Origin of the sequence: Micromonospora vulcania (assembly GCF_042658605.1) — a bacterium.
GTDB lineage: Bacteria > Actinomycetota > Actinomycetes > Mycobacteriales > Micromonosporaceae > Micromonospora > Micromonospora vulcania.
This window is the reverse complement of the sequence record NZ_JBHSQS010000007.1, coordinates 1-55557: the sequence shown is the minus strand read 5'-3', so window position 1 is coordinate 55557 and position 55557 is coordinate 1. Positions and strand designations below refer to the sequence as shown.

General features: G+C 71.1%; 51 protein-coding genes and 3 pseudogenes (1 of these 54 only partly in view). 26 read left to right on the top strand and 28 right to left on the bottom strand.

From position 1 onward, the window contains the following. The 7 genes from ACFQGL_RS13370 to ACFQGL_RS13340 all read left to right on the top strand — a co-directional run. Positions 1-691, top strand: partial view of a glycosyltransferase family 2 protein gene (locus ACFQGL_RS13370; protein WP_377510807.1) — the 3' portion only. Its footprint begins 620 nt before the window's first position; only the last 691 of its 1311 coding nucleotides appear in the window; its start codon lies beyond the left edge, outside the window; its stop codon occupies positions 689-691. After that, positions 684-1856, top strand: a complete 1173-nt coding sequence (locus tag ACFQGL_RS13365) for a glycosyltransferase (RefSeq protein ID WP_377510804.1) — start codon at positions 684-686, stop codon at positions 1854-1856. The genes ACFQGL_RS13370 and ACFQGL_RS13365 overlap by 8 nt, the downstream gene beginning before the upstream one ends. Continuing rightward, the gene (locus ACFQGL_RS13360; RefSeq protein ID WP_377510801.1) at positions 1853-3169 is read left to right on the top strand and encodes an O-antigen ligase family protein; all 1317 of its coding nucleotides are present in this window, start codon (positions 1853-1855) and stop codon (positions 3167-3169) included. The genes ACFQGL_RS13365 and ACFQGL_RS13360 overlap by 4 nt, the downstream gene beginning before the upstream one ends. After that, a complete protein-coding gene (locus ACFQGL_RS13355; RefSeq protein ID WP_377510798.1) occupies positions 3166-4113 on the top strand; it encodes a glycosyltransferase family 2 protein in 948 nt (315 codons plus the stop codon). Before ACFQGL_RS13360 ends, ACFQGL_RS13355 begins: the two co-directional genes overlap by 4 nt. Then, positions 4113-5312: a glycosyltransferase family 4 protein gene (locus tag ACFQGL_RS13350; protein ID WP_377510795.1), complete on the top strand. Its 1200-nt coding sequence runs from the start codon at positions 4113-4115 to the stop codon at positions 5310-5312. Before ACFQGL_RS13355 ends, ACFQGL_RS13350 begins: the two co-directional genes overlap by 1 nt. Further along, positions 5312-7240: a hypothetical protein gene (locus ACFQGL_RS13345; protein WP_377510792.1), complete on the top strand. Its 1929-nt coding sequence runs from the start codon at positions 5312-5314 to the stop codon at positions 7238-7240. Before ACFQGL_RS13350 ends, ACFQGL_RS13345 begins: the two co-directional genes overlap by 1 nt. Before the next feature lie 105 nt (positions 7241-7345). Next, positions 7346-8209, top strand: a complete 864-nt coding sequence (locus tag ACFQGL_RS13340; RefSeq protein WP_377510789.1) for a TylF/MycF family methyltransferase — start codon at positions 7346-7348, stop codon at positions 8207-8209. 90 nt (positions 8210-8299) lie between these two features. Here the strand turns inward: ACFQGL_RS13340 and ACFQGL_RS13335 are convergent, their stop codons facing one another. Beyond that, the gene (locus ACFQGL_RS13335; protein ID WP_377510786.1) at positions 8300-9352 is read right to left on the bottom strand and encodes an LCP family protein; all 1053 of its coding nucleotides are present in this window, start codon (positions 9350-9352) and stop codon (positions 8300-8302) included. A gap of 182 nt (positions 9353-9534) precedes the next feature. Here ACFQGL_RS13335 and ACFQGL_RS13330 point away from each other — a divergent pair, with 182 nt between their 5' ends. The 6 genes from ACFQGL_RS13330 to ACFQGL_RS13305 all read left to right on the top strand — a co-directional run bounded on the left by ACFQGL_RS13330 (position 9535) and on the right by ACFQGL_RS13305 (position 15412). Continuing rightward, entirely contained in the window at positions 9535-9684 is a 150-nt protein-coding gene (locus ACFQGL_RS13330) for a peptidase (RefSeq protein WP_377510783.1), read from the top strand. Then, a complete protein-coding gene (locus ACFQGL_RS13325; protein WP_377510780.1) occupies positions 9681-10232 on the top strand; it encodes a hypothetical protein in 552 nt (183 codons plus the stop codon). Before ACFQGL_RS13330 ends, ACFQGL_RS13325 begins: the two co-directional genes overlap by 4 nt. Beyond that, complete coding sequence (locus ACFQGL_RS13320; protein ID WP_377510777.1) at positions 10222-11736, top strand: glycosyltransferase family 2 protein; 1515 nt, start codon at positions 10222-10224, stop codon at positions 11734-11736. The genes ACFQGL_RS13325 and ACFQGL_RS13320 overlap by 11 nt, the downstream gene beginning before the upstream one ends. Before the next feature lie 6 nt (positions 11737-11742). Beyond that, positions 11743-12606, top strand: coding sequence for a choice-of-anchor P family protein (locus tag ACFQGL_RS13315; RefSeq protein WP_377510774.1), 864 nt, complete (start codon positions 11743-11745; stop codon positions 12604-12606). A 6-nt stretch (positions 12607-12612) separates the two neighbouring features. Beyond that, a complete protein-coding gene (gene wecB, locus ACFQGL_RS13310; RefSeq protein WP_377510771.1) occupies positions 12613-13773 on the top strand; it encodes a non-hydrolyzing UDP-N-acetylglucosamine 2-epimerase in 1161 nt (386 codons plus the stop codon). A 145-nt stretch (positions 13774-13918) separates the two neighbouring features. Beyond that, positions 13919-15412 (top strand): acyltransferase family protein, encoded by a 1494-nt coding sequence (locus tag ACFQGL_RS13305; RefSeq protein ID WP_377510768.1) that lies wholly within the window; start codon positions 13919-13921, stop codon positions 15410-15412. An 80-nt stretch (positions 15413-15492) separates the two neighbouring features. Here ACFQGL_RS13305 and ACFQGL_RS13300 read toward each other — a convergent pair whose 3' ends face one another. The 7 genes from ACFQGL_RS13300 to ACFQGL_RS13270 all read right to left on the bottom strand — a co-directional run bounded on the left by ACFQGL_RS13300 (position 15493) and on the right by ACFQGL_RS13270 (position 26178). After that, complete coding sequence (locus tag ACFQGL_RS13300; RefSeq protein WP_377510765.1) at positions 15493-16683, bottom strand: YeiH family protein; 1191 nt, start codon at positions 16681-16683, stop codon at positions 15493-15495. After that, the gene (locus ACFQGL_RS13295) at positions 16683-16829 is read right to left on the bottom strand and encodes a hypothetical protein (RefSeq protein ID WP_377510762.1); all 147 of its coding nucleotides are present in this window, start codon (positions 16827-16829) and stop codon (positions 16683-16685) included. The genes ACFQGL_RS13300 and ACFQGL_RS13295 overlap by 1 nt, the downstream gene beginning before the upstream one ends. A gap of 352 nt (positions 16830-17181) precedes the next feature. Further along, positions 17182-19056, bottom strand: coding sequence for an adenylyl cyclase (locus tag ACFQGL_RS13290; RefSeq protein WP_377510759.1), 1875 nt, complete (start codon positions 19054-19056; stop codon positions 17182-17184). Positions 19057-19241: 185 nt separating this feature from the next. Next, positions 19242-19781: a hypothetical protein gene (locus ACFQGL_RS13285; RefSeq protein WP_377510756.1), complete on the bottom strand. Its 540-nt coding sequence runs from the start codon at positions 19779-19781 to the stop codon at positions 19242-19244. A 17-nt stretch (positions 19782-19798) separates the two neighbouring features. After that, entirely contained in the window at positions 19799-21634 is a 1836-nt protein-coding gene (locus ACFQGL_RS13280) for a S9 family peptidase (RefSeq protein WP_377510754.1), read from the bottom strand. Then, positions 21635-23413: an N-acetylglutaminylglutamine amidotransferase gene (locus ACFQGL_RS13275; protein ID WP_377510751.1), complete on the bottom strand. Its 1779-nt coding sequence runs from the start codon at positions 23411-23413 to the stop codon at positions 21635-21637. A gap of 104 nt (positions 23414-23517) precedes the next feature. Further along, the gene (locus tag ACFQGL_RS13270; protein WP_377510748.1) at positions 23518-26178 is read right to left on the bottom strand and encodes a glutamate--cysteine ligase; all 2661 of its coding nucleotides are present in this window, start codon (positions 26176-26178) and stop codon (positions 23518-23520) included. Positions 26179-26426: 248 nt separating this feature from the next. Between ACFQGL_RS13270 and ACFQGL_RS13265 the strand changes: the two genes are divergently transcribed. Beyond that, a complete protein-coding gene (locus ACFQGL_RS13265; RefSeq protein WP_377510745.1) occupies positions 26427-26960 on the top strand; it encodes a GNAT family N-acetyltransferase in 534 nt (177 codons plus the stop codon). A 123-nt stretch (positions 26961-27083) separates the two neighbouring features. On the opposite strand, the gene ACFQGL_RS13260 is transcribed toward ACFQGL_RS13265, so the two are convergent. The 5 genes from ACFQGL_RS13260 to ACFQGL_RS13240 form a co-directional block, all read right to left on the bottom strand. Continuing rightward, the gene (locus tag ACFQGL_RS13260; RefSeq protein ID WP_377510742.1) at positions 27084-27896 is read right to left on the bottom strand and encodes a GIY-YIG nuclease family protein; all 813 of its coding nucleotides are present in this window, start codon (positions 27894-27896) and stop codon (positions 27084-27086) included. Between the two features lie 72 nt (positions 27897-27968). After that, on the bottom strand, positions 27969-28880 hold the full coding sequence (locus ACFQGL_RS13255) for a hypothetical protein (RefSeq protein WP_377510739.1): 912 nt from the start codon (positions 28878-28880) through the stop codon (positions 27969-27971). Positions 28881-29238: 358 nt separating this feature from the next. Further along, positions 29239-30102: a hypothetical protein gene (locus ACFQGL_RS13250; RefSeq protein WP_377510736.1), complete on the bottom strand. Its 864-nt coding sequence runs from the start codon at positions 30100-30102 to the stop codon at positions 29239-29241. Positions 30103-30224: 122 nt separating this feature from the next. After that, on the bottom strand, positions 30225-30986 hold the full coding sequence (locus tag ACFQGL_RS13245) for a maleylpyruvate isomerase family mycothiol-dependent enzyme (protein WP_377510733.1): 762 nt from the start codon (positions 30984-30986) through the stop codon (positions 30225-30227). A gap of 58 nt (positions 30987-31044) precedes the next feature. Beyond that, positions 31045-31890, bottom strand: coding sequence for an SDR family NAD(P)-dependent oxidoreductase (locus ACFQGL_RS13240; RefSeq protein WP_377510730.1), 846 nt, complete (start codon positions 31888-31890; stop codon positions 31045-31047). Positions 31891-31960: 70 nt separating this feature from the next. On the opposite strand from ACFQGL_RS13240, the gene ACFQGL_RS13235 reads away from it, so the two are divergent. Then, on the top strand, positions 31961-32878 hold the full coding sequence (locus tag ACFQGL_RS13235; RefSeq protein ID WP_377510727.1) for a LysR family transcriptional regulator: 918 nt from the start codon (positions 31961-31963) through the stop codon (positions 32876-32878). A gap of 58 nt (positions 32879-32936) precedes the next feature. Here ACFQGL_RS13235 and ACFQGL_RS13230 read toward each other — a convergent pair whose 3' ends face one another. The 6 genes and pseudogenes from ACFQGL_RS13230 to ACFQGL_RS13205 form a co-directional block, all read right to left on the bottom strand. Next, on the bottom strand, positions 32937-33539 hold the full coding sequence (locus ACFQGL_RS13230) for a dihydrofolate reductase family protein (protein ID WP_377510724.1): 603 nt from the start codon (positions 33537-33539) through the stop codon (positions 32937-32939). 45 nt (positions 33540-33584) lie between these two features. Next, positions 33585-34763, bottom strand: coding sequence for a low temperature requirement protein A (locus ACFQGL_RS13225; protein WP_377510721.1), 1179 nt, complete (start codon positions 34761-34763; stop codon positions 33585-33587). A gap of 109 nt (positions 34764-34872) precedes the next feature. Then, positions 34873-35187: pseudogene (locus tag ACFQGL_RS13220) on the bottom strand (SRPBCC domain-containing protein); the annotation flags it as partial. Positions 35188-35252: 65 nt separating this feature from the next. Next, entirely contained in the window at positions 35253-35831 is a 579-nt protein-coding gene (locus ACFQGL_RS13215; RefSeq protein WP_377510718.1) for a TetR/AcrR family transcriptional regulator, read from the bottom strand. A 4-nt stretch (positions 35832-35835) separates the two neighbouring features. Next, a complete protein-coding gene (locus ACFQGL_RS13210; protein ID WP_377510715.1) occupies positions 35836-36396 on the bottom strand; it encodes a carboxymuconolactone decarboxylase family protein in 561 nt (186 codons plus the stop codon). Between the two features lie 31 nt (positions 36397-36427). After that, a complete protein-coding gene (locus ACFQGL_RS13205) occupies positions 36428-36799 on the bottom strand; it encodes a nuclear transport factor 2 family protein (RefSeq protein WP_377510712.1) in 372 nt (123 codons plus the stop codon). 185 nt (positions 36800-36984) lie between these two features. Between ACFQGL_RS13205 and ACFQGL_RS13200 the strand changes: the two genes are divergently transcribed. Beyond that, positions 36985-38412, top strand: a complete 1428-nt coding sequence (locus ACFQGL_RS13200; protein ID WP_377510709.1) for an MFS transporter — start codon at positions 36985-36987, stop codon at positions 38410-38412. Here ACFQGL_RS13200 and ACFQGL_RS13195 read toward each other — a convergent pair. Further along, positions 38409-39020, bottom strand: a complete 612-nt coding sequence (locus ACFQGL_RS13195; RefSeq protein ID WP_377510706.1) for a dihydrofolate reductase family protein — start codon at positions 39018-39020, stop codon at positions 38409-38411. The two genes, ACFQGL_RS13200 and ACFQGL_RS13195, sit on opposite strands and share 4 nt — an antisense overlap. Positions 39021-39147: 127 nt before the next feature. Here ACFQGL_RS13195 and ACFQGL_RS13190 point away from each other — a divergent pair, with 127 nt between their 5' ends. Further along, a complete protein-coding gene (locus tag ACFQGL_RS13190; protein ID WP_377510703.1) occupies positions 39148-40125 on the top strand; it encodes an aldo/keto reductase in 978 nt (325 codons plus the stop codon). 50 nt (positions 40126-40175) lie between these two features. Here ACFQGL_RS13190 and ACFQGL_RS13185 read toward each other — a convergent pair whose 3' ends face one another. From ACFQGL_RS13185 to ACFQGL_RS13170, 4 genes are all read right to left on the bottom strand, one after another. Continuing rightward, the gene (locus tag ACFQGL_RS13185) at positions 40176-40919 is read right to left on the bottom strand and encodes a YqjF family protein (RefSeq protein WP_377510700.1); all 744 of its coding nucleotides are present in this window, start codon (positions 40917-40919) and stop codon (positions 40176-40178) included. 93 nt (positions 40920-41012) lie between these two features. Beyond that, on the bottom strand, positions 41013-41405 hold the full coding sequence (locus tag ACFQGL_RS13180; protein WP_377510697.1) for a peptidase inhibitor family I36 protein: 393 nt from the start codon (positions 41403-41405) through the stop codon (positions 41013-41015). A gap of 152 nt (positions 41406-41557) precedes the next feature. Beyond that, positions 41558-42403 (bottom strand): MOSC domain-containing protein, encoded by an 846-nt coding sequence (locus ACFQGL_RS13175; protein ID WP_377510694.1) that lies wholly within the window; start codon positions 42401-42403, stop codon positions 41558-41560. 54 nt (positions 42404-42457) lie between these two features. Continuing rightward, the gene (locus ACFQGL_RS13170; RefSeq protein WP_377510691.1) at positions 42458-43096 is read right to left on the bottom strand and encodes a TetR/AcrR family transcriptional regulator; all 639 of its coding nucleotides are present in this window, start codon (positions 43094-43096) and stop codon (positions 42458-42460) included. A gap of 39 nt (positions 43097-43135) precedes the next feature. Here ACFQGL_RS13170 and ACFQGL_RS13165 point away from each other — a divergent pair, with 39 nt between their 5' ends. Continuing rightward, the gene (locus ACFQGL_RS13165) at positions 43136-43405 is read left to right on the top strand and encodes an SDR family oxidoreductase (protein WP_377510688.1); all 270 of its coding nucleotides are present in this window, start codon (positions 43136-43138) and stop codon (positions 43403-43405) included. Positions 43406-43556: 151 nt separating this feature from the next. On the opposite strand, the gene ACFQGL_RS13160 is transcribed toward ACFQGL_RS13165, so the two are convergent. Then, entirely contained in the window at positions 43557-44723 is a 1167-nt protein-coding gene (locus ACFQGL_RS13160) for a winged helix DNA-binding domain-containing protein (protein ID WP_377510685.1), read from the bottom strand. Positions 44724-44962: 239 nt separating this feature from the next. Between ACFQGL_RS13160 and ACFQGL_RS13155 the strand changes: the two genes are divergently transcribed. From ACFQGL_RS13155 to ACFQGL_RS13145, 3 genes are all read left to right on the top strand, one after another. Next, positions 44963-45907, top strand: a complete 945-nt coding sequence (locus ACFQGL_RS13155) for an RNA polymerase sigma factor (RefSeq protein WP_377510682.1) — start codon at positions 44963-44965, stop codon at positions 45905-45907. 114 nt (positions 45908-46021) lie between these two features. Continuing rightward, positions 46022-46906 (top strand): alpha/beta fold hydrolase, encoded by an 885-nt coding sequence (locus ACFQGL_RS13150; protein ID WP_377510679.1) that lies wholly within the window; start codon positions 46022-46024, stop codon positions 46904-46906. Positions 46907-47027: 121 nt separating this feature from the next. Next, a complete protein-coding gene (locus tag ACFQGL_RS13145) occupies positions 47028-47489 on the top strand; it encodes a DUF5709 domain-containing protein (protein WP_377510676.1) in 462 nt (153 codons plus the stop codon). A 77-nt stretch (positions 47490-47566) separates the two neighbouring features. Here the strand turns inward: ACFQGL_RS13145 and ACFQGL_RS13140 are convergent. The 3 genes and pseudogenes from ACFQGL_RS13140 to ACFQGL_RS13130 form a co-directional block, all read right to left on the bottom strand. Continuing rightward, positions 47567-49150: pseudogene (locus ACFQGL_RS13140) on the bottom strand (DHA2 family efflux MFS transporter permease subunit). Between the two features lie 217 nt (positions 49151-49367). Further along, positions 49368-50171 carry an IclR family transcriptional regulator domain-containing protein gene (locus ACFQGL_RS13135; protein ID WP_377510674.1) on the bottom strand — a complete coding sequence of 268 codons (804 nt, stop codon included), beginning with the start codon at positions 50169-50171 and terminating at the stop codon, positions 49368-49370. A 3-nt stretch (positions 50172-50174) separates the two neighbouring features. Further along, positions 50175-51611, bottom strand: a complete 1437-nt coding sequence (locus ACFQGL_RS13130) for an amidohydrolase family protein (RefSeq protein ID WP_377510671.1) — start codon at positions 51609-51611, stop codon at positions 50175-50177. 192 nt (positions 51612-51803) lie between these two features. Here ACFQGL_RS13130 and ACFQGL_RS13125 point away from each other — a divergent pair, with 192 nt between their 5' ends. The 5 genes and pseudogenes from ACFQGL_RS13125 to ACFQGL_RS13105 form a co-directional block, all read left to right on the top strand. Continuing rightward, positions 51804-52940 carry a CaiB/BaiF CoA transferase family protein gene (locus ACFQGL_RS13125; protein WP_377510668.1) on the top strand — a complete coding sequence of 379 codons (1137 nt, stop codon included), beginning with the start codon at positions 51804-51806 and terminating at the stop codon, positions 52938-52940. Next, positions 52925-53695 carry a citryl-CoA lyase gene (locus ACFQGL_RS13120; protein WP_377510665.1) on the top strand — a complete coding sequence of 257 codons (771 nt, stop codon included), beginning with the start codon at positions 52925-52927 and terminating at the stop codon, positions 53693-53695. The genes ACFQGL_RS13125 and ACFQGL_RS13120 overlap by 16 nt, the downstream gene beginning before the upstream one ends. A gap of 29 nt (positions 53696-53724) precedes the next feature. Beyond that, the gene (locus ACFQGL_RS13115) at positions 53725-54591 is read left to right on the top strand and encodes a DODA-type extradiol aromatic ring-opening family dioxygenase (RefSeq protein ID WP_377510662.1); all 867 of its coding nucleotides are present in this window, start codon (positions 53725-53727) and stop codon (positions 54589-54591) included. Beyond that, positions 54588-54950, top strand: coding sequence for a hypothetical protein (locus tag ACFQGL_RS13110; protein WP_377510659.1), 363 nt, complete (start codon positions 54588-54590; stop codon positions 54948-54950). The genes ACFQGL_RS13115 and ACFQGL_RS13110 overlap by 4 nt, the downstream gene beginning before the upstream one ends. Then, positions 54947-55557: pseudogene (locus ACFQGL_RS13105) on the top strand (quinone oxidoreductase family protein); the annotation flags it as partial. The gene ACFQGL_RS13110 and the pseudogene ACFQGL_RS13105, both read left to right, overlap by 4 nt.

The following is a 55557-nucleotide window of genomic DNA, read 5'->3' as shown; positions in this document are numbered from 1 at the left end:
ACGGCTCGGCCAGGCCGGGCACGAGCTGTGGATGATCCCGGACGCGGTGGTCACCCACAGCCGGGGCGCGTCCTGCCGCCTGCTCGGGCCGACCATCCGCTTCCGACACCTGCTGGGCAGCCTGGTCGAGTACCTGCGGTTGACCCAGCCGCGGCACCGGCTGGTGGTGTTCCGGGCCGCGCTGTTCGCGGACCACCTGGCCAAGCGGCTCTGCGGTCGACCGGTCCAGCTCGGCCTGACCGATCTGCGCGCGGCGCTGCGCGGTGATGTCGGCCCGCTGCCCGACGGCGACATCCGCGACTGGGTGGTGCTGTTCAGCCCGACGCGATGGTCCGCCGACGAACACCCTGCGGTACTGGCGCAGTTGGCACCCGGGCAACGCCTGCTCTTCGTCGACCCGCCGACGCGGCGTCCCCGCTGGCGGTCCAGGGTGACGCCAATCGGTTCCGCCGCCTGGCATGCCGTCGCGCCGACCGCGCTGCCGCTTGGCGACCGCTTGCCGCTGGTGAACTGGGTCAACCGCCGCATCGCGGCCAGTGCCCTGCGTGGCTGGTTGGACCGGCAGGCCGGGGCCCGGCTGCTGCGGCTCGACGACGAGCAGGCCCGCCCGGTGCTCGGCCGGCTCGGCGAGGACGAGCTGCTGCCCGCTGGAGTACGACCACAGCCTCTGGACCGGTCGAGCCGTGGCTGAACAGGGACCCCAGCAGAGCCTCGCCACGCTGCCGACGCCGGCGGCCGGCCCGCCCGTCGATGGTCGGGACTGGGTGGTGATCTTCAGCGGCACACCGTGGGCGAATGGCGCCCACCGGCAACACGCACTGGCCCGCGAGCTGACCGTGGACCACCGGGTGCTCTTCGTCGACCCGTCCGGGCACCTTCCCCGCTGGCGTCTTCAGGTCGAACTGGTGGCCGATGACCTCTGGCACACCGCCGGGCCGGCGCTGCTGCCGTTCGGCCGCCACCTGTCCCCGGCCAACCGGGTCAACCGCTGGCTGGCCGCGTTCCTGCTCCGCCGGTGGCTGCGGCGGCGGTCCGCCTCGGTACGGCTGCTCTGGTTGGACGAGGATCTGGCCGCGCCCGTCGCCACCCGGCTCGGCGAGGCCGCCGTCGTCTACGACGCCACCGACCTGGACTGGACGTTCACCCGCCGCTGGAATCGCCCGCACCTACGCCGAGCCCTGCGATCGGCCGTCGGTGCCGCCGACCTGGTGCTCGCCTCGTCCACCGCACTGCCGGAACGCATGCCCGTCTCCGACCCGCCACCGGTGGTGCTGCCCAACGGGTGCGATCCGGACCGCTTCTCCCCCGCCGGCCCGGTCGCGCCCTGGCTGACCGGGCTGCGCCGGCCCCGGATCGGCTACTGCGGCGCGGTGGACACCCGCGCCTTCGACGCGGAACTGGTCGCCGCGGTGGCCCGCGCGCACCCCGAGTGGACCTTCCTGCTGATCGGCCCGTCCACCCGGGCCGGCCGGGCTCCGTTGGTGAGGCTCGCCAACGTGGAGCTGGTCGACGCCGTGCGCTTCGTCGACGTCCCGAGCATCCTGCGGGCCTGCGACGTCACCATCATCCCCTACCGGGTGGGCGGGCTCGTGGACTACGTACACCCGAAGAAGTGCTACGAGTACCTGGCTCTCGGCAAGCCGGTCGTCGCGACGCCGCTGCCGGCCCTGCGGGCGCTGGCCGACACCATCCGGCTCGCCGGCGACGCGGAGAGCTTCGCCGCAGCGGTGAGCGACGCGCTCGACGAGGCCGGTGTGCCCCACGAGGCGGACCGCCGCCGGGAGCTGGCGACGAGGAACAGTTGGTCGGCTCGCGGTGTCGAGCTGCGCGCGCTGCTGGCGGGGTTGCCGCGATGAGAGTGCCGATCGTCACGCCCACGGTGCTGCTCGGCGGCGCCGGGCTGGGCACCCTGGTCACCCTGGTGACCGTGCTGCCCGGACCGCTCGGCCTGGCCGGTGCTGTCGGCCTGTTGAGCTGGGGCGTGTTCCTGCTCTGGCCCTGGGCTGTGCTGCCGGTCGGCATTCTCGGCGGTACGGTGCTGGGCGCGCTGCTCAGCGGCGGTGACGTACGGGGGTACATCGCCGTGCACGTCCTGCTGCTCGGCACGGGTGGTGCCGCGATGGCCGTCCGGCACTGGCTCGGGATCGAGAGACGCGCCGGGCGCACCGTCGCCGACCTCGGCATGCTGAGTCTGATCGGATTGACCGTCGTCGCGGCGGCCTACGGTCTGGCGGTCGGCAACCATCCGTCGGAGGTCCTGGTGGCGGCCTACCAGATCTCGACCATCCCGGTCTACTTCTTCGTCGCCACCCGCACCCTCACCACGGCCCGCCGGGTCCGTTCCGCCTCCATCCTGTACGTGGTGCTGGCGAGCGCCTTCACGGCCGTCGCGGTCACGGTGCCGGGCCGGCACGGCGGGCTCATCACGCTGCTCGCCATCCCGGCGTTGATCTGGATCGCCGGACGCGAACGAGGGTGGCGCCGCACCGCCAGTCTCCTGCTCGGCGCGTTCTTCGCCATCGACGTACTGCTCGCCTCGTACCGGGGGATCTGGCTGGCGGCCGCTCTCACCTTACTGATCATGCTGGTCCGCGGTGGCCGGGCGGTCCGGACCGGCCTGGCGGTCACCGCGGCCGCCGGGGTCGTGATGGCCGCGCTGCTCGCGCTACATCCGGGCGTACGGGAGCGGGCCTCGGAGGTCACCAAAGGGCTGGAGCAGTCCGCGGGCTACCGGGGCGCGGAGTCCACGGTGGGCCTCGACGTCTTCGCCGAACAGCCGTTGGTGGGCGCCGGACTCGGACAGACCACGCCGGACATCTACCTGTCGGGCTTCACCTTCACCGACGTGGGACCGGTCTACCACGCGTTCTACGTGACGGTGCTGGCCAACCTCGGCCTGGTCGGCCTGGCGCTGGTGCTCTGGCCGATCCTGCGTAGCGTCCGCGTCGGGCTGCGCGACCGGGACGGGATCGCGCTGCCGTTCGCGGCGCTGTCCTGCGGATTCCTGGCCGCCGCGCTGTTCGCCGCGCCGACCGACGGCCATTGGGAACTGGGGTTGCTGCCAGCGCTGACCCTGCTCACCGCCCAATGGGCCGGTGAGCCGCTCGGGCAGGCCGCACGGCCTCGGCCACGCCGAGTGCTCCTGCAACGGTTCGGGGTGGCGGCATGAGACGGGCCGACGCCACGGCTGTCGTGGTGACCCACAACTCCGAGCGGCAGATCGTCGCCGCCCTGACCGCGCTGCGACAGGCACAGCTGCCGGTGCGGTTGGTGGACAACGCCTCCACCGATGCGACGGTGGACCTCGTCCGGCGCCGCTTCCCGGAGGTCACGGTGCTGGTCAGCACGACCAACACCGGGTTCGCCACCGCCGTCAACCGGGCGGCAGCCGGCGTCGACACCGATGTCGTGCTCCTCGTCAACCCGGACTGCGTGGTGGCACCCAACACGGTCGCAGAGCTGGTCCGGGTCATCCGCAGCCGACCCTCGGTGGGCATCGTCGGGCCACGCCTCGTCGACGCGCAGGGCCGGATCGCGATCAGCGCACACCGGTTCGAGTCCCTCACCACGGTGCTGGCCAGTCGGTTCGGCGGGGCGCTGGTACCGGTCGGGCTGCGTCGGATGTTCAGTGGCCGGCAGCGCCGCGCGGCCTACGACGCTTGCGTAAGCGGTACAGAGCCGGCGGCGGTGGACTGGCTGTCCGGGGCCTGCCTGGCGGTACGTACGGACCTGTTCGTGGCAATCGGCGGGCTCGACGAGTGCTACTTCCTCTACTACGAGGACGAGGAGTTGTGCCTCCAGGCGGGCCGGCGTGGTGCCGAGGTGCTGTACGTCCCAGCGGTGACCGCGGTACACACCGGTGGCGCGAGCAGCTCGGACCCGGCCTGGATCTGGCCGCACCTGTACCGCAGCATGCTGCGGTTCTTCGCCCGCCACCGGCTCGGCAGCCTGCGCGCGGTACGCGGCGCGGTGCTGCTGCGGGCACTCATCGGGATCGGCCTGGCCGGGATACGCCTGCCCGTGCAGCCCCGGGCAGGGGCAGCCCGGCTGCGGGCCTGGACCCGCGTCGGCCGGATCGCGATCACTCCACGTGAGACGAGAGGAGGAGCGTGATGCACGTCCTGACAACGGTCGTCGGCAAGCGCACCGAACACTGGACCGACCTGTTCGACATCCTGTGCGAGCAGCCGGACGTCACCCTTACCGTGCTCGCCGCGGACGTGTCCCCGGTGACCCGACGGGAGCTGTCCCGGCTGGCCCGCGTACACCGTCGGCTGCGGTACCACGTCGTGCCGCACCTGCTCGGCGAATCCTTGACCGGGCACATGGCCTCGGTGCTGTTCCGCATCCCCGGTCAGCACGACGTGACCACGGCCCGCCCCGACATCCTGCACGTCATCGGCGAAGCCGCGTACCTAACCACCTGGCAGGCCCTGCGCCTGCGGCAGCGCTGCTGGGCCGGTGTGCCCACCAGCCTGTACGCCGCGCAGAACGTGGTGACGCGGTTTCCGGCGCCGTTCCCCCGGATCGAGCGACAGGCCTACCTGTCCGTCGACCACGCCTTCCCGATCACGCCAGCAGCGCTGAACGTGCTGCGGGTCAAGGGCTACCGGGGACCTGCCACCATCGTCCCGCTCGGCGTGGACACCCGCGCCTTCCAGCCGCTGCCGGCCACCGCGACCGGGAGCCCGTTCACCGTGGGATTCGTCGGCCGCTTCGAGCCACACAAGGGCGTGCACAATCTGCTACGCGCCGCCGAGCTGATCGACTGCGACGTGCTGTTGGTCGGTGACGGCAGCCTGAGCGACGACGTCGACCAGGCGGCGGCCCGGCGACCCGGCCGGGTGCTGCGGCACCGCTGGGTCGGACACGACGAACTGCCCGCCCTGCTCAACGAGATGCATGTGCTGGCGATGCCGTCTGTCGAGGTGGTACAGCGCAACACCGTGCCGTGGATCGGCATCCCGCTGCGCGAACAGTTCGGCCGGGTCCTGGTCGAGGCGATGGCCTGTGGCGTACCGGTCGTGGGCAGCGACGTCGGCGAGATCCCCCACGTGGTGGGTGACGCCGGCCTGATCTTCCCGGCCGGGGACGTACCCGCGCTGGCAGCCCGTCTCGCGCGACTACGTGACGAGCCCGCACTCACCGCCGAACTAGCGAGCCGGGGGTTGCGCCAGGCGAGTGCCGAATTCTCCTGGAACCGCATCGCCGACACCCTCTGCACAACCTGGCGCGGGCTCCGGTCCCCGACCCGGTACCTGCGCACACCGCCCGCCGAGGCCGGGCAACCCAACAGAGAGGCGATCGCCTGATGAGCGCGTCGATAGATGTCCAAGGCCTGCTCGGCGTCTCCTGGCGCCGAGTGGGCGTACCGCTGATCGGTCTGTGCACCGGTCTGGCCGCCGCCCAGGGTGTGACGCAGCTCCTTCCGGCCCGCTACGAGGCGCAGGCCTCAGTGCTGGTCACCGCCAACCCGACCGAGGAGGACCAACCGGCGGATCTGGGGCTGGCGCAGAACCTCACCCCCACCATCGCCCGGCTGGTCGGGTCCCGGGAGGTCGCGCTCCAGACGGCACGCACCCTGCGCCTGCCCGAACAGGCGGTGAGTGGCCACGTCAGCGGCGAGTTCGAACCCGGGCTCCAGATCATCGCCGTGCACGCCAACGCCCGTTCCGGGGCACAGGCCGCCGCCATCGCGAACGCGGCCACCGTCGCGGTCAGCGAGCAGCTGAGCCGACTGGACATGGGCGGCTCGACCAGCGTCACCGCCCGGGTGCTCGACACGGCCAGCGCGCCCGGCAAGCCAGCCTTCCCGAAGCCGCTCCTGAACGGCGTGCTCGGGGCTCTGGCCGGGCTACTGGCCGGTTGGGGCGCGTCGATCCTGCGCGAACGCTTCGACAGCCGGCTGCGCGACAGCGGCCAGATCGAGGCCCAGCTGGGTCTGCCGGTCATCGGGGTGCTCCCGAAGTTGCCCCGCCGGTTCGCGCGGCATCACGCCGTCGCGCTGTACCGCCGTACCGACGTCGCTGACGCGGTCCGTACCACGATCTCCACGCTCAGCGTGCTCACCGCGCCGCTGCCACATCGGCGGCTGCTGGTCACCAGCGCCCATGACGACGACGGCAAGGCCCTGGTGACCGCGCTGCTCGGGCTCGGCATGGCCGACGAGCACTGCCGGGCCACACTGGTGGACGGGGCGGTACGCGACCCGGTGCTGTCGGGCCACTTCCCGGACGCGCCGTACACCTGGCAGCAGGTGCTGACGGAGAAGTGCCCGCCGGTGCGGTTGCCCGAATTCCCCACCCTGACCGTGCTGCCGGCCGAGCCACGCGAGGGCGCTGACACAGAGGCCCTCAACGAACTGGGCGCGCTCCTCACCGCACTGGGCGAGGACGAGGACTGCGTGATCGTTCACGCGCCGCCGATCCTGGCGGGGCGGGAGATCGCGACGTTCGCCCAGCACGCGGACGGCGTGCTGCTGGTCGTTCGGGCGGGCTGGACGAACCTGCACGACAGCACCCGGGCCGCCCGGCTCGTTCAGCAGCTCGGGCTCCCGCTGGCGGGTGTCGTGGTGGTCGGCGCGGTGTCCGGACCCGATCACCGGCAGGGCAACGGGCAGCCCTCCGGGTCGGAACCGAACACGGTCCCGAACACCTCGTCCGTGCCGGGCACGAAGTCGGTCGCCCAGGGCGTGGTCATCCGGGAACTGGTCAGCGCCCTGATCGAGGATTCCTCGGGTACGCCTGGTCGGCACCGTCGAGCGAGCCGGGCCACCGACGATCCGGGCCACGGCACGACTGTCGACGCCGGGCCGCAGAGCGCCCAACCGACCGGCCGACCGGCGGCTCAGCCGGCGGCGGTCGAGGACAGCGTCACCCAGCCGATTCCGAGGGTGCCGACCGCCCAAGCCCGACCCGATCCGGTGCCGGACGACGTGGCCCAACCGAATCTGACCATCGAAGCGTCGCCGGTCCGGTCAGCCGCCGTCGAGGGCGTCCTCGTCCGGCCCCTGGCCCGGCCCGCACCGACCGGCAGACCGCCGGAGGTCGAGGTCGAGCAGCCGGAGCCTTTCGTCCACGCCACGACCTCCAGCCTGGAGGACCGTTGGCCGACCTTCGGGGAAGAGTTTCCGGCGGCTGGGCGGTCAGCCTCGGGGTGGCTTGGCACCGAGCCCGTCCTGCGCCGGGCGGTGCCCGCCGGCGGCGCTGGCGGCGCCGATGACTCCGAACACTGGAGCTGACCAACGACACAACGGGGCGGCCGGCTCGCGGTGGGCGGCCGGTGAGACGCCCGGACCGGGCGGACAGCCCATGGCTACACCCGACACTGATGAGGAGATTCGTCGATGAGTGAGACCCTGGTACCGGTAAAGGCGTCCGAGCCAGTGCTGGACGACCCGCGCGCGCTCTACTGTGACCTACTCAAGAAGGCACTGACCAGGTACATCTTCCGGGAGACCTGGATGCCGTACCAGCCGCGCCGTGGTTCTTTGCACGGCCGGCTCTACCAGCGCGGCCGGCACCTGCTGCAACGTAAGGGGCTGGAGTTGGTGCTCCAGTTCCCGTTCGACGCGGAGGCTCGGGCCGCCGGTCGCGACTGGCCGCCGGAGGCCGAGACGATGATCGGCCTGCGCCGGTTGGACAACCTGGAGCGGTGCATCGCGGACGTGCTGGACCGGGGTGTGCCCGGCGACCTGATCGAGACCGGTGTCTGGCGCGGTGGGGCGGTCATCTTCATGCGGGGGATGCTGCGCGCCCACGGTGAGCGGAATCGGACCGTGTGGGCCGCCGACTCGTTCCGCGGCCTGCCGAAGCCGGACCCTCGACGGATCGAGGACGTCGAGGACGCCCTCTGGAGCCAACCGTTCCTGGCCGTCTCGCTCGACCAGGTAAGAGCCAACTTCGAGCGGTACGGCCTGCTCGACGACCAGGTCCGGTTCCTCAAGGGATGGTTCTCGGACACCCTGCCAAACGCTCCGGTCGAACAGATCTCGGTGATGCGTCTCGACGGCGACCTCTACGACTCGACCATGGTGGCGCTGCGCTCGCTCTACCCGAAGCTGTCGGTCGGCGGGTACGTCATCGTCGACGACTACCACGCCGTACGCGGGTGCAAGCAGGCGGTCGACGACTTTCGGGCCGAGCACGGCATTGAGGACGAGCTCCACCGGGTGGACTGGACGTGTCGCTACTGGCGGCGATCGCGGTAGGTGACAGCGGCGGGCGGGGATGCCTCGATGGCTCCCCGCCCGCCGCTTCCTGCTGCCGGTCTCGCGGCCGGCGGTCGGGATGTCTCCCGGTCAGTTGGCCGGCGGGGTCTGGGGATTCGCGACAAGCCACTGCGCCATCCGGTCCTCGCGCAGAGCGGCGAAAAGCTCCGGGGCACGGGCCTCGTCGAGTCGTACCGCAGACCCGGCAGGGGTCTGCAGGTTGGCGTCGCTGAACGGAACGGTGACGAACTGGACCGCCTCGGGCCGCAGTCGGCGCAGCGCGAAGGCGAGATCACCCAGATCGAGATCGCGGTCGACGATCAGCGACTCCGCCGCCGTGGTCAACACCCGGTCGAGCCGGGCCGGCTTGGTGAGCAGGCCCGTGGTGCTGACGCGTTCGGCGAGGGCCCGGACCACCAACTGTTGGTCGTGGATGCGCCCGAAGTCGCCGCCGGGCACCCCGTGCCGCTGTCGCATCAGGTCGTCGGCCGCCTTGCCGTCCAGGTCGTGACAGCCGGCCGGCCAGGTGACGCCGGTGTCCGAGGACTTGACGGTGTAGGGCAGGCAGACGTTGACCCCATCCACCGCGTCGACCAGCTTGCGGACGGCGGCGAAGTTGGCCACCAGCACCCCGTCCAGCGGTACGCCAGCGAGCCTGGCGACGGTCTCGGCGGTCAGCGCGGCCCCCCCGAACGCGAACGCAGCATTGATCTTGTTGGGGCCGCCGGGCCAACTCTGCCCCGAGGCGGGGACGTCGACGTAGCTGTCGCGGGGGATGGAGACGACGGTCGCGGCCTCCCGCTTGGCATTGATGTGCACCAGCATGATGGTGTCCGACCGCTCACCCGGGTACAGGGCTTGGTCGGGCTCACCGTCGCGGGAGTCCGAGCCGAGCAACAGGAGATTGAGCGGACCCGAGTCCCACCGCCGTTCGTCCCGGGGTCCGGCGCCCTGGCCGAGGATGTCCTCACGCTGGACGCGGCTCTCGTACCGGTGCTTCAGCCCGAAGCCGAGGACGGCGAGGCCGGCGCAGAGCACAGCGAACAGCAGGACGAGGGCGAGGCTGGCCTTCTTCCAGCCCGCCATCGCCCGCCATCTGGACGTCGCAGGAAGGACCGCGCGGTCCGGGACTTCGGTCACCATGTTGACCACCTCTGGACGACCCGTTCGGGAAGCGGGATGCGTTGCCGGGCAAGGGATGCCGCCGTCTACGCCGGCACCCTGGAGGCATTTAATCACTCTTTAGGGTCTACATGCGCTTTTATCCTCTTTGACCGATTCGCCAGTGCCATTCTGGCCTCCGGGTTATCGAGGGGGTTGGGGAAATGTACGGACATCCCACCAAGGGACCACACATCGGCGGCGGTCTCGCCGCCACCGGCATCGCCATCCAGTCGTGGTTGCTGGTCGGTGTCGGGCTGATCGTGCTGGGCCTGGCGCTCTGGTTCGTCGCAATGCTGGGCCGTGAGCGGTGACGGATTCCCGATCAGGGGTGTGGGCGTGGCTGCGCGCCAGCGTGGGCATCGTGTTCGGCCTCGCGGTCGCGTCGGCGACCCTGTGGCGCTGGCATGACATCGCCAGCGCCGAAGCGTGGCTGAACGCCCGGCTGGTCAAGATCACCGGGCTGGCGAACGCCGACTCGATCGGCGCGGCCGTCATCTTCCCGCTCGACCACCGCTGGGTCGGCTTCATGGTCTCCAGCGGCTGCTCGGTGGCCATGTTGCTGATCCCACCGATCGTGCTGGCCTCGACGCTGGTCGGGTTCCGGCGCATCTCGATCTCCCGGGGCCTGAACGCTCTGGCGATCGCCGTCGTGCTGCTGGTCACGGTCAATCAGCTACGGCTCGCCGCGGTCGTGGTCTCGATGCGGACCTGGGGCTTCCGGCTCGGCTACGAACGCAGCCACGTGCTGATCGGCTCGGCGATCACCACCGTCGGCCTGATCGCCGTCGCGATCCTGTTCGTGGTGCTGGTCAGCCGCAGCAGGCGGCACGGCCGGGGGGCGGTCGCCGGTGTCTCCTGAGATGCAGTCCCTCGCGCTGCTCAACACGGCGGCGTTCCTGCTGTGCGTCAGCTTCCTCGCGTACGTGCTGAGCATCCTGGTGTTCCACCTGAAGAGCCGACGTAGCCGAGGTGGCAGTCCGGACGGCTTCGACTGGCACGTCATCGTGCCGTGCCGCAACGAGGCGACCGTCGTCGGCGACACCGTACGGCGCCTGCTGCACGACTTCCCCAACACCACTGTCTGGTGCGTCGACGACGCGTCCGACGACGGCACCCTGGCCGAGCTCGCCGCGCTCGCGGACCAGCCTCGGGTACACGTGATCCGGCGTCAACTGCCGGACGCGCGGCAGGGCAAGGGCGCCGCGCTCAACGCCGCCTGGCGGTGCATCGAGCGGTGGCTGCCGGCCGACGCGGACCGGAGCAAGGTGATCGTCGGGGTCCTGGACGCCGACAGCCGACTCGATCCCCAATGCCTGGTCGCCCTCTCCGGCCGGCAGTACTTCGGCAGGCCGGACGTTGGCGCCGTGCAGGTGGAGGTGCGGATGCTCCAGTGCGCACCCCGCCGGCACGCCCCGCCGACCGAGACGAGCCGCTGGGGGCGCCTGCTGATCCGCCTCCAGGACATGGAGTTTCGCGCGCCGATCGCCGCCATGCAGTCCCTGCGTCGGCACACCGGCAGCGTCGCGATGGGCGGGAACGGGCAGTTCACCCGGCTGTCCCTGCTCAACGAGATCGCCGACGAGCACGGCACGCCGTGGCACGGCGCCCTGCTGGAGGACTTCGAGCTGGGCCTGCACATTCTGCTGGCCGGCGGACGCACCGAGTACTGCCGGGAGAGCTGGGTCGCTCAGGAGGCGCTGACCAGGATTCGCCCACTGGTCCGGCAGCGCACCCGGTGGGCCCAGGGCTCCATGCAGTGCGGTCGGTACCTCGGCAAGGTGTTGCGGTCACCGCGGATCCGCAACTCCGCGACACTGGAGATCGCCCATTTCCTAGCGGCGCCGTGGACCCAACTGTTCGGCACACCGGTCTACCTCGCCTGTCTCGCGGTCATGACCTGGTACATCGACCACACCAGCGACGGGCTACGCGGCTGGTGGAGCGCCGGCGGCTGGGGGGTACCTCCGCTGATGGTGATCTTTGGTATCGGGCCATTCGCTCTGTGGGGCGTCGTCTACCGGATCCGCTGCGAGCCGCAGCTGCCGCTACACAAGGCGCTGCTGCTCGGTGTCTGCCACTGGCTGTACAGCTATGCCCAGTCGGTGGCGGTCTGGCTGGCGTTCGCCCGCATGGTGACCCGCCGCACCGACTGGCAGAAGACCGCCCGCGCGAGTGACCCGGCACCGCAGCCGGACGCGACCAGGGCCGTGGGCCGGGTGGCGGTACCGGCGCAGCCGCGCCGGGTGCAACCCGCCCGCCGTCCAGGCCGATCGGACGGGCCGCGCTCGATTCGGCCGCCCCGCCACCTGATCCACCTCGCCACCACCACAGACCGCCCCACAGTCGCCCACGTCAGAAAGTAGATCTCTATGCCAAGAGTCAGATCCGGTCTCGCGCGCACCGCAGCGGCGCTGGCCGGCGGCCTCGCCCTGGCCGTCCTGGCGGCCTCGCCAGCGATGGCCGACACGTCCCAGTCGACAGCGTCCGCACTACAGATCAGCCTGCTCGGTGGTGGCCTCGCCAGCTCCGGCAGCACCTCGGCCACCAACGACGGCACCACCGAGTCGATCTCCGGAAACCAATCTCCCCCACTGGCCGTACTCGGCGCGCAGACTGTCATCGCCGCGGGCGTGCTGGCGCAGAACGTCCGCGCGTACAACGACGGCACCTCGGCGGCCTGTGCCGGCGTACTCGGCCCCGGAGGCGCGGTGACCATCGGCGTCGGCGGGTCCTGCATCGTCACGCCCGGGGCCGCGGTGAACCTCACCCTCGGAACCAGCGGCCTCGCCTCGATCGCGCTGGTTGCGGACGCCATCTACTCGTCCTGCACGGCCACCAGCAGCCCGTCGGCGACGGGCAGCACAAGCCTGGTCAACGCCCGGATCACCTCGACGATTCTCGGTGTCGAGACGACGCTGCTCAGCCTGCCGGTCAACCCGGCGCCGAACACCGGGCTGAACGTTCCGGGGCTGATCAACCTGACGCTCAACGGGCAGTCCAGTTCGGGTCTCGGCCAGCTCAGCGTCACGGCGCTGAACCTGACCGCGCTCGGCGGGGCACTGGCCGGAGTGACCATCGGTTCGGTGAGCTGCGGTGCGAACGCCGTCGCGCCGCCCATCCCGGTGATCCCGCTGGCCGGGGCACCGATCGCACTCGGCATCGGCGCTCTCGCGGCCGGCACCGGCGGCGGGATCTCGCTCTGGCGGCGGCGTCGCGCCACCGCTCGGAACTGATCCGACATGTGTGCGAGCAAATCGACGACACGAGAGGTCCTGATCCTGGCCGGCACCCGGCCGGAAGGGGTCAAGACCGCGCCTCTGATCCGCCGCCTCCTCGATGACCCGAGGTTCGCGGTACGGGTGGCGGATACCGGCCAACAGCCGGGACGCGTCACCGAGGCGCTCGCCCCGTTCGGCCTCCAGCCCGAGGTGACCCTGCGCCCGCAACGGCGCACCGGTTCGCTCGCGGAGTTGGCGGCGGCACTGATCACGGGGATCGACGATCTGCTCACACACCACCGTCCAGCGGCGGTCGTGGCGCAGGGGGACACCACGACCGCCCTGGCCGGCGGAGCGGCAGCGTTCTGGCGCCACGTTCCGGTCGTACACCTGGAAGCCGGCCTGCGGACCAACGACCTGGACCGGCCGTTCCCCGAGGAGGCCAACCGGGCGATGCTCGCCCGGATCGCCGCCCTGCACCTGGCCCCCACCCGCACGGCCCGGGCGAACCTCATCGGCGAGGGCGTCCCCGCCGGCGCCATCGTGGTGACCGGCAACACCGTCGTAGACGCGCTCCGGGACCTCGTCGACCGGGGCTCGGCCCAACCGCCGGAGTGGATCGACCCGACCCGCCAACTCGTCGTGGCCACCGTGCACCGCCGCGAGAACTGGGGCGTCGGGGTGGCCGCGACGCTCGAGGGGTTGCGTCGGTTGGCACAGCGCCGCCCGGACGCCCAGATCGTGATGGTCGCGCACCCCAACCCACGGTTGAGCGCGGAGGTCACCAGCGGGCTGGCCGAGACGACCAACGCCCGGGTCACGCCGCCGCTGCCCTATCCGCAGATGATCGGCCTCCTGCGGGTGGCCGACCTGGTCGTCACCGACTCGGGCGGGCTGCAGGAGGAGGCGGCCACCCTCGGTGTGCCGTTGTTGATCACCAGGGACACCACCGAACGCCCGGAGGCCCTGGCGGCGGGCCGTGGCGAACTCGTCGGAACCGATCCCGAACGACTCGTGTCGGCCGGGCTGCGTCACCTGGTGACCGGAGTCAGCGCACCGAGCCGGTCGCCGTTCGGCGATGGTCGGGCCAGCGAGCGTTCGGTCGCCGCGATCGCGACGCTGCTCGGGGCGCCGGTCAACCGACTGGCGCAACGTCGTCGCACGACGCCGGCCGCCACCTGAAAGCACGCCATCCGTGCCGACTTGGACAAACGCCCATTACCCGGACAAAACCCCTTAAGGCCTAGATACTGGACGACGTCGGCGGGCGGTTCACCGCGACCGATGCCTCAAGTCCGAGAAGTTCAGTGAGCAGAGGAGTTGTCAGGTGCAGGCGTGGTTCAACGGACAGCGCTTCTCGACGCTGCAAGGCAGTTACTCGGCCCAGCAGAACGCTTTCGGCGCGCTTCGCCTGGCGATGGCGTGCGGCGTGGTGATCGCGCACGCGGGACCGCTGGGCTTCGGCGAGGGGAACGTCGGGGCGACCACCTTCGGCCGGCAGAGCGACCTGGGCACGTTGTGCCTGTACGGATTTTTCCTCGTCTCCGGATTCCTCATCACCGACAGTGCGTTGCGGTCCACGCTGCGCCAGTACGTCCGGGCCCGCCTGCTGCGGGTCCTCCCCGGACTGTGGGCCTGCCTGCTGGTCACCGCATTCGTCCTCGCCCCGCTGGCGGCCCTCTACGAGAACGGCAACCTCAACGGGTTCTGGGGGCACCCGGAAGGGCCCTTCGACTACTTCACGACGAACATGTTCGCCTCGATGGAGCAGTTCCCGATCTCGGGGCTGCTGGCCGACACCCCGTACGGGCAGGTCGTCGGTGGGCCGAGCGCGTTCGACGGCTCATTGTGGACCCTCCGCTACGACCTGGCGTTCTACGGAATCGTCGGGATCCTGGTGGTGACCTCGGTGCTGCGCCGGTCACCTCGTGCCGTGCTGGTCATGACCGCCATCTGCTACGCGCTGATCCTGCGGGACTTCTTCGACGCGCCGACCTGGTCCGCCCGGCCGCCGCAGCACGGGGCGATCGGCCCGTTCCCGCTCATCGGGGCCTTCGCCGCCGACTGGACGCTGATGCTCGGCTTCCTGTTCCTGCTCGGTGCGGCCGCGCGGCTCTACGCGCACCGGCTCCCGATACACAACAAGCTGGCCATGGCGGCCGGCGTCGTACTGGTCCTGTCGCTGTGGCGGGGCGGATTCTTCGCGGTCGGTCTGCCGGCGTTCGCCTACCTGGTGCTGTTCGCGGCCGTCGCGCTGCCGAAGCGGCTGTCCGCGATCGGCCGCAAGCACGACTACACGTACGGCATCTACATCTACGGTTTCCCGGCGCAGCAGATGATCGCCCTACTCGGCGGCACGCGATTCGGGATGCTCGGCTACATCGTGCTGAGCCTGCTCGGCACGCTGCTGCTCGCCGTGCCGTCCTGGCACCTCGTGGAACGGCCCGCCCTCGGATTCAAGACCGGCAGTGGCCGGACCCGACGCCGGTCCATCGGCGTCACCATCCCCGGACAGGCCCTGCCCATCCTCCACCCGCCGACCGTCCGCACTGCGAAGACGCGGTTCGGCCGCCTGGGTCGGATCGGACGGCGGGACGCCAGCGCCCGGCACAGCCGGATCACGGATGCCGTCCCGACCAGGGCGACGGCCGCGCGCCGGACCAACTGGTCCTACCAGGACACGGTGCCGTTCCTGTCCGGCGCGGGCAGTGCCAGTACGAAGACCGTGACCGTCCCGACGGAGAAGGCGTTGCCCCTGCCGCAGGCCCAATCGGGCGGCCCGCGACACGCGCGACCCGAACCGGCGTCACCACCGCACTGAGACCGCTATGGGCCGGAACCCGATTGGCTCCGGCCCACACCGCGCCGACCGGGTGCTCCGCCGGTCAACGTGGCCGCCGGTCAGGCCGAGAAGTTGCGGAACAGCAGGGACGCCAGGCCGAGCGCCAACACCAGGTTGAACACGGTGGCACTGGCGAAGACCGCGATGGGCCGCCAACCCGCCTCGCGCAGCGCGGCGACCCGAACCTCCAGGCCGATGCTGACGAAGGCCAGGATGAGGAACCAGACGCGCAGGTCGTTGACGATGGCGATGGTGGCCTTGCCGTCCGAGCCGGCCGAGTCGAGGTACCAGGTGGCGATGACCGAGGCCGCGATGAAGCCCAGGACGAACTTGGGGAAGCGCCGCCACAACTCCCCGAGGCCCGGCCGCTCGGCACCGGGCTGACGCTCGACCCGCAGCGTGAAGTACGCGGTGAGGGCGACCGCGACCACGCCCATGAGCGCGTTCTGGGTGACCTTGACGATGCTGGCGATCTGTAGCGCCTCCTCGCCGGCGAGCGCCCCCGCCGCGGTGACCGCGGCGGTGGTGTCGATGTTGCCGCCGATCCAGGCGCCGGCCACCGCGGGTTCGAGGCCGAGCAGGTCGGCCAACCAGGGCAGGATGAAGATCGACGGCAGCGCGAAGACGATGACCAGGCTCGCCGTGTAGGCCAGTTGCTCGCGCCGCGCCCGGACCGCGCCGGCGGCGGCGATCGCCGCGCTGACCCCGCAGATCGACACCGCCGAGGAGAGCAGGGCGCGCAGCTTGTCGTCGAGCCCGAAGCGGCCGGCCAGCCACCAGGTGAACAGGAAGACCCCGCTGATCAGCAGGATCGCCTGCGCGATCGCCGGGCCGGCGGCGCTGGCGATGACGGCCAGGTTGATCGACGCCCCGAGCAGCACCAGACCGGTCTTGATGAAGAACTCGGTCCGGAACGCCGCCGAGATCCGGTCGCGCAACCCGAACAGCGTGACGGCCACGTTGCCGAGCAGGCCGAGCACGATCGCGTAGACCGGGTATTCGATCGCCGCGCCGATGTCCTCGACGGCGGTGCCCTCGGCCCAGTCGGGGACGTTCTGCTCCAGGTAGCGGGTCAGCGCCGCGAGCGCCAGCACCACCACCAGGCCGAGCGCCGTCCAGGCCCAGAACGCGCCGCCGCGCGGCGTGCCGGGCGGATCGTCGGTCACGGCGGTCGCGGACGTCTCGCTGACCTCGTCGGACGACACGGCGTCCGGGGACGGGTCGCCGGTGCGGATCGCGTCGGTGGCCATCAGGGCACCAACCCGGCGGGGATGGCACCCAGCAGGACCAGGCCGAGCAGGGCCAGGCCGACGATGGTGGCCAGCCAGTCCTCGTTGAACGCGAGCCGGGACTCTCGGGCGGTGGGCGGGTTGGGCGGTGACGGATCGCTGGTCATGACGTACCTCCGGGACGACCGACCCACGCGGGGTGGGATCGGATGGCGGGACGCGGGCGCGCGGGGGCGCAGCCTGGCGCGAAGGGGGATGACGAGGGCCCGAGCTGAGCCCGGGGCCCGAGGATGCGCAGCGGTGACGGCGTTCAGTCGGTCGCTGACGAGCCGGGACAGAGCCCGGAGGCGACCCGCATCAGGTCCACGACCCGACGGGACGTGAGGAACGGACCGACCGGCATTCACCTATTTTCCTATCAGGACGATAGGAATTCAAGGCCCGGTTTTCCCACCCGGCGCGAGCGAAGAGGGCCGGAGCCATCCCGGCTCCAGCCCTCTTCGGTACGCCCGGTCGCCGCTACGGGAGCGGGTACTGCGCGAGGTAGACCGGTACGCCGATCTTGGTGGTGTCGGCCGCGTCCCCCACGCCGTTGACCACGTGGTCGATGATCCCGGCGCTGAGGTTGACGGTCATGATGTGGTGCAGTCGTACCCCCGGCCGGGCGGGCACCTCGAAGCCGTTCTCGGTGTGGATCGACGGGTTGTTCTGGTTGAAGACGTAGACACCGCCGCCGTACAGGGTGTGATTCCGTACCCGGTCGCCGACCTTGTAGCCGGCCCAGCCCTCGACCGCGCCGTTCATCCAGTCGGCCTGCGTCGGCGGGTCGTACGGCAACTCGTTCTGGTAGAGGATCGTGGTGCCGTACTCGCCGTTCCAGACCGTGTTGTACCGCTGGAAGTGCTCGACGAACAGCCCGGTGGCCGTCACGTGATCGCCGTTGATGACAGCGCCGTAGCGTCCGGTGTTGGTACGCCAGCGGTCCGTGTCACCGTTGACGCCCTCGGTGAAGCCCTCGACGCCGTGGTCACCGCGCCACACCCAGGTGTGGTCGATGAGCACGTTGTCGCTGTTGACCTCCAGCGCCGTGTTCGCCCGACCGATGTGCGGGCCGCCGACCCGGAAGTACACGTCGGACAGCGTCGTCGGGTTACGCGGGTTGCTGGCGTTGTGACCGTGCTGCCGGCCCACCCGCAGCAGGACCGGTGACTCCACGCTGCCGGCGTCGATGGTGACGCCAGCGACGATCACGCCGGGCACCCCGGCGACGTCCAGCGGGGTGGCGCCGTTGACCGCGGTGAGCGTGGCATGCCCGATGCCGAGCACCACCGTGTCCGGACGCCGGACCTCGATGCTGCGCCCGATGTCGTACACGCCAGGGGTGAGCAGCAGGTGCTTGCCCCGCGCGAGCTGGCTGTTGATGACGTGCACCGGGTCGGAGGGCTTCGCGATGAAGAAGTCGCGGATCGGGATGCTCCGCCCCGGGGTCAGGCCGTCGGCCCAGGAGATGCCACGGCTGTCACGCTGCGCCGAGGGGACGCGGACGTTGTACCGGCCCTGCCCGTCGACGTAGAGGTACGGCTTCTCCCGGCTCAACGGGATGGTCTCCAGGGTGGTGTACGGCGGGTCGGGGAAGGTGGCGTCGTCCGGTGCGCCCTGCACACCGGCGAAGACCTGGTTCCACACCGCGTTGGACCAACTGCCGACCTCGCTGTTGCGGGTCAGCCACTGCTGCTGGGAGCCGTTGGTGGTGGCCGGCAGTCGCGAGTCGGCGATGAAGCCGCCGCTGGCGTACTGCGGGCCGGCGGTGCAGTAGTCCATCAGCGACAGTCCGCCACCGCCGATGTTCAGCCGGCGCATCGACACCGCCTGGGACACCGCCCAGAAGTTCGCCGACGACCGGCAGCCGTCCTGGCCGGCCGCGTTGATGGTGAGCGAGAGGTTGGACAGGGTGCGCCAGAAGTTGACCAGGGCGAGGCAGTTGGCGGTGCCGTCGGCCTCCAGGCAGCGGTTGTACACCTCGAGCTTGCCGTTGACGGTGACGTCGGTGGGCGAGGCGCCCAGGCCGGACACCTCGGTGTAGTAGCCGACCTTGGCCTGCAACGGCTGCTCGGTCGTGCCGTACGTGCCCGGCTTGAACAGGTAGGCGTGTCGTGCGGTGCCCATCTCGTTGCCGACCTGCTGGGCGTGCGCGGCGTCGAGGGTCTGCTGGATCTCGCTGACCGGCGTGGCCGGGTCGAAGATCGTGACGTTGGGCCCGAAGTCCGGTGCGCCGTGCGTCGGCGGGTGGGCGGTGGCGGCGGTGCTGGTCATCGTGACGGCGGTGGTCACCAGCAGAGCGAAGACGAGGGTACGACCGGTTCTCCGGCGTACCCCTCGGGGCTGGTTTGTCATGCGGTTCGTCCTCTCCGCTGGCCGGCGCGTGCTGCCGGCGCAGCTGGGGCGGTGAGAGCGCTCTCCAGTCCCTCCGGACGGCGGTCGAGCCGAACAGGGGGATCGGCATGTTTCTACCCGGTAAATCGACTGCGCGCTATGACCACGGGCTGCGAAATTCGTCCGGCCGGGCAAAGAAGCACGATCTAGCTGGCCCCGGGCTCGGCCAGCGGGATCGGCAACGCCTGCTCGGCCACCGTCTCGCCACCGAACGAGTGCGCCGGCGCGGGCCGGTCGACGGTGCGGCTGTGCAGCCGTCCGCGCCCCGCCGGCCCGGTGCGACGGGTCACCTCGCAGGTCACCATCCGCACCGGCGGTGGTGGCGCGGTGAACCGTCCCACGCCCCAGCGCACCCAGAGCGGGATCCGGCCGGCGTCCGCCTCGGCGCGCAGCTTCTGCACCGTCCGGGCCCGGTCGGTGTGGTCGACCTCCACGACGACCGGCGGGCCGTCGGGTCGGGCGCACGCCACGTCGAGGACCGACTGTCGCTGCTCCAACGGCGGCGGCAACGGCAGGACGCTCGGCGCGCGGCGGTAGACCCGCCAGCCCTGCGCCTCGGCCCACCGCACCACCGACTCGATCACCCGCGCGGTGACCTCGTCGGTGTCCAGGTCGACGAACGTCAGGTCGGCCAACCAGCGGCCCAGGTCGGCGGCCAGCCGCTCGCCCTGCGCCGTGACCTCCACCGGCGCAGGATAACCCGTCAGCCGACGGCGGTCGGAGTCGCGGCGAGGTGCCGGGTGAGCCAGGCGGTGGTGGCCGTACGGGCCGCCTCCCGGTTGTGCCGGGCCAGGAAGTCGTGCCCCTCGCCGGCCAGCACCAGGTGGGCGTACGGCACGTCGCGCGCCGCCAACTCCCGGGCCACCTGCGCGGACTCGCCGGCCGGCACGTTGGTGTCGTTGGCGCCGTGGATGAGCAGCACCGGCACGTCGAGCCGGTCGATGTGGGTCAGCGGCGAGAGGTCCCGCAGCAGGTCGGCATCGCGCTCCGGGTGGCCGTACTTGCTGACGGCGGCGGCGGCGATCCACGGCTCGGTGTCGGCGAAGAAGGTGCGAAAGTCGGAGATGCCGCACTCGGCCACCCCGGCGGCGAACAGCCCGGGGAAGTTCACCAGCACCGCGAGGACCAGGTAACCGCCGTAGGAGCGGCCCAGGCACCCGAGCTGGCCGGGCCGGGCGACGCCGGTGTCGACCAGGAAGTCGGCGCACGCCGCCACGTCGGCGATCGCCCCGTACCGGCCGGCGAGGTTGTCGGCGACGACGAACGAACGGCCGAAGCCGGACGAGCCTCGGACGTTCGGCGCGAAGACCGCGACGCCCTGCCCGACGAGTTCCTGGAACAGCGGGTTGAACCCGGGCCGCTCCTGCGCCTCGGGGCCGCCGTGCAGGCTGATCGCGGTCGGCCAGGGGCCCGGGCCCGCTGGGCGGTAGAGCCAGCCGGACAGTGGCAGGCCGTCGCGGGCCCGCAGGTCGACCAGTTGCGGCGCGACACCCCGGCCGTCCGCGCGCGGGCCACCGGTGGTCGGTAGCAGTGGACGCGACGCGCCGGTCGGCGGGTCGACCAGCCAGACCTCGCGCGGCTGCACCGGCCCCTGCGCGGTGACGCAGAGCAGGTCACCACCGGCGGCGAAGACGGCGTCGTCGAGCACCTCGCCCGGTGCCGGGACGGTACGTTGCACGCCGCTGGCGAGATCGAGCAAGCTCAATTCACTGCGGCCGCCGTACGTGTTCCACAGCAGCGCGCCGGTGCCCCGGTCGGCGCCGAACGCGACCCGCTCCAGCTCGGCGTCCGGCCGCCAGGCGAGCCGGGTGGGCGTCACCTCCGGGTGCGCGAGATCCACCCGTACCAGCGCGGCCAACTCCGAGAACGCGTCGGTGCGGGCCAGCACGCTCGTCCCGCCGGGGCCGAACCAACCCTGGTCGGTGCTGCCCCGGCCGGTGTCCGGCAGCAATCGCCGCCGGGCGCCGGTGGCCACGTCGAGCAGTTCCAGCCAGCGGGCGTTGCGGGGGCCGCGGCGCAGCAGGGCGGCGTCGGCGGTCGGCGTGACGTCCAGGAGCGTGAGCAGGTCGCCCTCGGCCAGCACCTGCCGATGCCCGGTGGCCGCGTCGACCAGGACGGCGTACCCCCGCTCCGCGGTCTCGGTGACCGCCAACGTGCTGCCAGGCAGCCAGCCGGCCAGCGTCGCGCTGCGCCGGTCGAACCCGGCGACCTGGTGGAGCCGCGAACCGTCCGGGCGCAGCACCCACAGCTCGGTGCGGGGGGCTCCACCGGGTGCGACCACGCAGGCCAGCCACCGCCCGTCCGGGGACCAGCTCAGCTCCAGCACCGGCTCGTCGCCGCAGGGCAGGGCCACAGCCTCGGCGGCGTCGAGGTCACGGACCCAGACGCCCGGCGTCCCGGCCCGATCGGAGAGGTACGCGACCCGGCGACCGTCGGGGGACGGCGCGGGCGAGAACTCCTCCCCGGTCGGCAGCACCGGCGGCACCGGCCGGTGGCCGAACCGGCGCGCGGTGCGGGCGACATCGGTCCGTACGCTCATCTATACCCCGATCCGCTGCAACCAGAGCTCCAGCAGCCCGAGCTGCCAGAGCGCGTTCGAGCCCAGCGTGGTCCGCCGGGCGTTGGGCTCGTCCAGCAACTCCTCCAGGTAGTCCTTACGGAACAGGCCACGCTCGCGCGCCGGCCGCGCGGTCAGCGCGTCGCGGACGTCGTCCAGCAGCGGCCCGGACAGGTGCCGGATGGCGGGCACCGGGAAGTAGCCCTTCGGCCGGTCGATCACCTCGTCCGGGACGATCCCCCGGCTCGCCGCCTTCAGCACGCCCTTGCCGCCCTGCGACAGCTTCAACTCGGGCGGGCAGGCGGCGGCCAGCTCGACGACCTCGTGGTCGAGGAACGGCACCCGGGCCTCCAGGCCCCAGGCCATCGTCATGTTGTCCACCCGCTTGACCGGGTCGTCGACCAGCATCACCAGGCTGTCCTGGCGCAGCGCCGCGTCCAGCGCGGTGTCCGCGCCCGGCGCACCGAAGTGGCCGGTGACGAACTCCAGGCTGGCGTCGTGGTCGAGCATCCACTCGGGCGCCAGGTGCCCGGCGAGCGCGTCGTGCCGACGATCGAAGAACACCCGGGCGTACGCCTCGACGGCGTCCGCCCGGGCGACGTTGGCCATCGGCGGGTACCAGTCGTAGCCGGCGAAGATCTCGTCGGCGCCCTGCCCGGACTGCACCACCGTGATCCGCTGCGAAACCTCCTCGGAGAGCAGGTGGAAAGCGACGCAGTCGTGGCTCACCATCGGCTCGCTCATCGCCCCGATGGCAGCGTGCACGGCGGGCAGGAACCGGGCCGCACCGATCCGGATCTGCTGGTGGTCCGTGCCGAAGCGGCGGGCCACCAGGTCCGAGTAGTGGAACTCGTCGCCGCTCTCCCCCGCCGCCGCCTCGAACCCGATGCTGAAGGTGGCCAGCCCGGTCTGGCCCTGCTCGGCCAGCAGGGCGACGATCAGGCTGGAGTCGATACCGCCGGAGAGCAGCACACCGACCGGCACGTCGGCGACCATCCGACGGCGTACGGCGGTACGCAGCGCGGCCATGATCCGCTCCTGCCACTCCCCGGCGGACATCGGCGGGGCGGCGGCGCGGTTGAACTCGGGCCGCCAGTAGACGGTGTCGGTGCTCCGGCCGTCGGCGGTGACCACCCGTACGGTGGCCGGGGGGAGCTTCCGGACGCCGGCCAGGATGGTGCGCGGCGGCGGCACCACCGAGTGGAAGCTCATGTAGTGGTGCAGCGCCACCGGGTCGAGGTCGGTGTCCACGTCCCCGGCGGCGAGCAGCGCCGGCAGGGTCGAGGCGAAGCGGATCCGGCCGGGGCCCTCGGCGAGATAGAGCGGCTTGATGCCGAGCCGGTCGCGGGCCAGCACCAGGGTGTGCGTAGCCATCTCGACCAGGGCGAAGGCGAACATCCCGTAGAACCGCTCGACGCAGGCCGTCCCCCACCGGTGGTACGCCTTGAGGATCACCTCGGTGTCCGAGGTGGACCGGAAGGTGTAGCCGGCGGCGGTCAGCTCGTCGCGCAGCTCGCGGTAGTTGTAGATGCAGCCGTTGAAGACGAGGGCCAGACCCAGCTCGGGATCGACCATCGGCTGGGCGCCGGCGTCGGAGAGGTCGATGATGCGCAGCCGGCGGTGCACGAGCGCGGCCGGCCCGTGCTGCCACCGCCCCTCGCCGTCCGGCCCCCGCGAGGCCAGTGCGGGGAGCATCCGCTCGATCGCCGCCAGGTCGGGCGGCGCCCCGTCGAGGCGGAACTCGCCTCCGATACCGCACATGGCACGCACCTCTCATCGGCTCGGGTCCGCTCGGGCCGCTGACCGGTCCAGGCTTGGCGGACCGGATTGCGCCCCGATGACGTGTGGGTCAAGCGTCGGTTACGTCAGAGGCTGCTCGGCCCCCCGAGCAGCCAGGTGTCCTTCGACCCGCCGCCCCGAGAGGAGTTGACGATCATGCTGCCGGCCGGTGCAACCCGGGTAAGCGCCACCGGGGCCACCTCCGCCGTGTCGCCGAGGAAGACGAAGGCCCGCAGATCGACGTGGCGCGGGGCGAGCGCCGTACCGTCGAACACCGGATGGGTGGTGAGCGCGATGACCTCCTGGGCGATCCACCGGTGCGGGGCCGCGAGGATCTGCTCCCGGACGGCGTCCAGCTCCTCCGCCTCGGCACGCGGGCCGATCACCACCCGGTCTCCGCCGTACCCGTCGACCGGCTTGAGCACCAGTTGGTCGAGCCGGCCCAGCACCTCGGCCCGCTGCTCGGGCAGCCCGCACAGGTACGTCGGCACGTCCCCGAGCAGCGCCTTCTCCCCCAGGTAGTACTCGATCAGCCGGGGCACGTACGCGTACAGCGCCTTGTCGTCGCCGACGCCGTTGCCCAGCGCGTTGGCCAGGGTCAGCCGGCCGGCGTGCACCGCCGCGAGCAGCGGCCAGCCCAGCGGCACCCCGTCCGCGCCCGGCGCGTGCAGCAGCGCCTCCTCGTCCATCCGCAGATAGATCACGTCGACCTGGCTGCGGTGGCCGTCGCGGACCAGCCGGACCCGACCGTCCTCCACCAGCAGGTCGCTGCTCTCGGTCAGCGGTACGCCCATCTCGTCGGCGAGCAGCCGGTGCTCGAACCAGGCCGGATCGCCCGGCCCGCTGCTGAGCACCACCACGGCGGGCTCGTCGGCCGCGGCGGGCGCGGCGGCGAGCAGCGCCCGGTACAGCATCGCCGGTGTCTCGTCGGCGGGCAGCAGGTCCGCCGGGAACGGCAACTCCGGCAGCACCGCCCGGGTCAGCCGACGGTTCTGCACCGCGTAGCCGATCCCCGAGGGCACCCGCAGGTTGTCCTCCAGCACGTACCAGCCGCCGTCCGGGTCCCGGACCAGATCGGTTCCGGACACCTGCGCCCGCGTGGCGCGCCGGTTCATCAGCGCCCCGGTCGGGCGAAGCCCCGGCGAGGACTCCACCACCCAGGCCGGTACCACGCCGTCGGCCACCACCGACCGGTCGGCGTAGACGTCACGGAGGAAGGCGTCCAGGGCGCGGGCGCGCTGCACCAGGCCGGTACGCAGCGTCCGCCAGTCGGCGGCGGGCACCACCCGGGGCACCAGGTCGACCGGGAAGAGCCGGGTGCTCGCCTCGCCGGCCACGCTGAAGGTCACCCCGCGGGCCCGCTGCTCCTCGTCCCGGTCGTGCTCGCGCTGACGCAGGCCACTGGCGCCGAGGTTGGTCAGGGCGGCGAGCAGCGGACGGTACGCCGGCTCCGGGCCGGACGGCCCGAAGACCTCGTCACCGGCGTCGGCGTAGGTGGGCAGCGCGAGCGGTGGCGGCGCACCCGGCAGCGGCGCGCGAATCCGCCCCCGGGTCTCGTCGAGCAGCAGGTCGACCACGTCGGCCAGCCGGCCCCGCCGCTCGTACGCCCGCCGCTGCCGGGCAGCGGAGCTGCCGCGCTCCAGCGCGTACCGTGTCAGCTCCCGGACCTGCTCCCAGTCGCCGGTCGCCTCCAGCACCGGGCGCAGGTCGGTGACCAGGCGTTGGACCGCCTCGGCGGCCGGCACCGGCCGCGCCGAGCGGGGCAGGTCGAGCAGGTCGCCCTCCAGGCCCGAGCGGGCCGCCCGCCACACGGCGGCGCGCAGCACCGGCGGCCGGACGGCGGTGCGCTCCACACCGGCGCGCAGCGCGGCCACCTCCCGCCGGACGAGCGCCCGGAACAGGCCGGTGAGCAGGACGATGGTCTCCACGTCGGCGTTGGCGTCGGTGATCCGCAGCTCCACCGTCGGTACGTGTGCCGACGGCCGGACATCGAAATAGATCATGGCGGGATCGGTGATGGTGCCCGACGAGATCAGCTCGGCGACCAGCGCCTCGTGGTCCGCCGCGCTGGTCACCTCGCCCGGATCACCGGCGGTGGGCCAGCGTTGCCAGACCAACGAGCGGACGCTGGCGTAACCGCTGTCCTGACCCATCCAGTACGGCGAGCTGGTGGAGAGGGCGAGCAGGACCGGGAGCCACGGTTGGACCCGCCGGGTGACCGCCACCGCGAGGTCCCGGTCGGACACCCCCACGTGCACCTGCGCGCCGCAGATCAGCTGCTCACGGGCCAACATCTGGTACTCGTCGAGCATCCGCCGGTAGCGCGAGGTGGGCGTGACGCTCGGGTCGCCGTCGGCGCGCAGCGGCACCGTACCGGCCGCCACGATGCCCAGACCGGCCCGGTCGGCGACCTGGACGGCCAGCTGGCGCAGCCGGGTCAGCTCGGCGCGGATCTCGTCCAGGGTGTGGCAGACCGCCGTGTTGGTCTCGACCACGCTACGGTGCAGCTCGGCCGTGAACGACGTGGCGGGCAGCCGGTCGAGCAACTCCCCCGCCCGGGGCACCAGCTCCCGGGTGTGCAGGTCGACGACGTGGAACTCCTCCTCCACACCGATGGTGGCCAGGTCCGCCGGGTCGGTGGGGATCGGCGCGACCGGGCTGGTCCGGGGTGTGGGCAGCGACCGGCCGTTGTCCGGCCGGCCCGCCGCTTCGTCGAACGTCGCCGCGTTCGTGGTGTTGTCGGACATCGTCACCCCGTTCGCCTGTCGGCTGAGTCGACTGTCCGACGAGCGTTCCCACGGTTGGTACCGGGGGTGTTTCCAGCGCGTTAAGGTGGCGCGCCGGTCTTGTCCGGGCGGCGCGGCGAGCAGGGCCGCCGTGGCCAGCGCGGAGCACGCAACGCCGACCAACGGGCGGCGACAATCGCAAAGACCATGCGGCGGAAGCACTGCTGATCCTTTTCGGACACCGAGTCTTCCCAGCCTACGATTCTGCGATGGGTTCCTCGCTGACCGTCCGCTCGGCCAAGGTCGAGGACGTCGCGCAGATGGCGCGTGTGCATGTTCGGTGCTGGCAGGAGACGTACCGGGGGCTCATGTCGGATGCGGTCCTTGATGATCCGAGTCTTCCGGCTGCTCGGGAGCAGTTCTGGACTGCCGCTTTGACCGACAAACGATATCGAGAGAACCGGGCGGTCGTCGCCGAGCGGGAGGGCGAGCTGATCGGGATCGCGATGTCGGGTCCGCCGCTCGAGGGCGCGGCCGCGTGGACGTGGCAGCTGTATGTGCTCTACGTAGTGACAGCCGAACACGGCACAGGTGCTGGGCGAGCGTTGTTGCAAGCCGCCATCGACCCGGCAGAGTCGGCGGCGCTCTGGGTCGCCGACCCGAACCCTCGCGCACAAACGTTCTACCGCAAACACGGCTTCGTCACCGACGGAAGTGCCCAGCTCAAGGACGGCGTACGGGAAACTCGCATGGTCCGCGCCGCGCGGGAGCCATCGCTGCGCCACCCTCCCCCGTCGATCTAGGGCATATCACCGCTAGTAGATCTCGAATCACAGTGATTTGCCCTAGATCGGCGGGGAACGTCGCCCGGCGAACAGGCCGACAGCACGTCCGCCAACACCCTCGACGTTCGTGTTTCAACGGGTCTACGTGTGACCGGGTTGCCCCAGACGGCGAGCGTCACTCGCGCGAAGCAGTCTCAGAATCTGCTCGTTATCCGTTACGGCTGAACCCCACACATCGTACTCGATTGAGGATATTTGCCAGCCGGGGCTGAGTGGTGGCTCAACCGACAATTGCTCGACAAGATGAGCCACGTGGAGGCTCGCTTCGTCGCTCAAAAGTCCGAGACCTGTCACGATGATGGAGTACGCATCGAGCTCCAAGAATATTTGGACATTCTTCTGGATTGCTCGCAGCGGACTGAAGAGCTTACCGTCGCCGAATTCGCCACCGGAGTCGCCGAGCACCCGCAGATCGACGACTGTTTGAAGAGCATCGACTCTCGTGACGTCGGGTTGCTCGATGACGCGCAGGACGCACAGGTCGGAGAACTGGACAAACTCTACCGAGACGATCTCCCGCCTAAGCCAACGACGCATCCTCTTCTCCAGTTGCGGCAGAATCTCTACACCCTCGGCCTCGATCCCCTCGTCCACCGCGAACTCCCTGCCCACCTGTTGAACAATCTTGATCGCGGATCGAACATCCAACCTGAAGAATTCTCGGACCTTATTCACACGCGAGGCTGCGAGCTGGGTATGAATCATTGCCTCGGCAGCATCCACGTCCGACACGATTTCGTCGTAGATAATCTCGAAATCGGCCGGGACGCCCGTCGCGCGGGAAATCTCACGGACCCTTGTCTCGGGATCTCGCGTGGTCTGACCAATCTTCAACAGCCCCGGCATGTATTGGTTGGCCAGAATGTAGATTACCCCGCGACGGCCCTTGTGCATCCTGGTACGCCTCCTTTCGCGAACTGCGCTGGCGGCCAGCTTTGGCGGATGCTCGAAGATAGACTTCTGGGATTACCGGGCACGGTTCCGCCGGACACCGCCGAACAGCGCCCCGGCCTCCACGAAGACGACCTGTCGATGGTCGGCGGTCTCGTCGGCTCCGTCCGACTGAGGCTCGGCAAGGCCGAGGTTCGAGTCGGATCCAATCTGGTAAACCCGTTGCTCGGTAGGCTCAAGCGTGACGAGTTCCGAGTCGTCCGACCACTCGTTGAAAGCCCCCGTGTATGCTGCTTCCCGCATTAGTCCAATCAGGTCAGACTGGCGATAGGCGACCCGGGGTCGAATGAAGGTCGCCGGTATCCGGATCAACTGCGGCCAGCCGGCGCGCCCGCACTGCTCAAGCTCTTGCCAGAAAGTGCGCCAGCCCACCGTAGGAGGCGTGGCGGCACCAGAACCCCAGACAACTGTGGGATTGGACGTGGACTTGCGCAAGTCGAAGCGCACGAGTCGGCTCTTCTTGCCTCTCCTAGGGCTGCCGTGCCTCTCCAGATCCTGACGGAGCACTCGCGCCACGGCCGAGGTCGGCAAGACGGTCATCCAGTCCGCGAACCACCAGCCGGGGCCGCTGCGTCGGAACGCTAGCTCCGTGACGTGACGCCCTTCGACGAGCGCCGCGGCGGCCAGGTCGCCGCGCCAATCTGGCCGAGGAAAGGCGTAGAACGGCTGGTGTCCAAGAGGGCGGCGATAGTACTCCCACAACTGACCTAGGTCTACGAGAACATCGTGGAAGTTCGTACCACTGACCGTCGTCGTCTTTAGCTCAATTTGGATCGCTTTGCCCGGCATCGCCGGCAACAACCGCACGTCAATGTCCTCACCTCTGCTCGGCCACCACAACGCGGCGTGTGAGTGATAACGGTAGGCAAGATACTGGCTCGACCAATGCTCTAGCGTCTTCTCTGGGATCGACACCGATGGAGGCATGGGGAGACCATAGGCGTTGCTGGCGGGGCCCGCGGGAGCGCGTGTCACTCGCCGACCAACTGAAGCGATCGTGGCCGACCGTCGACATCATCTGACAACGCCCGTGCCTGACCTGAGCGGCGCTGTCTGGCGCAAGAGCAGCAGCACATCGGTGGATTTGGCCCCGATTCCCCAACCGGGCGTGCGGATCGCGCCCGCCAATGAGGTGCCGTGGGACGACCTCCCCCGTCGATCTAGGGCATATCACTGCTAGTGGATCTCCGATCACAGCGATTTGCCCTAGATCGACGGGGAGTGGCGGCGCGCCGGGCCCGGCGGGCCGGGCGGGGGGGAGGGGGGAGGGAGGGAGGGAGGGGGGTCAGCGGTGCCACCATCGGCGGCGCGGGGCTCCCGTACCCTCGGCCGTTGCCCGTGCGTGAGCCACCGCGTCCTGCGCCATGCCCAGGTGCAGGGCGGGTTGCGCGCCGGCCGGCCCCAGCCACTCCACCAGTCGATTGCCCATCGCGAGCACCGCGTCGGCCCGGTCGAGTTCGCCGATCAACACGAGGCACCGTGCGTACACCCCGTAGGTGTTGGCCATCTCCCACACACTCAGCGGGCTCATCGGGTCGAGCAACGCCTGACGCAGCTCGCAGGCCCGCGACGCGGCCTGCGCCGCCTCCCGGACGCTCTCGTCCGGCGCGGGCCGGGTGATGGACCGGTGCAGCAACGCCGTCGCCTGGTTGTGGTACGCCGTGCCCATCGCCGCCTTTGTCCGCGGCCCGGCGGACGGCGGTGCGCCGACGGTGCTCAGGCCCACCGCCACGGCCCGCTCCAGCAACTCCATCCGGGTGGCGACCTGGCCGGCGGCGAACGCGACCTCCGACAGGTCCACCAGTCCGGTGATCAGCTCCGCGAGCGCCTCGTCCCGGGGCGGGCCGGTCACGTCCGCGCTCTCGGCCGCCACGGCGTCGTTCACCCGCTCGAAGATGGTGACCGCCTCACCGCCGGGAGCCATCCCGTCGGCGGCCCTCCCGCGCGCGGACAGCAGCATCCCGCGTCGTGACAGGGCGCGGGCCAACTGCTGCTGGTCCCGCCGCTCGGCCTGCCCCGGGCCCTGCACGGCCTGCCGGTAGGCGTCGATCACCCGGACCCACAGCAGGTCCGCCTCCGCCCAGGTGTCCTGCCTCGTCGAATGCTCCCGCGCCCGCTCGAACAGCCGTTCCCGCTCGTCCGGTCCCATGTTCCGCACCACCCTCCGCGGTAGCAACCCATGACACACCGCCCGCGCTGGCAGTGAACATCATCGATTCTATGGCGGTGGTGGCGCATCGAGCCGCAGGCTGGCCAGAACAAACGGCCACCTCACTGGGTCGTGATCTCGATCAGGCGCCGCAACTGCGACACCGCCTCGGCCGGCCCGTGTACCGTGACGCCGCTCGATTCGCCGGCCGACTCCCGGCCCCACAGCCAGCGCAGCAGCGCCGTCGGCGGGCCGGTGACCGTCACGTCGGCGGCGTCGGCCGCGCCGTCGGTCACGCTGAACACCCCGGGCCCGGTCCGCACCGACCATGCCGCACCATTGGTACGCACGGCGAACGTCCAACCCGGCGAGGCGGCCAGGATCTCGCTGAAGGAGTCGGCCCACTCGGTCACGCAGTACTCCACGAAGACCCGGAGCAGTTCGTCAGCGCCGTCGACGGCGAGGTCGTCCGGGACCGGGGCCACCGGTACGCCGACGCCCAACTCGGCGTCGATGCGGTGGATGACCGTCTCCTGCGCCATCCGCCGGATCGTGAACCCGACGGTCCGGTCCGGCTTGTACCAGGAGCCGGCCGCGTCCTGCGGATCGTGGGCCGCGAACTCGGCCAGCAATGCCGCGTACGCCCGGTCGAGCAGCGCCAGCGGCTCCTCCTTCGCCAGCTCCGCTGGCGGCCACGGCTCGGCCTCGACACCCTCCTGGATGGCCAGGGCCTTGTGCAGGTAGACCTCGCCGACATGGCGGGTCAGATCCGCGACGGTCCAACCGGGGCAGCTCGGCACCGCCGCGGTGAGGTCGGTCGTCGCCACGGCGCGCAGCCGGGCGAAGTCGTCCGCCAGGCAGTCGAGGTATCGGGCGGTCTCCATGCCGGACAGTCCAACACACGGGCACGGTTCGTTGGGGGCACCACCCACCCCGTCGGCGCTACCGTCGGGGCGCCCAGGGCACGACCTTCCCGTTGCGGACGAGCTCGCCGTAGTGCTCGGGAACGACGGGCGCGAGGGCGAGGTCCAGCAGGGGTCCGGTCGCCTGAGCGGGGGTGGCGGCGCTGCGCACGTCCCACCACAGGGCCGAGGTGGGCGTGTTCAGCATTGCCGGACAGGCGGCGGCGAGCAGGATGCCCCGGGTTGCGTCCTGGTCGCGTCGCTGCCGCGCGAGCGCGCGCACGGCGGCGACCTGGCCGATCTTGGAGGGGATGTTGACGAAGCCGGGCCACGCGCCGGCCCGGGCGCTGCCGTCCCGCACGGCGGCACACCAGGCCGCGACCTGCGCGTCGACCTCGTCGAGCGACGCCAGGCCGTCGAACCGGTCATGCAGTACGGGCGCCAGGTGGTGCAGGGTGCCCAGCGAGCTGGCCACCACGATGAGTCGACCACCGTCGGGCAGCAGCGGAGCGAAGGCGCGCAGCACGCGCGTGGTGCCGAAGTTGTTGACCTCGGCGTACCCGTCGATGATCTTCCTGGGGTCGTCGTCGGGGCCAACCCGCATGACGGCGTTGTTGAACACGATGTCGACGCCGCCGTGCCGTTCGGCGAGCAGCGCGGCGAGCCGGTCGGCGGTCCGGGCACCGGACACGTCGAAGACCTCGCCGCGGACGTGGGCGCCGCCGGCGGGCCGGGCGTCGACGGCTGCGGCGACGCGGCCGGCGTCCCGGCCGGTCAGATAGACGGTGTCCTGCGGCGTCATCCGTCGGGCCAGGGCCTCGACCAGGGCCAGGCCGAGGCCCTGGGTGGCGCCGGTGACCAGTGCGACTCTCGGGGTGATGGTCATGCCGCCACGCTAGGCAGACGCCGGCCATGCGACCAACGAGAGTTCCGCACGCGTGGTATGCGTAATGGTCATGGCCTTCTCCGACGCATCCCTCACCGCGCTGCGGGTCTTTCGCGAGGTGGCCGAACGGGGCACCCTCACCGCTGCGGCCGCCGCGCTCGGCTACACCCAGTCCGCGGTGTCCCGACAGATCGCCTCGTTGGAACGAGCGGCGGGAACGCCCCTGCTGGAGCGACGCCACGACGGCGTACGCCTGACGCCCGCCGGGCGCATCGTGGTGCGTCGCGCCGCGTCGGTGGTCGACCAGGTCGACGCCACCGCGCGCGAGCTGGCCGGCCTGCCCGACGAACACGGCACGGTACGCCTCGGCTGGTTCGCCAGCGCCGGGGCGGCGCTGGTGCCCCGGGCACTGGCGACGTTGCGCCGTACCCACCCGGCGATCACCGTGATCTCCCGGGAGGGCAGCACTCCGGCGCTGGTCCGCGCCCTGCGCGCCGGCACCGTGGACCTCGCGGTGCTGGCCTCGGCGCCACCCTTTCGCCCACCCGACACCGAGACCCCCGCACTGGTGTTGCGGACGCTCACCGAACGCACGCTCTGTGTGGCCGTACCCACCGGCCATCCGCTGGCCCGGGGTGAGTTCATCGACGCCGCCGACCTGAACGGTCAGCAGTGGATCGCCGGCTCGGGCGAGGATCGGGTGCTCGGAGTGTGGCCCGGCCTGGACGAGCGGCCGCAGATCGCGCACACCGCCCGCGACTGGCTGGCGAAACTGCAACTGGTCGCCGCCGGCTTCGGCCTGACCACCGTGCCGCCGGTACTCACTCCCGCGCTGCCGCCCGGGGTGCGCATCCTGCCGGTGCGCGGCGGGCCGGTGGAATGGCGACGCGTGCTGCTCGCGCGCCTTCCGCAGGCCCCGACGGATCCCGCCGCCCGGCTGGCCGACGCGCTGCGGGCCGCCGCGACCGAGACGGGCGTACCGGTCTAGTCGGTCGGTCACGGTGGCGGACCGGGGCCGGACCGGCCCGGGCCGGCCCCCTGGTCGCTCAGGCCGCCGGACGTACCCGGTAGGCCAGGTGGGTGACCCCGGTTCCTTCGACGACGCTGATCGGCCCCTCCAACTGCACCGGCGCGATCTTCAGATCGGCGAAGAGCGGGATCCCGGCACCGAGCAGGACCGGTACGAGGTCGACGTGCACCTCGTCGAGCAGACCTGCCTCGATGACCTGTGCCGCGATCGTGCCGCCGTTGACGCCGACCTCCTTGTCGCCCGCGATCGTCTTCGCCCGTTCGATGGCGTGCTCGATGCCGTCGGTGACGAAGACGAACGAGTCGCCCTCGGCTTCCCAGCCCTCCGGCACGTGGTGGGTGACGACCACGACGGGCACGTCCATCGGGTGCCGGCCGCCCCAACCCTTGGTCATGTCGAAGAGTCGTCGACCAACGACCAGTGCTCCGGTCCGCTCGGTGAGGTCGCGCAGGTGCCGCGCGCTCACGGCGGAGGTCCGGAACGTCAGTTCGGGGTGCGTCGTCGGCGTCTCGACGTCGCCGTTCTCGTACCACTGGAACAGGTAGTCGAAGCCACCGTGGGAGGCGTCCGCGATGTAGCCGTCCAACGACATCGTCGCCCCGGTCGTCACCTTCGTCATCGATCCGCTCCTCACTCTGTGTCGGGCCGGCGTACCCGGCCCGCACTATTGGTCGAAGCTGGCGCCGCTGTTCTCGACAGGCCTGCGGTCGTTCTTGCCGGGCACGAAGGCGACCACCCCCAGCGCCAGCGTGGTGATGGCGAGAGCCACCACCGGCGGCAGCCACAGAAGGGCCGGGGTCAGCGCCAGAATGACGACCATCCCGAGCAGCGAGCCCCACGACCAGACGTTGTTGACCGCCCTGAACATGATCCGGCCGGCGAGGATGAGCACCGACCCAACGACGATCAGGGAGGCAGCCCAGCGCTGACCACCACCGCCGAAGGGTGCCCTGATGGCCACCTCGTCGCCGAAGGCGATGAAGACCACCCCCGCGACGAAGGTCAGGTGGGTGTAGGCCGCGATGACGGCGAGCCGGGGACCGCGCTTGTCCAGCGCTCGGCTGAGTGCGCCGCGCCTCGGCAGGAAGTAGAGCCGCCACAGGACCACCGCGTTGGCGAAGGCCACGGCGACGGCGACGGTACGCGGCACGTCGAACGGTCCGCCGGCGTAGGTGGTGCCACTGACCAGAATGAGTTCGCCCAGCGCCACGATGGTGATCTGGCCGTAGCGTTCGGCCAGGTGTTCGCCGACCACCCGGAGCTGGTCGAGGGCCACCCGACCGACCTTCGGCACCGGCCACCCCAGATAGGCGACGGTGAAGTCGATGCCCAGCGCCACGATCCACACGACCAGGCGCGGCTCGGCCGGCAGGAACGCACCGACCAGCCAGGGAATCGCGGAGACGGCGAACCAGACCGCGACGAGCAGGGTACGTCGCTGCAAGGGGTGCCCGCGCAGAGCCGGCAGCAGGACTGCCGCCCGGCCGAGGTGGATGAGGACATACGCGCCGGCGTACAGGAGGCCGTGCGCACCGAAGGCCTGCGGCACCGCGGCGGCCATCAGCAACCCGGCGAACATCACCCCCACCACGAGCCGCTGGATCAGCGGCTCGCTGGGATTAAACCAGTCGGTGGACCAGGCCGTCGCGATCCAGATCCACCAGATCCCGCCGAGCAGGACCATCGTCTGTACGACGTTGAGCCAGTTGGGGTCGTGCAGCAGCCGGCCCGACAGCCGCATCAGGGCGAAGATGAGCGTCAGGTCGAAGAAGAGTTCGAGGGCAGACGCCTGACGCGACGACTCGCGCTGGCGCAGGAGCCGCGAAGGGTTGCTCTTCGGCACCAGGTCGCCCGCCTCGTCTGCTCGCTCGGCAGTAGTTGTATCACGGACGGTAACCGAGTACGGCCAGACGCGTCACTCGGCCTGATCGCCGCAGGCGCTCAGCGGGACCTCACGAGGTCCACCAGTTGGTCCAGCGCCGCGCCCCAGCCCTCGTGGAAGCCGATCTCCTGGGCGACTTCTTCGCCGCCGCGTCGCCGTGGATCGCGTCGCCGTGGATCGCGTTGGCGGTGTACTTCGTACCGACACCGTCCGGCTCGATCTTGACAACGGCGGTGAACGGGGAGCCGCCCTCCTCGATCTGCGGACGGAAGCCCGGACCCCTGCCGGAGGTGAAGATCAGCATCGAGGGTTCCTCGGCCACCAGGATGCAGCCACTGCTCGGGCATTCCTCGCCCTCGGGTGAGCGCATGGTCGTACTCGGGCGTGGTCCAGGCCTTTCAAAGCCTCGCTATTCAGGTACGCGGCACTGAGATCGAGCCCTCCGGGACCTCAGGAGCGGAACGCGCTCAGCACCATCTCCGCGTACCGACGCCACACCGCCGGGTCCCGCTGATCCAGCAGGATGAGCTGCCGGACCGGCCCGCAGAGGATGACCCGGACGTCCAGCTCGCTCGCGTCCGAACGGATCCGGCCGGACGCCTTCGCCGCCGCCACGAGCCGCCCGATCAGGTCCAGGAGGCGGGAGGCGGCCACCAACGTGCCGTCGAAGAAGGCGTCGGCGAGCACCCGGTCGTGCGCGAGGCGCTCGAACAGGTCGGGGACGTACGCGCACAACTCCTGGTAGGCGTCGGTGCCGTCCAGCGCGGCACGGATGCGCCGCTCCAGCTCCTGAAACTGCTCACGCGTCACCGCGACGATCAGGTCTTCCTTGCTGGGATAGCTGCGGTACACCGTCGCCCGACCCACCCCAGCCCGCTCGGCCACCTGCGGCACGGTCACCTGGAGGCCCTGCTCGGTGAAGAGTTCCCGGGCGGCCGCGATCACCCGCTCCTGATTCCGACGAGCGTCCAACCGGCGATGGGAGGCGTCAGGTTCGGTGGGCGCCTGGACGCCGTCGGACGGAACCATGGGCTCAGTTTGCCCGGTCGGCGTCGGTCGCCGACACCGGCCCGTCGCTGTACACCTTGGTGAGTTCGACGTTGAGCACGGTGCAGACCCGGCCGAACGACCAGTAGTACCCGACCACCTGGAGCACCTCGACGATCTCGCGCTCGGTCAGGATCTGCCGTACCTGGTCGAAGAGGTCGTCGGCGACGCGTGGCGACCGCACCACCTCGGCGGCGAACCGGACGAGGGTCCGGTCGTACGCCGAAAGCTCCGGACTGTCGAGGTCCCGGCTGCTGATGATGTCCCGGACACGCTGGTCGACACCGGCCTTCTCGGCCATCGGGGCGTGCTGGGCCGCCTCGAAATCGCAGTCCGTCCACTCGGCCACGGTCAGGACGACGATCTCCCGCGAGCGGGCGGGCAACTCCAGCGAGGTGAACTGCGTCCTCGCGAGCTGAACGAACGGTTTCACCGTGCCGACCGAGTGGGTCAGCATCTTGACCAGCGGGTCCGGCGGCAGGGTGGAGAGGAAGTCGCGGACGTCGTCCGGGGCGGCGTTCGGATCAGGGTCGGCAAGGCGCGGCATTGTTCTCCTCGATTGGTGTCGTCGAGATCGGTCAGGAGGCGTCGTCTGACGGGAGGTCGAACCCCGTCTCACTGAGGTGCCGGAAACGGCCGTCCTCGGCGAACTCCCCGAAGATCGCGATCTCGCGCCGGACGGTGGAGCCGTCGGCCATGGTGATCTCATAGACGTGCCGCTCGGCGTAGCGAGGGCCGTCGTGCAGCTCGTCGAGCACGGTCACCGCGCCACTGGCGATCTGGCTGCGCATCCGCGTCACCATCTCGGCGAACGCGGCCCGATCGAGCGTCTTTCCGTCGCTGCGATGGGTGTAGTCGGGGGCGTAGAAGGAGTCCAGCGCCTCGTTCACGTCGAGCGCCGACTCGAAGGCCACCGCACGGAGAGCGTCGCTGATTCGCGCCTGGTTCATCATTCGGGCACTCCCCCTGGGCAGCAGATCCGGACTCACCTGTCCGGTTGACCTCCAGCGTACCGGACCCGCGAGTCCGGTCAGCAGGAAACCGCAGCCTGGTGGCGCTCTTCACAATAAGTGGACTCGCAGGTCCGGTTAGCGCAACCATCATCCGGACACGTGAGTCCACTTATGGGGAGACGATGAAAGAGAACTCGACGAGCCGGTCGCTCGCCGCGATGGGGCTGGGAACCCTCGCGTACGCCCTGGCTCAGACGACGGTCCTGCCCGCCCTGCCCGCTCTCGCTTCCGCGCTGCACACCGATCGGCAGAGCGTGACCTGGACATTGACCGCCTACCTGATCGCCTCGGCCGTCCTCACCCCGGTCCTCAGCCGGCTCGGCGACCTCTTCGGGCGACGCCGGCTCCTCATGGTGGTCCTGGTGGTGTTCGCGGCCGGATCCGTGCTCAGCGGGCTCTCCGACCACCTGGGCGTGGTGGTGGCCGGCCGCGTGCTGCAGGGCGCGGGCGGTGCCGTCATCCCGCTGGCGGTGGGCATCGCCCGGTCGGCGTTCCCCGCCGAGCGCCGAGCGTGGGCGATCGGCATCATCTCGGCGATCTTCGGCGTGGGCAGCGGCCTCGGTCTGGTGCTCGGCGGCGTGATCGTCGACCACACCTCGTACACCTGGATCTTCTGGGTCACGGCCGCGATGGCGGGCGTGTCAGCGCTGGCGGTCGGCCTCGGCATGCCGGACGCCGGGCAGCGGTCCGCCGGCGGGCGCGTGGACCTGGTCGGCACCGGCCTGCTCAGCATCGGGGTGACGCTCCCGCTGCTCGCGATCAGCCGCGCCGCCACCTGGGGCTGGACCTCCGGACGCACGCTCGGCCTGATCGTCGTGGGGCTGGCGGTGCTGGTGTTGTTCGGCCTGGTGGAACAGCGTAGAGCTCAGCCGCTCGTCGACCTTGCACTGCTGGTCCGGCCCCGGGTGCTCATCACCAACGTCACCACGTTCCTGGTCGGCTGTGGCATGTTCGGGGCGTTCGTGCTGGTCCCGCAGTTCGCCGAAGCCCCGACGAGCACCGGGTACGGCTTCGGCGCGGACGCCACCCGGGCGGGCCTGCTCCTGCTGCCCGGCAGCCTCGCCATGATGGCCGGCGGCACGGTCTCCGCCGCGCTCTACCGCCGTTACGGCGGCCGGTCCGCGCTCGCCGTTGCGGCCAGCGTGACGGCACTCGGTTCGATTCTGCTCGCCGGCGGACACGGCAGCCAAGTGGCGATCCTGTGCTGGTCCTTCGTCGCGCTCATCGGTGTCGGCGTGGCACTGGCCGTCATCCCCACGACTCTCGTCGAGGCGGTGCCGGCCGCTCGCGCGGCGGAGGCTGCCGGGGTCAACGCCCTGATCCGCTCGGTCGGTTCGTCGATCGGCACCCAGGTCATGGCCGGCATCCTCGCGGCCGGGGTGTCCACCGGGAGTCCGTTCCCCGGTGAACACGCGTTCGTCGCCGCTTTCGTCTTCTGCGGTGCCGGCGCTCTGGTCGCCGCCCTGGCCGCGGCCTTCATCCCGCGCAATGCGGCCCTCGTGGAACCCACAACCGCCGCAAGCGCGGCCCAGAACGCGAATGCCGCCTAGATGAGGATGCTCCCGTAGGAGGGTTGGCCCGCCACCTGGTAGGTCGCGTAGACGATGCCAGCCTCGGTGGTGGTCGACCCGGTCAGCTTCAGCCCGGCCGGCGTGGCCCCCTCGGCGAAGAGCCTCTTTCCCTGCCCGAGCACGACCGGGAAGATCAACAGTCGGTACTCGTCGACCAGCTCGGCCTTCTGCAGCGTACGCAGCAGGTCGCCGCTGCCCTGCACGAGGAGCTCACCGTAGGTGCGCTGCTTGAGCGCGGCGACCGTCTCGGCGGCCTCGCCCACCAGGACCTCGGTGTTGTGCCAGTCGGCGGTCATCGGGCTGCGCGTCGCGACGTACTTGGGCATGCTGTTGATCTTTGCCGCGCCTTCCTCGTCGGGCACCTTGGGCCAGTGCCCCGCGAGAAGGTCGTAGGACCGCCGGCCCAGCAGCATGCCCGTCGCCCGGTCGAACACCTCGGTCATGATCTGACCGAACCCCTCGTCCAGGTGCGGCGGCAACCAACCACCGTGCGGGAAGTCGTTCGAGTCGTCCTCGCCGGGCCCACCGGGGCCCTGCATGATCCCGTCCAGCGACACGGAGGTGCCCACCACCAGTTCGCTCGTCATACTCGACTCCCTCCCAGGTGCACGGCAGCGACAACCATCAACACGCGACCCTACTGGCCGGTGCCGTCACACGCCTCCCGACCGCGCCGGCCACGGCCGCCGACGACCCGGTCGTACCGTAGGGCGCATGAGAACCACCACGCTGGGCAGTGCGGGTCCCGAGGTCGGCGTCATCGGCCTGGGGTGCATGGGCATGAGCCACGGATACGACATCACCGGCCCCAAGGACGACGACACCTCGATCGCCGTCATCCGGCAGGCACTGGACCTGGGCGCGACCCTGACCGACACGTCCGACGTGTACGGCCCGTACACCAACGAGGAGCTGGTCGGCCGGGCACTGGCCGGCGGCCACCGGAAGCGCGCGGTCCTGGCCACCAAGGCCGGGCTGGTGGCCACCGCGCCGACCGGTGGCCCCGGCAACTCGCCGACGATCGGTAACAACGGTCGCCCGGAGCACATCCGCGCGGCGATCGACGCCAGCCTGCGGCGGCTCGGCACCGACCACGTCGACCTCTACCAGCTGCACCGCGTCGACCCCGAGGTGCCCATCGAGGAGTCCTGGGGCGCGATGGCGGAGGTCGTCGCGGCCGGCAAGGCACGGCAGATCGGTCTGTCCGAGGTGACGGTGGCCCAGATCCAGCGGGCCCAGGCGGTGCACCCGGTGGCGTCGGTGCAGTCCGAGTTGTCGCTGTGGACCCGTGACCCGTTGGCCGAGGTCCTGCCGTACTGCGCCGAGCAGGGCATCGCCTTCCTGCCGTTCTCCCCACTGGGCCGTGGCTTCCTCGCCGGCCGGTTCGCGTCGTTCGACGACCTGCCCGCCGACGACTTCCGCCGCGGCCTGCCGCGCTTCCAGCAGGACGCTCTGCGCGCCAACCTCGCCATCGTCAGCCGGGTCCGCGAGATCGCCGACCGGGCCGGGCTCAGCCCCGCGCAGGTGGCGCTGGCCTGGGTGGTCGCTCAGGGCAGCCTGGTCATCCCGATCCCCGGCACCAAGACCCCGAGGTACCTGGTGGACAACTCGGCGGCGGGCGATGTGCGGCTCAGCGCAAAGGACCTGGCGGACCTCGACGCCCTGCCCGCTCCGCAGGGTGGCCGCTACTGAGGCTCGACGCGGCATCGCGACGACCGGGAGCGGGCGGCGGCCCGCCCCGGTCAGCCGGGCCGGCGTACGGTGGCCGGAGGGCCGAACTGGACGCCGACGCCGGGTGAGTAGAGCACGCTGACCGGCGGCCCCGTCGGCGCCGGCAGCCCAGCGGCGGCGACCAGCTCGTCGTCCAGGTGCAGCAGCTCGGCCCGGTGCAGTGGCCAACTCGGGTGCCAGTTCGGCAGGTGCAGCGTGCGCCCGTACGCCCGGGTGTGCAGGCCCCAGCGGGCGGTGACGAAGTGCTCCAGCGGGGTCGGGTCGGCGATCCGCTCCCCCACCCGCACCTCCATCCGGCTCGTCGTACCGGCCGGTCCGGGCCAGCGGCGTCGGCACCGGTAGGTGCGACGGTGGCCGTCGCGATCCAGCCGCATGGCCGACCAGAGGTACGGCAGACCCAGCGTCACCCGCGCGACCAGCACCGGGACCAGCCGGGAAGCGTCGAGCGACCGGAACACCACCGCGCGCCGGCCGGTGCCGTCGACCGAGTACAACCGCACGTTGGTCTCCCAGAAGGTGCCGAAGTACGGCACCCCCGGCCCTCGGCCGAAGCCCAGCCCGACCATCCGGAAGCCGATCAGGCCGACGTGGCTGACCCCGTCCAGGACGTCCGGTCGGGTGCCGGCGGGCAGCAGCGGCGCGACGAGTTCCGGCGCGACGGCCCAGTGCAGGAAGGTGAGATCCTGCCAACGCTGCCGCAGGGTCGCCCAGGGAAACGCCCGTCGGGGCGCGGGGTCGACCGGCTCGATGTCCACACCCTCATCCTGCCCGCGACGGTCAGCCGCGAACACCCGTCGACTCACGGCCTCCGGACGGGGACAGTCCGAGGGCCGTGAGCCGTCCGGGGACTACGGCCGCGTGAAGTTGGCGGACGAGGCGCGGTCGTTCTGGAGAAGGCCCTCGTATTCCCCGAAGTTGGACCAGCTGCCCGGCGAGACGCCGTGCGTACGGCCGGACTTGTACTTGTTGTAGTTGCCGTGTTCGTAGAACCAGACGACCTGGCCGGTCAGGTTGATCACCGAGGACGCGGAATCGTTCAGATTGGTGCCGTTGAAGTAGTGGTAGTTGCGGAAATCGGCCGCCTGCCCGGTGAAGTGACCGCTCGCGGGGCTGAGCTCCGGCAGGACCGCGACGCTCCCCGTGAGGTTCCAGTGCTGGTAGATGCACACGTACCCCTGTTGACACTGGTGCGCCGCCTGGGCGGCCGACGGCGTCAGGGTCAGGGCCCCCGCAACGGCCATGGCTGCCGCCACCGCACTCCGGAGAACAGCTCGTCTCATCGAAAACTCTCCCGCTCCAACAGATTGTTCCGGCCATCTCGTGGCCGTTTTGCCGTCGAAAACGTATCGGGCACCAGTGGAGGAAGACTTCATGATCACTGGACGGCGTCCGGTCAGTCCAGCACCTCGACGGTGTCACCGACGCTGACCGTACGACCTTCGCCGGGAGGCCCGCCCGCTTCGGCCCGTACCGTCATCTGGAGGCCGAAGAGGAGCTTCTGGCCGATGTTCCGCCGTGCGGCGAGCATCCACAGCGGCTCACGCCCCCGCTCCCCGGTCTCCTGGTCGATCGTCGCGACCAGACAGCGACCACACTCGTTGGCGCCGTGGAACACGGCCCCGCCGATCCTGATCCGCCGGCCGACCCACTCGCCCTCGGCCCACGGCGCGGCACCGCTGACCACCAGGTTGGGGCGGAACTGGGTCATCGGCAGCGGCCCCTCGGTGCTGCCCGACTCCAACAGCCAGTCGTTGAGCGCGTCCAGCGACGCGGTGTTGGCCAGCAGCAGCGGCGTGCCGTCCGCGAAGCTCACCTCGGCCCCGGCGCCGGCCGCAACCGGCCAGGGAACGAGGTGGCCGGCGGGGTCGCCGAGCCAGACCAGCCGGGCGGGGCGCCCCAACAGCCGGTGCAGCCAGTCGTCCGCCTCGGGGCCGGCGGCGCGTACCGGTGCGGGCGGTCGCCCCCGGAACACCCGGACCTGGATCGCCTCGCCGCCGCCCGGTTCGGCCAGGTCGAGCGGGGCCAGGCCGGGCGCGTCCAGGGTCAGCCCGCCCGGTCGGGGCACCGCCCGTACCGTCACCAGTTCCCGATGTTGGCGCTGGGTCAGGCCGAGCCCGTGTTCGTCCACGATCAGCCAGCGCCGGTCGCCGTCCAGGCCCCACGGCTCGACCCGCGCCGTGTCGCGATCCACCCGGCGACACCCCTTCACCGGGTACGTGTAGATCGAGGCGACTCGCATCCGGTCAGGGTGACACGAGGCGGCGTGACGCCGGTACCCTCGCTCCGGTTGCCTTCAGTCGGAGCTGGTCGCCTCGGATGCGGCATCGTCGCCGCTGGTGGCCGGCGGGACGTCGACGAGGACCTGCATCAGATTGCGCAGTTGTCGCGTGAGGGCCGCCTGCCCCATGCCGGTGAGTGCCGAGGTCGCAATGACCTTGCGCATCAGCCATACCCCGGCGATCAGAGAGAGCAGCAGTTCCGCGCGTGCGGCGGCATCCTGCCCGGGCAGGATATCGGCCAGACGCCGTCCCACGTGCTTCTCGATGCCTGCACGAATGATCTCTGCGGCGCGCGGATTGGCTGCGGAACGCAACATCAGCAGGAACGGGTCCAGGTCGTCGGCGTTCGGCGCGGTCCGCGCGGCCAACCTGGTCGCCGTCCGTTCGCTCAGCCCGCTCGGGTCGTCGCTGATGAGGGTCTGCGGCGCGAATGACCGGTCGACCGCCTCGGCGAACAGCTGCTCCTTGGAGCCGAAATAGCGGTTCACCAGCATCGCGGTCACGCCGGCGCCCCTGGCGACCTCGCGTACGCCGGCACCGTCATAGCCCAGGCGGGTGAATGCCTCCATCGCCGAGGTCAGGATCGCTTCGCGGGTGGCGCCGGCGTCGCGCTGTCGAGGGGCGTCGCTGGATTCGCCTGTGCCTGCCGTCACGTCTACGAGCGTAGACTACCCAGTTCAGAGTTGTCTGGAGTGACCTCCAACATCGTCGCGCCCGGCGCGATCCTCGTGGAGGCCGTCAAGGACCTGCTGACCGAGATCGCCCCCGCCCGCGGCTGGGGCGAGACCTGGGAGCAGATCGAACAGGACGCGACGAACGAGTTGGTTCCCAACGACATCGAGCGTCTCGGCCGGCCGGATGAGATCGCCTCCGCTGTCGCCTTCCTCGCCAGCCCCCTGTCCGGCTACATCAGCGGCGCCAACCTCCGAGTCGACGGCGGCCACATCCGCAACGTCACCTGACGCTCGGACCCATCGCCGCACCCGTAGTGCGGTCAGCGCACGCACCCGAGCGGGCCAGGGCTTGTCTCGATGGCACCGACGACGCCAACATCAAGCCCGCACCTGCCACTATCGACGACACGGCCAACCCTGACCGACCGCCGTCGCAGTGCTAGGCGTGCGGGCCGACGGCGACCGTGCCGACGGTCAACGACGGCACGCCCTCCAGGACCTCGCCGACCCGCTCGACCTGCTCCTGCAAGGCCCTTCGCCGCGCGGCGCCGAGGGCCCGTAGCGGCTCGACCGTGACGTGGATCCGGCGGCCGGAGCGACGGTGGTGCCACACCCCGGCGACCGTGCCGTCGACCAGCAGCACCGGGTAGTTGCCGGCCTGGCCTCGGGCCAGAGCCCGGTCGGCGGCCCTACCCGGGAAGAGCTGGTCGCGCGGGTGGCAGCCGACCGCGTACGCGTCGAAGTAGGGCAGCAGCCGCAGGCCCGACGGCCGGCCGGCTGGGAAGTCGGTGTCGCCGGCCGCCACCCACGCTCGCGTGTCGCCCACCGTCACGGGTGTCAGGTCCAGCGACTCGAACAGTTTCGTCGCCCACGGTGCGGGGACCGACAGCCACCGGGCGAGCTGCGCCGGGGTCGCCGGCCCGTACGCGTACAGATAGCGCCGGACGACCTCGGCCAACGCCTTCGGCCCCGTCGTCGGGGTGAAGCCGGGCAGCCAGCGGGCCGGGCTGGTGTAGGTGGTGGCGCGGCCCCGATCGGGGCCGAAGCAGATGACACCGGCCCGGGTGGCGGCGCCCATCGCGGCGATCCAGCGCGGCCACTTGTCCTGGAACGCGTCCATGACCCGCTCCCCGGCCCACCCGCCGGTGCGGGCGACCACCTGCTCGGTCAACTCCGCGGTGCTCAGCTCGGCGTCGGCCAGCGCATCGGCGAGGGCCGCGAGCACCTGGTCGGTCTGCTGGGGGGTCAGCAGGTCACGGCCCTGCTCGTACGGTGGGACGGGCATCGCGGACAGCGCGCCGGTCCACATCGGCAGGTCTTGCGCGGCGAGCAGGTGCACCGTGCCACGCGCACCACGGGTCTTGACCAACGCCCGGTCCGTCCACAGTGCCCGGCGCACCAGGCTGCGGGTCGCGCCCGGGACCCGCAGCCCGACGGACAGCTCGGCGGCGGAGGCGACCTGGGCGTGCGCGCCGCACATCGCGGAGACCACGGCCGCGAGCGCCGCCGAATCCGGCTCCGGCCCCGCCTGGGCGCGCGCCGACGTCGAGAGCGCGTGCCGCTCCAGCCGCCGGGCGCACACCTGCGCCCAGCTCAGGCGGATCACCGAGCGCTCCCGAGAAGGGCCCGGTTGTCCGCCGGGTCCACCATCGTCGGGTCGCTGACGATTCGGGTCATGCTGCTCACGCTACGACCGAGGTACGTCATTTTCCGGCCCAGGGCTCGGGCCGTTCACCACCGGCCGGGATGGTGGCCGGCCCGCCCGCCGTACGCTGGATAGGGTGACAGTCCCCGCCGAAACAGCCCAAAGGCGGGAATCTATGGGTTCAACGGGAGGAAACGAGCGTGGCGCAGGGTGACGCGGAGCTGGTCCGGCTCGCGCAGGCCGGAGACGCGGCGGCGCTCGGCGTCCTGCTGACCCGGCACGAGGCCGAGATGCGGGCCGTCGCGTTGAGCCTGCTCGGCTACGGTCCGGACGCCGAGGACGCGGTGCAGGACGCGATGGTGGTGGCGCTGCGCCGCGTCGGTGAGGTCCGTGACCCGGCCGCGATCGGCCCGTGGCTACGCGCCATCGTGCGTAACAACAGCCGGATGACGCTGCGCGGCCCTCGGCCGCTCCCGGTCGCCGAGCCGGAGTGGTTCGCCGGCCCCGCCGGCACGCCCACCCCCGAGGAGGCGCTGGACCGCGGTGCGATGCGCGACTGGGTGTGGCACGCCATCGGCGGGCTCTCCGAGACCGACCGGCTGGTGACCATGCTGCGGTACTTCAGCGACGCCTCCTCGTACGAGCAGATCGCGGCCGTGTGCGGCGTGCCGGTCGGCACCGTCCGCAGCCGCCTCAACCACGCCCGGCGCGCGCTCACCGGCGGCCTGCGGGCATCCGCGACCGCGGCGCACGTCGGGGTGGCCGAGGCCGCCGACGCCCGCTGGCGCGAGGGCCGCGACGTGCTCGCCGCCGCGATGCGCGGCGACTTCGACCGGGTGGTCCGCGAGACCTGGTGGCCGGACGCCGAGATGATCATGCCGGGTGGGCGGCGTGGTGGCCGTGACATGGCGGTCCAGGGCATGACGAACGACCTGACCGACGGCGTACGTCAGCGCCTGCGCAACGTCGTCGCCAGTGGCGACGTGGTGATCTGGGAGACCGACCTGATCAGCCCTCCGGACGACCCGGAGCACTGCCCGCCCGCGGCGCTGTGGTTGCAGGTGCTGCGTGAGGGACGGGTGCGACAGTTCACCCTCTTTCACCCCATTCCGGCGCGGGAGATCCGCCGGCCGGCGTTGGTCTGAAAAAAACTTCCGCGGGCGAGCGAACTTTCCGGTCGGCTCCCGCATCTGGTTCCCGTCATTCCTCGCTCGCCGTGTCGGCACCCGCCGTACGGCCTCGGATCGGGAGTTAGCCACATGGGTTCCACCAGCCACGACGTCGACGCCCTCGCACCGGGTGCCCACGAGTTCACCGTCGGCGGCGTCCGGCAGGTCTACCACGTCGCCGGCACCGGCCCGGTGTGCGTGGCGCACTCCGGCGGCCCCGGCATCGACTGGGCCTACCTGCGCACACCGAGCCTCGAAGAGCACTTCACGATGGTGTACGTCGAGCCGGTCGGCACCGGCGCCTCCGGGCGGCTCGACAACCAGGACGACTACCGTCTCGACACGTATGTCCGTTTCCTCGACGCGGTCGTCGACCATCTCGGGGTGCCGGCGGTCTACCTCCTCGGTCACTCGCACGGCGGGTTCGTCGTCCAGCGGTACGCGCTGGCGCACCCGGACCGGGTCGTCGGCCTCGCCCTGTACGACACCTCGCCGGTCACCGGCGCCGAGTTCTGGGACGTGGCGATGGCCGGACTCACCGCGTACCCGCTGCGGCACCCCGACCAGCCCGAGGCGGCGGCGATCCCGGCCGCGTTCCAGCAGGCCGTCACGGCCACGGACGACGAGGCGCTGAGCGCGGGCCTGCGCGGGGCCCTGCCGGTCTACTTCGCGGACTTCTGGGCCCGGCGGGCCGAGTTCGTGCCGTTCCAGGCGGCCGTGCGGGCCTGGTCGGCTCCAGCGGGCGCGCAGGACCCCACGCCCTTCGACGTGCGGGAGAACCTCGGTGAGATCACCGTGCCCACCGTGGTGATCGTGGGTGCGCACGACTTCATCTGCGGGCCCCGGTGGGCCGAACAGCTGCACGACGGCCTCAAGGACTCCCGCCTGGTGGTGCTGGAGCGCAGCGGGCACTTCGGGCACATCGAGCAGCCGGTGGAGTTCACCGAGGCCGTGGCGGAGCTGCTGCGGCGCTGATCCGCGCCGCCGCACCGTGCCCCGAGGTCCGTCGGTCACACCGGGCAGGCCTCGGGGTGCGGATGCGTTGCACGGTCGTAGGCTGTGGCGATCGCTGCACCGTGACGAAGGGGAGACCACCGTGAGCCAGACCGAACGGATGGATTCCGTCGACGAGTGGAACGTGGCCGAGGACGACGGCGTCCTGGACGCCTCCGACACGCTGGACGACGACCGCGTCGGCGACCCCCTCGACACCGGGATCATCGCCGAGGACCACTGGAGCGCCGCCAACCGGTTCGGCACCACGCCCGCCGAGGAGCGGGCGGGCGAGTCCTTGGAGCAGCACCTCGCCCAGGAGGAGCCGGACACCGACCCGTACGCCGAGGGCGGCGACGACGAGGACGAGCTGACCCGGCGGGGGTACGAGCGCGAGGGACGCGCGGGCCGCCTCGTCTCCTACGACGAGGGTGTCCGCGAGGACGACGAGGCCGAGTCGGTGGCGTGGGACGCCGGAATCGACGCGGGCGCCGCCAGCGCCGAGGAGGCCGCGATCCACCTGGTCGAGGACCCCGACGGGCCGGGCGACGGCCCGTTGCGTTGACCCGCGACGGTCGCTGAACGCCGCCCCGCCGCGCCCAGCCCCCTCCAGGGGCGCCGGGCGCGGCGGGGCGGATTCGCTCAGTGGACGATGACCGGCGCCTTGACCAGCTCGGCCTGCTCGTCGTCGAGCGGCTGCGCCGGCTGACGCCGACGCGGCAGCAGGGCGGCCGGGATGAAGGTGAGCACCACCAGCCCGAACGCGACCCAGAACGTGGTGGCGAACGACTTCGCGGCGAAGTCGAGCCCGCGCTCGATGAACTCAGGCGGCACCGGCATCTGCTGCAACAACTCCGGCCGCTGCTGCGACGCGATGGCCAACCCGGCCTCGGTGACCGGCTTGCCGCTCGGGTCCACCAGGCCGGGAATCGGCCGAGAGTTGTTGAGCTCGTTGGTGAGGATCACCGACATCACCGCGGCGCCGACCGACCCGCCGATCTGCTGGAGGATGTTGACCAGCGTGGAGCCGCGCGCGACCTCCTGCGCCTGCAACGTCCGCAACGCCGAGGTCATGATCGGCATCATCGTGCCGCCCATGCCCAGACCCATCACGAACAACGACCCGCCGAGCACCCAGTACGAGGTGCTCGCGTCGACCTGGGTGAAGCTGAAGAACCCGATGACGATGAGCGCCAGCGCGAACGGCACCGTACGACCGATCGGCACCCGGTCGGCGAGCGTCCCGGCGATCGGCATGGTCAGCATCGCGCCGAGGCCCTGCGGCGCCATCAGCAGACCGGCGGCCAGCGTCGACTCGCCACGCACCTGCAGGAAGTAGCTCGGGAACAGCAGGCCGGCGCCCATGAACGCGATGATGAACACGAACAGCGTCACCGAGGCGATGGTCAGGTTGCGGTTGGCGAAGAGCCGCAGGTCGAGCAGCGGATGCCGGGGCTTGAAGGAGTAGAGGACGAACGCCACCACCAGCGCGCCGCCGACCAGCATCGGCGCCCACACCTTGGCCTCGGCGAAGGTGCCCGCCTCGGGCAGTGACGAGATGCCATAGAGGAACAGGGCGAGGCCCGGCGAGAGCATCAGCATGCCGAGGAAATCGAACGACTCGGACGGCTCGGGGGCGTCCTTCGGGAGCGCGAACTGGGCGTAGACCAGGGCGATGACGCCGATCGGCAGGTTGATCAGGAAGATCCAGTGTCAGCTCGCGGTGTCGATCAGCCAGCCGCCGAGGATCGGGCCACCGATCGGGCCGAGCAGCATCGGAATGCCGAGAACGGCCATCAGCCGGCCGATCCGGTGCGGACCGGCCGCCCGGGTCATGATGGTCATGCCCAGCGGCATGAGCATGCCGCCGCCGAGGCCCTGCAGGACGCGGTAGCCGATCAGCTCGCCGATCGAGTCGGCGGTGGCGCACAGCCCGGACCCGATCGTGAACAGGGCCAACGCCACCATGTAGAGCCGTTTGGTGCCGAACCGGTCGGCGGCCCACCCACTGAGCGGGATCACCGTGGCGAGCGCGAGGGTGTAACCGGTCATCGTCCACGCGACGCGGGCGTAGGACGCGTCGAAATCGGTCTGGAACCTGGGCAGCGCGACGCTGACCACCGTCACGTCGAGGATCGACATGATCGCGCCGAGGACCACGACGCCGGCCACCTTGAGCACCGCGGCGTCGAGCTTGTCCGATGTCGCGACGGATTGCTGTGTCACAAACTCTCCTGTAGTCGGTTGAGCCGGCCATTGGTGGACGGTGGCGGCGGTGCCGCGCCGACCAGGCGCGGGGCGCGGGGCGCGGCGAATGAGACGACGACGCGCGCGGGCCACACTATCGGTCGGCACCGACAACTCGCCGCCGGATTACCGACCGCGAGGGCTACGGGTCCGATCGGCCTTCCGACTGGAGCCGTACGTCCGGGTGTCGCCGGCGTCAGGTGGTGACCACCGGCACCGCGGCGGTCAGCGCCCAGTCGTGCCCGATGTCGGCGGCGGCGCGCAGCAGCTTGGGCAGATGCTCCTCACGCAGCGTCTCCAGCGACGTCTCGGCGGCGTGCACGTTCACGTTGAGCGCGGCGATGACCCTTCCGTCGCCGTCGCGTACGCCGGTCGCGACCGACCGGATGCCCGGCGCCAGATCCTGGTCGGCGAGCGCCCACCCCTTGGCCCGTACCTCGCGCAGCACGGCGTCCAACTCGCCGGGCGAGGGCTGCCAGCGGGGCGTGATGCCGGAACGGGACGGCTCGGCGAGCACGGTGGCCAGCGTCTCCGGCGGCAGCCCGGCGAGCAGCACCTTGCCGAGCGACGTCGCGGGGGCCGGGAAGCGGGTGCCGATGGTGACGGCGAGCGTGACGATCTTCGGCACCGCCACGCGGGCGACGTAGACGATGTCACTGCCGTCGAGCTGGGCCATCGAGGTCGACTCGTTGGTCTGCGCGACCAGCTTCTCCATGTGCGGGCGGGCCACGTCCCACATGTTCAGCGCGTTGACGTACGCCATCCCCAGTTCGAGGACGCGCGGGGTGAGGGCGTGGCCACGCCCGACCGCGCGGACGTAGCCCAACGACTCCAGGGTGATGAGGATGCGCCGGACCGTGGGCCGGGCCAGGCCGGTGGCGGCGGCGATCTCACTGAGCGTCATCGACGGGCAGGCCGGACGGAAGGAGCGCAGGACGTCGAGGCCACGAGCGAGAGCCTCGATGAAGTCGGGCCCGGCGCCCCTTCCGTTGTCACTCATGTCCTAATGCTTCCATTGCGCCGAGCCGGCGTCCCACTCGGTGTACTGGTAGGGATTCTCCAGGATCGCGGTCTCCGGGACGTCCGGGTTCATGCCCCGCTGCCACGCCTGCTCCCCCATCGTCTCCCGCAGGTGGTCGATGGTGGCCGTCACCTTCGCCTGGGCGGCGGCGAGGTCGATGTCGACCAGGCGGCCGTCCCGCTTGACCACCCTGCCACCCACCAGCACGGTGTGCACGTCGCCGCGCTGGGCCTGGAAGACGACGTGACCGTGCGGGTTCAGGATCGGGAACATCACCGGCGAGGTGTCGTTCTTGATCAGGACGACGTCGGCCTGCCGGCCCGGCGTGAGGGCGCCGATCGCCGAGTCCATGCCGAGGGCCCGGGCGCCACCCCGGGTGGCCCACTCGACGACCTGCTCGGCGCGCAGGTGACAGTGGGTGATGGTGTCCTGCTTGGCGTGCGCCTCCAGGTGCTCCCGGGAGCGGTCGGCCCCCAGCGTCGTCCGCATCGCCGAGAAGAGATCGCCGCTCCACCACACGCTGGTGTCCATGGACAGCGACACCGGGATGTCGTGGTGGCGCAGCTGCCAGGTGGGCGGGTAGCCCTGCCCAGCGCTCTGCTCGCTCTCGGTCGAGACCGAGACCGAGCCGCCGGTCGCCGCGATCCGGTTGTACGAGTCGTGGGTGAGCGTCGCCGCGTGCACGTAGACGGTCGACGGGTTCATGAAGCCGTGCTCGTGCATCAGCCGGATGCCGTCGTCGTTGGTGGCGCCCCACACCCCGGCGTGCGTGGTCACCGCGGCGCCCAGTTCCCGAGCCACCTCGAAGGCGGCCCGCTCGGGAAAGGCGGGGTCGCCGGTGACGTCGAACGCCATCTGGAAGCCGGCCAGCCCGCCGCCGTCGATCCGGCGACGGTGGAAGTCGCGGAACTCCGGCGAGGTCGCCCACTCCCACGGGCCCTGCTGGATGTTGCCGTAGGCGAGCACGAACCGGCCCGGCACCGCCTCGAGCGCGTCGACCGCCGCGTCGGCGTGGTCGGCCGTCTGTAGGCCGTGCGACCAGTCGACGGTGGTGGTGACGCCCGCGTCGATCGCCTCGATCGCGCCGAGCAGGTTGCCGGCGTAGACGTCCTCGGGCCGGAACAGCTTGCCGGATTCCAGGTAGTACCAGACGAAGTACTGGGTCAGGGTCCAGTCGGCGCCGTACCCCCGCATGGCGGTCTGCCACATGTGCCGGTGGGTGTCCACCATTCCGGGCATGAGGATGCCGCCGGTGGCATCGATCTCCAGGGCGCCCTCGGGGGCGGTCAGGCCGACGCCGACCTCCGCGATCCGGTCGCCGACGACCAGCACGTCGGCGCCGGGCAACACCGTGTGCGCGTCGTCCATGGTGAGAACCAGGCCGTTGCGGAAGACCACCGGCCGGTCGGTTGCGCTCATCGCCACCCATTCCTTTCGGGTACGAGGGCCGGACCGTTGTCCGCTGTGCGGTCAGCCCGAGTGGCGAAAGTGTGGCCCCGGTCACTTGCCGTGTCAAGAGTGTGTTTCGGCGCGGTGAACTTGCCGTTGACATGATCACGGTCGAGGCGCAAGCTGTTCCAGCGGACAGGTGTCCGCAGAACGGGCGGAGACATGGTGCAGCAATCGGCGGGGCCGTTGGCCGGCCTGCTCGTCGCGGACTTCTCCCGGATCCTCGCCGGGCCGTACGCGACGATGCTCCTGGCGGACCTCGGCGCCCAGGTGGTCAAGGTGGAGAGTCCGGGCGGCGACGACACGCGCACCTGGATGCCGCCCACCCGCGACGGTGTGTCGACGTACTACCTCGGCATCAACCGCAACAAGCGGTCGATCGCCCTCGACCTCAGGAACCCGGACGACCTCACGGCCGCACGGGAACTGGCCCGTCGCGCCGACGTGCTGATCGAGAACTTCCGGCCCGGCGGCCTCGCCCGGTTCGGCCTCGACTACGACTCCGTGGCCGCCGCCAACAAGAAGATCGTGTACGCGAGCATCAGCGGCTTCGGCACCGGCGTCGGCCGGGACTTCCCCGGCTACGACCTGATGGTGCAGGCGATCTCCGGGCTGATGAGCCTCACCGGTGACCCCGACGGGCCGCCGTACCGGGCCGGCATCTCCGTCTTCGACGTGATGGCCGGGCTGCACGCGAGCATCGGCATCCTTGCCGCGCTGCACCATCGTGGAGCCACCGGGCAGGGTCAGCACGTCGAGGTCAACCTGCTCAGCTCGGCGCTGTCCGGCCTGGTCAACCACTCCAGCGGCTACGTCGCCGGCGACACCGTCCCGTTCCGGATGGGCAACGCGCACCCCAGCCTCTTTCCGTACGAGCCGCTGCCCACCGCCGACGGCGACCTGATCGTCATCGCCGGCAACGACGGGCAGTTCCGCAAGCTCTGCCAGGTGCTCGACCTGACGGAGCTGCCCGACGACCCCCGTTTCGGGCGCAACCAGGACCGCACGGCCAACCGCGAGCAACTGCGCCCCCTGCTCGTCGAACGGCTCGCCAAGCGGACCAAGGACGAGTGGTTCCGCGACCTGCTCGCCGCGGGCGTCCCGTGCGCGCCGATCAACACCATCGACGGTGGCGTGGCGCTCGCCCAGGAGTTGGGGCTCGACCCGGTGGTGACCGTCGGCGACGTCCCGGGCGTCCGCAATCCCATCACCTTCTCCGACACCCCGGCCCGGTACGAGCTGCCGCCGCCCGGGATCGACGAACACGGCGAGGAGATCCGCGCGTGGCTGAAGAGCTGAGCTTCCCGACCGGCATCGGCACCTCCGACCCGACCACCATCTCGCTGCTCGGACAGGATCTGGCGGCCGATCTGATGGGCACGGTCGGCTTCGGCGAGCTGGCGTACTGGCTGGTCGCCGGCCGCCGCCCCACCTCCGGTGAGGTACGCGTCTTCGAGGCGGTGCTGGTGGCGCTCGCCGATCACGGGTTCACCCCGACCGCGATCGCGGCCCGGCTCACCTACCTCTCCGCGCCGGAGTCGCTGCAGGGCGCGCTCGCCGCCGGCCTGCTCGGCGGTGGCTCGCGCTTCCTCGGGGTGACCGAGGACTGTGGACGCTTCCTCGCCGACACCCTCGCGCAGGCCGGCGAGGTGACCGACTACGACGCGGTCGCGCTCGACGCCGTCAGCCGGGCCCGGCAGGAGCGACGGTTCGTTCCCGGACTCGGGCATCCCGTGCACAAGGAGCAGGACCCGCGTACCCCGGTCCTGATCCGGATCGCCACCGAGGAGGGCCTGCACGGGCCACACCTGCGGCTGTTCGAGGCGATCGGCCGCGTACACCCGCAGGTGCTCGGTCGGACCCTGCCGCTCAACGGCGCGGGCGTCTGCGGCGCGGCGCTCGCCGACCTCGGGCTTCCCGTCGAGATGCTGCGCGGCTTCGCCCTGCTGGCCCGCGCCGCGGGGCTGCTCGGGCACCTCGCCGAGGAGCGGCGTCGGCCGCTCGGCATGGACATCTACCGTGCCGTCGACCGCAACGCCGTCTACGAACCCTGAGTCACCCCGACAACTGCGAAAGGAGTGGAATGGCCACCGTCGTCGCGGTCATCGCCTCCACCCACCACCCGTTCTACTACCGGGCCAGCACGGCCACCGGCGAGGATCGGCCACCGTTCGCCGACGAGTGGACCAGCAAGATCCTGGCGTTCCGCGAGACGCTGACCCGGGCCCGGCCGGACGTGCTGGTGATGGTCGGCTCGGACCACTTCCACCAGCTCTGGCTGGACAACATGCCGCAGTTCCTGGTCGGCAAGGCGCCCACCTACGACGCCAACTGGTACAACGAGGAGCGCGAGTTCGGGCTGCCCCGGATGCTGCTCCAGGGTCAGGAGGACCTGTCCGGGCACATCCTGCGGGCGGGCCTGGACTCCGGCTTCGACCTCGCGTTCAGCAACGAGCTGCGGATCGACCACAGCATCACCTGCCCGATCATCACGCTGCGGCCCGAGGCCGACCTGCCGATCGTGCCGATCTACACGAACATCTTCGCGCCGCCCCTGCCGCAGCCGAAGCGCTTCGTCCAGCTCGGCGAGGCGATCCGGGAGATCGTCGAGTCCTGGCCGTCGCACCTGCGGGTGGCCATCATCGGCACCGGCCACCTCTCGCTGGAGCTGGGCGGGCCCCGGCAGTTCGGGCCGCACGGCCCGGACCCGGAGTTCGACCAGCGGGCCGTCGAGTGGATCGCCAACGGCGACCTGGACGGATGTCTGCGCGAGGTCACCCTGGACAGCCTGCACGCGCCCGGCAACGCCACCCACGGCTTCATGGACTTCATGCTCATGATGGGTGTCGCCGGGGCCGGCGCGAAGGCCGACCACGTCGACACCCTCGACCTGTTCCACACCATGGAGGCGTACTTCACCTGGTATCCGAACGGAGCGCCGACGGCATGAGCAAGTACCTGCTGAACAAGTTCCTGTACTCCGTCGACCGGGATCCGGAGCTGGTCGAGCGCTACCGGAGCGAACCGCGCGAGCTGGTCGCCTGGTGGGAGGCTGAACGCGCCAACACGGTGCTGAACTGCCACGCCGGCGAGTCGAGCACCTGGCTGCGCTTCGACGACGCCGAGCGGGAGGCGCTCGCGACCCACGACCACGTCAAGCTTTTCGAGCTGGGCGCGCACCCGTTCCTCACCCTGACCCTGTTCATCGCGCTGTTCGAGCGGGACAACACCGAGCCGTTGGAGTACCAGAAGTCCTACGGCGCCCGGCTGGCCCATTTCGCGCTGCCGTACCCCGACATCGCGACATGATCCGCGCGGCGCTGGTCACCGCCTGCGGCACGCCGCCGACGATCGTCGAACGGCCGGCACCCGAGCCGGCCGACGGCGAGGTGGGGATCACCGTCGAGGCGGTGCCCGTCACCCCACTCGACCTGCTCTGTGCCACCGGCACCAGCTATTTCGGCACACCGGCGACCCCGTACGTGCCGGGGGTGCAGGGCGTCGGTCGGCTCGCGGACGGCACCGCCGTGTGGTTCGGCACCCCGGCCGGGATGCGGTCCGGTGTGGACGGCAGCATGGCGGCCACGGTCGCCGTGCCCTCCGCCGACGTGGTGGCGCTGCCGCCCGGCGTACCGCTGATCCTGCTCGCCGCCCTGGGCCTCTCCGCCGTCGCCGCGCACGCGGCCCTGACTGACGCCGGCGGCCTGGCGGCCGGCGAACAGGTCGTCGTGCTCGGCGCCGGCGGCGTGGTCGGCCAGGCCGCCGTCCAACTGGCCCTGCTCGGCGGTGCGCGGCGGGTGATCGCCGTGGCCCGCTCGGCCGCGGCGCGCGCCCGCGCCGCGGAGCTCGGCGCGGGGGTCATCGTGGCGCTGCTCGCCGAGGCCGGCGTGGCGGGGCTGGCCGACCGGGTGCACGC

What these genes read in the sequence shown, in the direction of transcription:
- ACFQGL_RS13180 (WP_377510697.1), bottom strand. Translation starts at nt 41,405, where the DNA reads ATGGCCGTTGCGGGGGCCCTGACCCTGACGCCGTCGGCCGCCCAGGCG.
- ACFQGL_RS13115 (WP_377510662.1), top strand. Translation starts at nt 53,725, where the DNA reads ATGGCCACCGTCGTCGCGGTCATCGCCTCCACCCACCACCCGTTCTAC.
- ACFQGL_RS13230 (WP_377510724.1), bottom strand. Translation starts at nt 33,539, where the DNA reads ATGACGAAGGTGACGACCGGGGCGACGATGTCGTTGGACGGCTACATC.
- ACFQGL_RS13340 (WP_377510789.1), top strand. Translation starts at nt 7,346, where the DNA reads ATGAGTGAGACCCTGGTACCGGTAAAGGCGTCCGAGCCAGTGCTGGAC.
- ACFQGL_RS13135 (WP_377510674.1), bottom strand. Translation starts at nt 50,171, where the DNA reads ATGAGTGACAACGGAAGGGGCGCCGGGCCCGACTTCATCGAGGCTCTC.
- ACFQGL_RS13280 (WP_377510754.1), bottom strand. Translation starts at nt 21,634, where the DNA reads ATGAGCGTACGGACCGATGTCGCCCGCACCGCGCGCCGGTTCGGCCAC.
- ACFQGL_RS13110 (WP_377510659.1), top strand. Translation starts at nt 54,588, where the DNA reads ATGAGCAAGTACCTGCTGAACAAGTTCCTGTACTCCGTCGACCGGGAT.
- ACFQGL_RS13130 (WP_377510671.1), bottom strand. Translation starts at nt 51,611, where the DNA reads ATGAGCGCAACCGACCGGCCGGTGGTCTTCCGCAACGGCCTGGTTCTC.
- ACFQGL_RS13205 (WP_377510712.1), bottom strand. Translation starts at nt 36,799, where the DNA reads ATGAACCAGGCGCGAATCAGCGACGCTCTCCGTGCGGTGGCCTTCGAG.
- ACFQGL_RS13275 (WP_377510751.1), bottom strand. Translation starts at nt 23,413, where the DNA reads ATGTGCGGTATCGGAGGCGAGTTCCGCCTCGACGGGGCGCCGCCCGAC.
- ACFQGL_RS13355 (WP_377510798.1), top strand. Translation starts at nt 3,166, where the DNA reads ATGAGACGGGCCGACGCCACGGCTGTCGTGGTGACCCACAACTCCGAG.
- ACFQGL_RS13175 (WP_377510694.1), bottom strand. Translation starts at nt 42,403, where the DNA reads ATGCGAGTCGCCTCGATCTACACGTACCCGGTGAAGGGGTGTCGCCGG.
- ACFQGL_RS13150 (WP_377510679.1), top strand. Translation starts at nt 46,022, where the DNA reads ATGGGTTCCACCAGCCACGACGTCGACGCCCTCGCACCGGGTGCCCAC.
- ACFQGL_RS13265 (WP_377510745.1), top strand. Translation starts at nt 26,427, where the DNA reads ATGGGTTCCTCGCTGACCGTCCGCTCGGCCAAGGTCGAGGACGTCGCG.
- ACFQGL_RS13215 (WP_377510718.1), bottom strand. Translation starts at nt 35,831, where the DNA reads ATGGTTCCGTCCGACGGCGTCCAGGCGCCCACCGAACCTGACGCCTCC.
- ACFQGL_RS13335 (WP_377510786.1), bottom strand. Translation starts at nt 9,352, where the DNA reads ATGGTGACCGAAGTCCCGGACCGCGCGGTCCTTCCTGCGACGTCCAGA.
- ACFQGL_RS13210 (WP_377510715.1), bottom strand. Translation starts at nt 36,396, where the DNA reads ATGCCGCGCCTTGCCGACCCTGATCCGAACGCCGCCCCGGACGACGTC.
- ACFQGL_RS13330 (WP_377510783.1), top strand. Translation starts at nt 9,535, where the DNA reads ATGTACGGACATCCCACCAAGGGACCACACATCGGCGGCGGTCTCGCC.
- ACFQGL_RS13360 (WP_377510801.1), top strand. Translation starts at nt 1,853, where the DNA reads ATGAGAGTGCCGATCGTCACGCCCACGGTGCTGCTCGGCGGCGCCGGG.
- ACFQGL_RS13235 (WP_377510727.1), top strand. Translation starts at nt 31,961, where the DNA reads ATGGCCTTCTCCGACGCATCCCTCACCGCGCTGCGGGTCTTTCGCGAG.
- ACFQGL_RS13270 (WP_377510748.1), bottom strand. Translation starts at nt 26,178, where the DNA reads ATGTCCGACAACACCACGAACGCGGCGACGTTCGACGAAGCGGCGGGC.
- ACFQGL_RS13195 (WP_377510706.1), bottom strand. Translation starts at nt 39,020, where the DNA reads ATGACGAGCGAACTGGTGGTGGGCACCTCCGTGTCGCTGGACGGGATC.
- ACFQGL_RS13255 (WP_377510739.1), bottom strand. Translation starts at nt 28,880, where the DNA reads ATGCCTCCATCGGTGTCGATCCCAGAGAAGACGCTAGAGCATTGGTCG.
- wecB (WP_377510771.1), top strand. Translation starts at nt 12,613, where the DNA reads ATGTGTGCGAGCAAATCGACGACACGAGAGGTCCTGATCCTGGCCGGC.
- ACFQGL_RS13125 (WP_377510668.1), top strand. Translation starts at nt 51,804, where the DNA reads ATGGTGCAGCAATCGGCGGGGCCGTTGGCCGGCCTGCTCGTCGCGGAC.
- ACFQGL_RS13190 (WP_377510703.1), top strand. Translation starts at nt 39,148, where the DNA reads ATGAGAACCACCACGCTGGGCAGTGCGGGTCCCGAGGTCGGCGTCATC.
- ACFQGL_RS13315 (WP_377510774.1), top strand. Translation starts at nt 11,743, where the DNA reads ATGCCAAGAGTCAGATCCGGTCTCGCGCGCACCGCAGCGGCGCTGGCC.
- ACFQGL_RS13295 (WP_377510762.1), bottom strand. Translation starts at nt 16,829, where the DNA reads ATGACCAGCGATCCGTCACCGCCCAACCCGCCCACCGCCCGAGAGTCC.
- ACFQGL_RS13200 (WP_377510709.1), top strand. Translation starts at nt 36,985, where the DNA reads ATGAAAGAGAACTCGACGAGCCGGTCGCTCGCCGCGATGGGGCTGGGA.
- ACFQGL_RS13290 (WP_377510759.1), bottom strand. Translation starts at nt 19,056, where the DNA reads ATGACAAACCAGCCCCGAGGGGTACGCCGGAGAACCGGTCGTACCCTC.
- ACFQGL_RS13250 (WP_377510736.1), bottom strand. Translation starts at nt 30,102, where the DNA reads ATGGGACCGGACGAGCGGGAACGGCTGTTCGAGCGGGCGCGGGAGCAT.
- ACFQGL_RS13345 (WP_377510792.1), top strand. Translation starts at nt 5,312, where the DNA reads ATGAGCGCGTCGATAGATGTCCAAGGCCTGCTCGGCGTCTCCTGGCGC.
- ACFQGL_RS13240 (WP_377510730.1), bottom strand. Translation starts at nt 31,890, where the DNA reads ATGACCATCACCCCGAGAGTCGCACTGGTCACCGGCGCCACCCAGGGC.
- ACFQGL_RS13300 (WP_377510765.1), bottom strand. Translation starts at nt 16,683, where the DNA reads ATGGCCACCGACGCGATCCGCACCGGCGACCCGTCCCCGGACGCCGTG.
- ACFQGL_RS13350 (WP_377510795.1), top strand. Translation starts at nt 4,113, where the DNA reads ATGCACGTCCTGACAACGGTCGTCGGCAAGCGCACCGAACACTGGACC.
- ACFQGL_RS13245 (WP_377510733.1), bottom strand. Translation starts at nt 30,986, where the DNA reads ATGGAGACCGCCCGATACCTCGACTGCCTGGCGGACGACTTCGCCCGG.
- ACFQGL_RS13260 (WP_377510742.1), bottom strand. Translation starts at nt 27,896, where the DNA reads ATGCACAAGGGCCGTCGCGGGGTAATCTACATTCTGGCCAACCAATAC.